The sequence below is a fragment of the Thermodesulfobacteriota bacterium genome (assembly GCA_030583865.1).
GTDB lineage: Bacteria > Desulfobacterota > GWC2-55-46 > GWC2-55-46 > GWC2-55-46 > UBA5799.
Map to the genome: position 1 here is coordinate 1,093,721 of CP129479.1, position 57,671 is coordinate 1,151,391.

The window sequence follows — 57,671 nt, forward strand, 5'->3', positions numbered from 1 at the left end:
CGCGAGCTCGAGCACGCTGTGGAAAGGGCGGTCGTCATGGGCAAGGGCGAGGAGATACAGCCCTGGGACCTCCCGGAAGAGATAGGGAACTCGAACCTCAGCGACTGCCTCAAGGTCTTCCGCAGCGGAGAGGGCAGCTACGAGAACCTCACTAAGGCCATGAAGGACTTCGAGAAGAAATACATCATAAAGGTCCTCGAGGAGACGAACGGGAATAAGACCCTGGCAGCCAAGCTCCTTGGGGTTTCTAGGAAGACCCTCTGGGAGAAGTGCAAGCTCCTTGAGATAATAAGCGGCGAGTGAGGGCAGCCTCTAACAGGCTGCTGAAAAAGTCCATCTGCTTCGAAGGCTACGTCGCTGGCTACGAAGGCGTACACGGAAAGTACGCCTCATTCCTCGCTCCCCTATTCCAATGGGGCCTCGCATCTGGAGCTTTTTGAGCAGCCTGCATAAAAACGGAGTTTTTCAGCAAGCTGCTAGAATTTTTCAGGCCTTATGCCTTGCCTTAAGTATCCTGTCTATCTTGCCGTAATCTCTGATTATTTCAATCTTGTCGTATCTGCCGTCAGCCGCGGCCATGCGCCTCGCTTCACCTGCCTGCCCGTAGCCGATTTCAATAAGAAGCCACCCTCCCGGAGCAAGGAAGAGAGGGGACTCGCTCACTATTCGCCTTATGAAGGAAAGGCCGTCCTCCCCTCCTGAAAGCGCCTCCCTGGGCTCGAAATCCCTGACCTCCGGGTCGAGGCCTTCCATATCCCTTTCCGGTACATAGGGCGGGTTGGAGACTATTATTCCCGCGCTGCCCCTGAGTACGCCGGGAAGCGGTGCGAAGAGGTCTCCGTGAAGGAACCTGATCCTTTCCGCCACCCCGGCCCTTGCGGCGTTCTCCCTTGCGATCTGAAGCGCCTTTTCGGAGATATCCGTTGCGTATACGACAGGGCCCGGCGCTTCGCTCGCTATGGACGCGGCTATGCAGCCGCTACCCGTGCAAAGGTCTATGACGGCCAGGGCGGGGTCCATGTCCTTTCCGAGCTTTATCGCCTCCCCGGCAAGGAGCTCCGTCTCGGGCCTGGGTATGAGGACGTCTTTTGTGACCTTCAGGGTAAGCCCCCTGAAATCCGTCTCACCGAAGATGTACTGGGACGGCTCCCTCTTAACGCGCCTTAAGAGTGCGTCCTCAAGCTCCGCTGCTTTCTCGAAGGGAAGCTCCTTCCTGGCATCGAGGAAAAGGGAGTGCCTCTTTACGCCGAGTATACGCATGAGTATCAGCTCTGCCTCGGCAACCGGCTCCGGGATGCCCGCATTTGAGAGGGCCTCACTGGCCCTCGTAAGCGCCTCTCTTATCGTTTCAGTGCCCGGCATCTACCCGCAAAAGCCCCCTTGAACAAAATAATGGAACGCCCACTTACCTTATGGCAAGAGGGCTCCATTATACATAGGGGTGCCTCTAAAAATTAAGAATTTTTTCTGAGGTCAAGGAAGGGCGGAAATAAAAAGCGCAGCATATATGGGAATATGTGAGCATTTTTATTTCCGCCCTGACATAGAGATCAGGAAAAATAATCATTTTTAGAGGCAGCCATAGATTATTGCGGGGAGCTTGTCAAGGGATTCCGGCGGGCGCGCAATGGCAATACTGTATTGCAGGCCGGCAGGCGCGTTATGGGAATCCGCCCTCAAAACCTCTCGGTGAACTCGGCGACTCTGGGCCTTACAAGCTCCTCGAAGTCCCTGTATTTCATCTCCACGGCCTCGTAATGGGTGCCCGCGTTGAAATAGATGTACTCGTCGCCTGTAAGCGACCTGTCCACCACCGTTTCAACCTGGTACAGGTTCCCGAAAGGGGGCTCGGCCCCGGTCTCGCAATCCGGGAAAAGGTCGGAGAACTCCTCTTCTTTTGCGAGCCTCAGGTCTTTTTTCCCGAGTACGTCACTGAGCCTCCCGAAGTCGACCTTTGAGCTTGCCGGGAGCACAGTCATGACGATCTCCCCGTCAGCCTTGACCATTACGGACTTGGCAAGCTCCCGGCCTTTCACGTGCATGGAGGCTGCCACCTCCTGGGCGGTATATGCCTCGGTGTGGACGAGCGACTTGTACGGTACGTGCCTTTCCTGGAGAAGGTTTTCAAGCCGTTTGGGTATCATGTGCCCCTCCTTGAATTAATTATATACCCTCCGCCGCGAACCGGCAAAAAAGCCCTGCGCGTGTATAATCTGGTTGAGGGCCGTTTAAGGGGGTTTGCATGGTGCTCATACTGCCGGTGGGAAAGATAGAGCGCGAAGCGCTTGAACGGCTCCGTGAAGACCTCGAAAGGGAATTCGGGTTCGAGGCCGCTGTGGCCGATGAGGCTGAAGCCCTTCCCACGCCCGATTTCGCGCTGGACAAGGAGCGGTGGCAGTACGATTCCACCGGCATACTTTATTCCATAATGGAAAGGCCTGAGTTCAAGCGTTACAAGAGGGTGCTGGGCGTGGCATCGGTAGACCTCTTCGCGACGGGACTGAACTTCGTCTTCGGGGAGGCCGGGACCAGGGCCGCGGTCATATCCGCCTTCAGGCTCCGCGAGGCCTTCTACGGCAGGGAGGAAGACACGGGGCTTCTGAGGAAGAGGATGCTGACCGAGGCCGCCCACGAGCTGGGACACACCTACGGGCTCGGGCACTGCGCGTTCCCGGAATGCGTCATGTTCTTTTCAAGCACCATAGAGGACACGGACAGGAAGGGGCCGAGCTTCAAGGGGAGGTGCCTGGAGAAGATAAGGGAGTCGGGGGCCTTCGGGAAATGAAAAGGCCCGGGGCAGCTGCCCCGGGCCTCGAACCGCGCAGGCGGACGACAAACCGGCTTGCGGCGATTAAGCCGCCTGGGCCTTCTTTATTACCATTGCCCTCTCGCTGCCCGTGATGAACGCGTCCGATTCCGGATAGAGTATGTGCTCCTCTTTCATGTTGTGGTCGAGCAGAATGCCGAGGAGATTGCTTGAGCCGGACTCCGCGCCAGCGGCGTCGTGCCTGTCGGTTGCGCCTAGTATCTGGTCAAGGAGCGCCTGTATCTCCTTGTGCTCCATCCTCATGACGAAGGTCGGCCCCGCGTCCCGCATCCCGGTCTTTTCCTCGAAAACGGGAAAGAGGATCTCCTCCTCTATGCGGATGTGCTTCTTGAGCCCCAGGCTGAATTCCCTGAAGGCCCTGGACGCGTCCTCCCATCTGGAGTCCTTGACTGCGGCCTTGAAGCCTTCGAATATCGTGTCCAGCCTCCGGTGGTCGGTCTGGAGGTAATCGGTTATGGTGATATCGGGATTCGGCCTTTCCCTCTTTACGATGCTCACCCTCCAGGCCTCGGGGCCCGCCTCGAGCGTCCACCAGTCGAACTCGCCGTCGTGCTCGGCCTGGAACTGGTAAAGGAGCGGCTTGGGCTCGTGGTCGTTTACGAGAGTGAACGACTCCCCGGGCTTGAGGCCCCTGTAAAGCTCGAATATTTTGGCATGTCTGTCCCTCGGGACCATATCCCTTACGTCCAGGACCTTTTCCATCTATGTCATTCCTCCTTGTTTGTTTTCCGTTTATCTTACCCGAAGGATATTTTCCTATGCAATAGGCCATATGAAAATGACAAAAATCAATAGCCGAATCTCTGGCACGCAGGGCTCAGTCTAAAAGCCTCGGAGGCCTTTCGAGGGAGGGGTCCCTTTGAATGGCCTCCCTGTAATGCTCCATGGCCTCGGGAAGGAAGGACCTAAGCTCATCTACCCTCTTCCTGTCGGTCGGGTGGGTCGAGAGGAACTCCGGGGGAGACGCGCCTTCCCTTTCGGCCATCCTCTCCCAGAACTCTACGGCCGACTCCGGGTTGTACCCGGCCTTGGCCATAAGGATGAGCCCGATCCTGTCGGCCTCGAGCTCGTGCTTCCTGCTGTACGGGAGGAGCACCCCCACTTTTGCGCCGAGGCCGTAAGCCTGGAGGAGCCCCTCGCGGGCGACCGGGCTTGTGCCCAGAAGCGCGGCGGAAAGCGCGGCCCCGCCTATCTGGAGCGCCTGCTGCTGTGACATCCTCTCGGCGCCGTGCCGCGCTATGACATGGGCCACTTCGTGACCCATGACCGCCGCCATCCCGGCCTCGTCCCGGCAGACCGGCAGTATGCCGGTATTTAGGGCAACCTTGCCGCCGGGCAGGGCGAACGCGTTCACAGAAGGGTTTTCTATGACGACGAACTCCCATTCGTAGTCGGGCTTGTCGGCGGCAGAGGCTATCCTTGCGCCGACCTCCTTCGCGAGGGAGTTGTACCTGGCGTTCTCGCTCAAGTCGGCCTCGGCCTTTATCTGGCTGAAGAGCGTACGGCCTATCCTCTCCTCCTGGCTTTCGGAGACGATCATTATCTGGGTGCGCTCGGTGTACGGTACCCTTGCGCACCCTGAAAATGCGAGGAGGACTGCGGCCAAGAAGAGCACGGTCCTGGTCATGGGTATAGACCCCCGGTGTCTGCCATGCTCCGATTCTAAACCTTTTCGGGAGAAATCACAACCACGAGGAGCCGGGGCGACGCCTGCGTTTTTTTGTGGAAATAAGGCGAGAGGCCAGGGATTATTCCGGGCAGATGGGTGAGTTGACATGGTTTTGAAAGGCTCCTAAAATCAAAATAGACCCTCTTAAGGGGGTCGGTTTGATTGGAGAGGAGGAATTCAATGGCAAGCAAAACATGTCACATAAACAGCTCGAACGCGGACGATATCAGGAAGTCCGTAGGCATCGGCGACAGCGAGGCCCGCAGGCTCGTTGATTACAGGTCTGAGCACGGCAGTTTCAGGACCCTTGACGACCTCATGAACGTCCCCGGGTTCTCACCGGACACCGTGGAAAAGCTCAAAAGCGAGTGCGATCTCGACTAGCCGCCCAGGTAGAAACCGGACATCAATCGGCATGATTTGTCCGGTTTTTATTTCACCCCTTAACAGGGCCCCTGGCCCGACGCCACGATGTGTCCCGCCTTGCCCTTTTCATAACATCCTGTTTTGACAGGCATTTCACCGTTCCCTTATGGCGGCTCAACCTTTTGTCCGCTAACCGCTCAACCCTTTTCATTATTCGTAAATCAACCAAATGCCAGTCAATAATGAATCTCTAAGTCTATACAGGGGTTTCCGTGCACTCCGATAAGCCATGTAGAAGTATGCAGGGGGTAACGGTTTGGAAAAGCAGCAAAAAACAGCGGCTGTGCTTGACGGCCTGATGATCGCAAAAAAAACGTCGGGCAGGTGGGGGGCGGCGGTTGCCTCGGTTGTCGTTTCCGCGGCGGCATTCGCGTACATGTTTTTTAGTGGCGACTCGATTGAGAGCGCCCTGTACCTGGCGCTCTGGTCGGTGTTCGCAGTCTTCGTCGCGGCTTTCGCATCGAGGAGCCGCGGCGTGATGCTCTCAGAGCTCAAGGACGAGGAGCTGGTAAGGGAGCTTGCCGAAAGGACGATCCACTATAGCTCGAGGAAGAAAAGGCTCACGAAGTTCTTCAGCTCGCAGCATGACTTGAATAGCCTTACCCGGAGCCATCTCTCCGAGGTCATAGACGAGACGGGCACGGCGGCCGGGAGGATAATGAACCAGTCGCAGCGCATAGATTCCGCGATGTGCCAGATGCAGGGCACGATCGAAGGGCTGCAGGCCGAGAGCAAGGCCATGGCCAGGGCAACGGGCGAGACCATCGCCAGGAACGAGGCCAACATAGCGGGACTGAAGGAATACATCGGGAAGCGCAGGGCAGACGTGGAGGAAGACTACAGGACCGTGCTGGCCCTGGCCGATGAGGCGAGGTCGATGACGAGCCTAGTGGACCTCCTGAAGGGCATAAGCGACCAGACTAACCTCCTTGCCCTCAACGCCGCCATAGAGGCCGCAAGGGCGGGCGAGCACGGAAGGGGCTTCGCCATAGTCGCGGACGAGGTAAGGAAGCTTTCGAAGAACTCCGAGGAGGCCGCCGGAAAGATAGGCAAGGCCATGATAAAGATGGCGGAGGAGATAGAGACGAAGTTCGCGCTCAAGCTGAACCAGGACAGGCACGCCGGGGAATCGTCGCTCCTCCTTGACCTCCAGAGCCAGCTCTCGTCGCTCGGCGAGGGCTACCGGAAGCTCGACAATCTGAACAGGCAGATACTTGAGCAGGTGGGCGAGAGCGGGGCCCAGGTCTCGGCGGAGGTCCTCGAGCTCATAGCCGGGGTGCAGTTCCAGGACATAGTCCGACAGCAGATAGAGCTCGTGATAAAGACCCTCGCCGACTCCGACCAGTACATGAAGAGCATCGAAGGGTGCCTCGAGGAAGGGCACCTCTGCGAGGAGGAGTGCAGGATAGGCGAGTTCGGCATAGAAAAGGTGCGAGAGCACTACGTCATGGAGAGGCAGCGGGCAACCCACAACTCGTTCATCGATTCAAATGGCGATCCTCGAACCCACGCGCCGGCCAAGGCCGCGCCGGATGAGGGCAACGTCGTCTTTTTTTAGCGTAAGCACGGAGGGAAAATGGCCAAGACAATAATGGTGGTCGACGACTCGGCTTCGATAAGGCAGGTCATGAACCTGACCCTCAAGAAAGCCGGATACGACGTTATCGAGGCCAGCGACGGCTCGGACGCGCTCGGAAAACTCGGCGCCCAGAAGATAAACCTCATAGTCTGCGACGTGAACATGCCCAACATGGACGGCATCACTTTCTTGAAGAGCCTGAAGGAGAAGCCGACCCACAAGTTCACGCCAGTCATCATGCTCACGACGGAGTCGCAGGAATCGAAAAAGCAGGAAGGCAAGGCGGCCGGGGCCAGGGCATGGATAGTAAAGCCCTTCAAGCCCGAACAGATGCTCGAGGCGGTCTCGAAGCTCATATTGCCTTAAGGTGGAGAAACCTATGCCGGTACACATCGGGAAAGACGCGGGGAACGGGTCCATAAGCGTGGAAGGCGAGATGAACATCTACTTCGCCAATGAGCTGAAGGAAGGGCTCATGAAGGCCGTGGAGGGGAAAGGCAGCGTGAGTCTCGACCTTTCGGGGGTCACAGAGATGGACTCTTCGGGGCTCCAGGTATTGCTCCTGGCGTGGAGGGAGGCGAACAGGAACGGCGTGCCGTTCAGGCTTACGGGCGCAAGCACCCCGGTCGACGAGGTCCTCCGCCTCTTCGACCTCAAGAAGCTCTTCTGCGAAGACATGGAGACTGCGTAATGGAAATAGACCTCGGACAGGCGAAGACGACCTTCCTGGCGGAAAGCCAGGAGCTCCTCGAGGAGATGGAGAGCTCGCTCCTCATCCTGGAGCGGGACCCCGCCGACCAGAACGCCATAAACTCCCTTTTCAGGGCCGCCCATACGATAAAGGGCTCTTCGGGAGTCCTCGGCATCGAGACGGTCGAGAAGTTCACCCATCTCGTAGAGAACCTCCTTGAGAAGATGAGGACCGGCCAGATAAAGTCGGATTCCGGCAATATAGAGCTCCTCCTCCAGTGCAGGGACCACATCTCCAGCCTCATAGCGCTCGCCGCGGACGAAGTCGAGGGGCTCTCCGGAGACCTCCTCAGGGCCGGCAATGAGCTCTCGGCGAGGCTCGCCGCGTGCCTGGACGAAAAGGATGACGCGCCGGCAGCTCAAATTGAAACGCCCGAGGCCCTGGGGGGACCGAGCTCCAGGACCGACGCATGGCACATATCCGTCAGGTTCGGAACGAACACCTTGAAAACAGGTATGGACCCCATATCCTTTATCGCCTATCTGGCGAAGATGGGCGAGGTCGTAAGCATAACCACGCTCTTCTTCTCCATGCCCGGGCCCGAGGAGATGGACCCGGAGGACTGCTATCTCGGTTTCGAGATAGACCTTAAGAGCGATTTCGACAAGAAGGCCATCGAGGACGTCTTTGATTTCGTGCGGGACGAATCGACCATCCGCATCCTCCCTCCTTACAGCAGGGTGGCCTCTTACGTGGAGCTCATAAAGGGCATGCCCGAGGACGCGCTCCTTTTAGGCGAGATACTCGTCAAGGGCGGCGTGCTAACGGCCGGCGAGCTCGAGGAGGCGCTCAAGTACCAGGACGAAAGCCAGGCCGCGGAAAGGCCGCGCATAGGGGAGATACTCGTCGAAGAGGGCGCGACTTACCCTGAAATAATAAACGCCGCTCTTGAGAAGCAGAAGAAAAACCAGATAGTAAGCGCGAAAGAGGCAGCGACGGTAAGGATTGACGCCGCCAAGCTCGACTCCCTCATGAACCTCGTCGGCGAGCTCGTAATAGCCGGGGCGGGCATCGACCAGCACGCCGGAAGGATAGGCGACACGGCCCTGCAGGAGTCGGCCTCCATAATGCTCCGGCTTGTCGAGGAGATAAGGGAGAGCGCCATGAAAGTGAGGATGGTCCCCATAGGCGAGACCTTCAACCGCTTCAGGAGGGTGGTGAGGGACATAAGCAAGGAGCTCGGCAAGGAAATAGAGATTTCCATAAGCGGCGCGGAGACGGAGCTCGACAAGAACGTCATCGAGAAGATAAGCGACCCTCTCATGCATCTTGTGCGGAACGCCGCGGACCACGGCATCGAGACGACCGAGGCCAGAAAGGCCGCCGGGAAGAGAGCGTCCGGGACCATACGCCTGAAGGCGGGCCACGACGCCGGGTGCATAGTCATCGAGGTCGAGGACGACGGCAGGGGGCTCGACCGCGAGAAGATCGTCGAAAAGGCGGTTGCAAGGGGGCTCGTAGCCGCCGGGCAGCAGCTCACGGACGCGGAGGCCTTCAAGCTCGTGTTCGAGCCCGGTTTCTCGACCGCCGACGAGGTCACGAAGTTCTCCGGAAGGGGCGTCGGCATGGACGTCGTGAGGAAGAACATAGAGGCCCTCAGGGGCACGATAGACATGGAGAGCGCAGCGGGCAGGGGCACGACCGTAAGGGTGAGGCTCCCCCTCACAATGGCCATTATAGACGGCTTCATGGTGGGGATAGGGCAGTCGCCCTACATCATCCCGCTCGACATGGTCGTCGAGTGCGTGGAGTTGACGGAGGAGGACAGGAGGGCGGCCGGGAAGAGGAATTACGTGAACCTCCGCGGCGAGGTGCTCCCGTTCATAAGGCTCAAGGACTTCTTCAACGAAACCGGCGCGGACTCGAAATACGAGAACATCGTCATCGTCCAGTACGCCGGCCACAAGATAGGGCTCGTGGTCGACGAGCTCTTCGGCGAGGTGCAGACGGTAATAAAGTCGCTCGGCAGGGTCTACCGGGAGGTAAAGGGCATCTCCGGAGCGACCATACTCGGAAACGGCAGGGTCGCGCTGATTCTCGACGTGCCGAGGCTCATGCAGACCATAGAAAAGAATTATTTCGCGAGGGCGGGGTGAAATGGGCGGCAGGGCTCGTGCGGCGGAATCGAAGGTCTCAAAAAACTTTATAGATGAATGAAGGAGGTTTTTGACAATGGATTTCCTGAAGAACATGAAGACGCGGTCAAAGCTTTTTCTTAGTTTCGCGATGCTGATACTCTTTGTCCTGGGGCTCGGGGTCTTGAGCATAGACAGGATAACCGGCATGAGGGACGACATACAGTCATTCTATGACGACAGGTTCGTGCCGACCGTCGACCTCGGTAAGATGAACAACGAACTCGCGTCCCTCCGGATAGGCGCCCTCCAGATAATGAACGAGAGGGACGCATCCAGGAGGCAGCAGCATTACAACAGCGCCACCGAGTCGGAGACCGAGGTGAATAACCTCATCGAGAAATACGGGGCCACTTACCTTACGGATGAAGAGAAAAAGGTATTCGACGAAATGAAGGCCGCGTGGGTGACCTATAACGACTCAAGGCGGAACACCTTCAAGTGGGCCCTCGACGGCGATTTCGAGAGGTCCAGGCACAACGCCCAGACCGACGCGGGGCCTAAGTTCAACTTGCTCGACTCCAAGCTCGTAAGGCTCATACAGATACAGGACGAGGTGGGCAGGGAGATAATAGCCGAGGCCAACAGCAGCTTCGCCATGACGAGGAACGTGGTTGTGGTGGCTACCATCCTGGCCATAGGCATCGCCATAACGCTGGCGCTTGTACTCACGAGCCTCATAGCCAGGCCGCTGGCCGAGGCGACCGCCGCGGCGAACAAGCTCGCCCAGGGCGACCTCGACGCTGACATCCAGACCGGCGGCAAGGACGAGATAGGCACCCTCCTCGAGGCCATGAAGAACATGGTCGGGAAGCTCCGCGAGGTCGTCTCGGACGTAAGGGCCGTCTCGGACAACGTCGCAAGCGGCGCGCAGGAGCTCTCAAGCGGCGCCCAGCAGATATCCCAGGGCTCGACCGAGCAGGCGGCGTCAATCGAGGAGACCTCGTCCTCGATGGAGCAGATGAGCGCCAACATAAGGCAGAACTCGGACAACGCGCAGCAGACCGAGAAGATAGCCCAGAAGTCCGCTGCCGACGCGAAGGAGAGCGGGCAGGCGGTTTCCGAGACCGTGGGCGCTATGAAGGAGATAGCCTCGAAGATATCGATAATCGAGGAGATAGCGAGGCAGACGAACCTCCTTGCCCTGAACGCGGCAATAGAAGCCGCTCGTGCCGGAGAGCACGGGAAGGGATTCGCCGTCGTAGCCTCGGAAGTGAGGAAGCTCGCGGAGAGGAGCCAGACCGCGGCCGGCGAGATATCGAACCTCTCGGCGACGAGCGTACAGATAGCCGAAAAGGCCGGCGAGATGCTCGCAAGGCTCGTCCCCGACATCCAGAAGACCTCGGAGCTCGTGCAGGAGATAACCGCCGCGAGCGCGGAGCAGAACTCCGGCGCAGAGCAGATTAACAAGGCCTTGCAGCAGCTTGACCAGGTCATCCAGCAGAACGCGAGCGGCGCGGAGGAGCTTGCCTCTACTTCAGAGGAGCTATCCTCCCAGTCCGAGCAGCTCCAGAGGACAATAGAGTTCTTCAGGCTTTCCGGGGCAGGCGCTTCAACGAGGGAGAAGGTCACCCCTATAAACAAGGCCAGGCAGTCGAAAATCAAGGCGGCCCATCCGGGCCATAACGCAAGCCTCGGCGCAGGCGCTCACAAGGCCGTTTCCGTCGTAAACAGCCCCGTCAAGCTCAACCTCGGCACCGGCAGGGACGAGGAAGACGGCGAGTTCGTAAAATACTAAGGGGAGATGGACATGAGCGCAGCCGAAGCCGTATCTGAAAACATGCAGTACCTTACGTTCAGGCTCGAGGACGAGGTTTTCGCCCTGGACATAACGCAGGTGAGGGAGGTGCTCGATTTTACCACGGTCACCAAGGTGCCGAGGACGCCGGACTTCATGAGGGGGGTGATAAACCTCCGGGGAAGCGTCGTGCCGGTTGTGGACATGCGCCTTAAGTTCGGCATGAGCCGCACGGAGCAGACGGTCAACACCTGCATAATAATCGTGGAGATAAGCCTCGATGGCGAGAAACTCGTCATCGGGGCGCTCGCGGACTCCGTGCAGGAGGTCATAGAGATAGAGCCCGGGCAGATAGAGCCCCCGCCGCGCATAGGAACGAGGCTCAATACCGATTTCATAAAAGGCATGGGCAAAAGGGACGAGCAGTTCATAATCATCCTGGACATCGACAGGATATTCTCTTCCAGCGAGCTCGCTGTAATAAGCGGCGAACCCGCTGCCGAGAGCGCGTGAAGCTGGATAAGGACATGGAATACGCGATAAGACCGGTCGATGAAATGGAACTAACGTCCGCAGGGGGCCTCAAGAGGCTTTCAGAAGGCGACTTCCAGAGGCTGAGCGCGTTCATCCAGCAGGAGCTCGGGATCAAGATGCCGCCGGCGAAAAAGGCGCTCCTCGAGTCCAGGCTCCAGAAGCGCCTCCGCGCGCTCGGGTGCAAGACCTTCGCCGAGTACTGCGACACGCTTTTCGGCCCGGGCGGCATGGCGCGCGAGCTGGTCTTCATGCTCGACCTGGTAACGACGAACAAGACCGATTTCTTCAGGGAGTCCCATCATTTCGACCTGCTCATCCAGAGCATACTCCCTGCATTGGTCCGCGAGTCGGGCCGCCGCGTCTCGCTCTGGAGCGCCGGCTGCTCGACGGGCGAGGAGCCGTACACTCTTTCAATGGTCCTGAGCGAGTTCGCGTCAAGCCATCCGGGGCTCGGTTTCGATTTCGACATAATGGCTACCGACATCTCCACGCGCGTGCTTGAGATGGCCTGCAAGGGTATTTACAAGGAAGAGAGGCTCGCGCCGGTGCCGGAAGGCTTCAGGAGGCGCTACTTCCTGAGGAGCAGGGACAGGTCCTCGGGCCTCGTCCGGGTCGCGCCGGAGGTGCGGGAAAGAGTCAGGTTCTCGAGGCTTAACCTCATGGAAGATGAGTTCCCGATCGAAAGCCCGCTCGACATAATCTTCTGCAGGAACGTGATCATCTATTTCAGCAAGGAGACCCAGGAGCGGCTGATGTGGAAGTTTTGCAGTTACCTCAAGCCGGGCGGGTATCTCTTCCTCGGCCATTCCGAGACCCTGAGCGGCCTCGGGCTTCCGCTAAAGAAAGTGGCCGCGTCCGTCTACATGAAGTGCTGACAGGCATTGAGCAGGGGGGAGCAAAGATGCATGACTTTTCGGACCGGGAACTCCTGGCCGTAATCGAAGAAAGGCTTGAGGCGAAGGACAGGGCCTACGCGGAGCTCGTCAAGCTTACGGGCAAGCTCGAGGAGCTCAACAGGAAGCTCATCGAGTCGGAGGAGGTCAAATCCAGCTTCCTTTCGAACATAAGGAACGAGATCAACAACCCGCTCACCTCTGTCCTCACCATGTCGGAGGTGCTCATGTCGGGCGGCGAGCTGCCGGACAACGACACCCTGAAATCCATAATAGGGATGATACACAAGGAGTCCTTCAGCCTCAATTTCCAGCTCCGGAACATCTTCGCCGCCGCCGAGCTCGAGGCCGGCGAGGCGGTGCCCGGGTTTTCAAGAGTGGACATGGACTCGATACTCAAGGACGCGGTCTCTTCCCTGGGCCACAGGGCGTCGGAAAAGAAGATAACGGTCGGACTTGACGTCCAGGCCGGGCTTGCCGAGAAGGCCTTCCGGACCGATGCGGAAAAGGTGCACAGGGTAGTCACCAACCTCCTGGCCAATGCCATCGAGTTCAGCCCCGAGGGGGGGGACATCTCAATTGCAGCCTCTGCCGAAGACGGGTGGCTCAGGGTGTCGGTAAGGGACCGCGGCCAGGGCATAGACCCCGATGATTTCAAACTGATGTTCGAGAGGTTCAAGCAGCTTGACAGCGGCGCCTCGAAGCAGCACCTGGGGCACGGCCTGGGCCTTTCGATAGTAAAAGCCACCGTGGACCTCCTGGGGGGGGACATATCTGTAGAGAGCAGCCCGGGGAAAGGCGCGCTCTTCACGGTGTCGGTCCCGGAGGCCGACATGGACGTTTCCACAGGCGACATCTCGATGGACGGCGCCGAGTTCTTCACCCAACCAGAGACCAGAAGGTTCTGACAGAGTGCTCCTGAACGCGGTAAAAGCAGGGGGACAGCACTACCTGTACCCGGGGATGCTCTTTGCCGAGACCGGCCCGCACAGCGTGGTGACCGTCCTCGGCTCCTGCGTCTCGGTCTGCCTGTGGGACCCCGAGAAGAGGGCAGGGGGGATAAACCATTATCTGCTCCCATACTGGAACGGAGAGGGCCTGAGGACTCCAAAGTACGGCAACATCGCGGTCCCGAAGCTCATAGAGCGGCTCCTCCAGGCCGGGTGCAGCAAGTCCAGGCTCGTGGCCAAGGTCTTCGGAGGAGGAGCCGTCCTTGAAAGCTCGGGTATCCTCAACGTCGGGGAGCGGAACATCGCGTTCGCCAGGGGCGCGCTGGCGGAAGCCGGCATACATATCGCCTGCGAGGACGTCGGCGGAACGCAAGGGAGGAAAATAATGTTCCATACCGGCACCGGAGAGGTGTTCGTAAGGAAGATAGGGCGGCATGAATGACGAAAAAGACAAAGGTGCTCGTAATAGACGATTCCGCGGTCGTGAGGAAGGTCCTCACGACCATAATAGGCTCGGAGCCCGACATCGAGGTCGTCGGGGCGGCAAGCGATCCCTTTATCGCGGCAGAGAAGATAGCGCACGACGTGCCTGACGTCATAACCCTCGACGTCGAGATGCCGCGCATGGACGGCATCACCTTCCTGCAGAAGATGATGAGCCAGCACCCGATACCGACGGTCGTCATATCGAGCCTCGCGGGCAGCGGCTCGGAGACAGCCTTGAGGGCGCTTGAATACGGCGCGGTCGAGATATTGCAGAAGCCGTCCATCGGCACGAAGGAGTTCCTCGAGGAATCGCGGGTGCTCATATGCGACGCCGTGAGGGCCGCTTCAGTCGCGAAGCTCAGGCGGGTGCCGGTCCATGCGGCGGCCCCAGCCCCAAAGCTGAACGCGGACGCGGTAATCGCGAAATCCAGGCCCACGAAGGCCATGCTCCGGACGACGGAGAAGGTGGTCATCCTCGGGGCCTCCACCGGCGGCACCGAGGCGATAAGCGATTTCCTCATGTCCATGCCGCTCGATTCGCCCGGCATAGTCATAGTCCAGCACATGCCCGAGAAGTTCACCGCGTCGTTCGCAAAAAGGCTCGACTCCGCGTGCAGGATATCCGTGAAAGAGGCCGAGGACAACGATACGGTCATAAGGGGGAGGGCGCTTATCGCGCCGGGGAACAGGCACATGATGCTCAAAAGGAGCGGCGCGAGATATTACGTCGAGATAAAAGACGGGCCCCTCGTATCCAGGCACAGGCCGTCTGTAGACGTCCTCTTCCGTTCCGCGGCCATGTACGCCGGGAAGAACGCAGTCGGTGTCATACTGACCGGCATGGGCGACGACGGCTCTCGGGGCATGAAGGAGATGAAGGAGGCCGGCTCGTTCAATATCGCGCAGGACGAGCGCACTTCGGTCGTATACGGGATGCCAAAGGAGGCCATAAAGGCCGGGGCAGTGGACTGCGTGCTGCCGCTTAATGAAATAGCTGGGCGGGTCCTGAAGGAATGCGCTTAGGCCTTGCGCATTCCGCTGCGGAGGGACGATTCGCAAGCTGACAGACGCTCAAGCTGCCCCGTCGTTTCCGGCGCAGGCAGGCTGCTCCCCAATTCAGGAGACATTGTCTTACCTCCCTTTTCCGGTTTGACTTAAATCCCATAAATCTGTATATTATAAGAGGCTTTGGGCGATGCCGGCACAATGGGCCCAGCGTCCGCGGCATGCAGGATGCCGGTATTTGAGACAGGTCCTTTCCGGGCTCAGCACGCGACGCGACGCGAATAACCATATGCAGCCCGTTTACCTTATGTAAAAGGCGGGTATCCCCGCCAGGCCCTTTCCCGGGGGCGACAAAGCCCTGAATTGAGAGGTGTTTCTTGCTGAGAGCCATTTTATGCGCTGTCTCTATTTTACTCTTTCCGGTTGCGGCTTCTGCGGAAAATAGCGTATTGACCATACTTTATACCGGGGCCATGAGAGGAGAGCTCGAGCCCTGCGGCTGTTCGCCTGAGAACCTTTCGGGCGGGCTCGCGAGGCTTTCTGGTTTCATAAGCGCGAACGGGGAGAAGCTCGGGCCCTATGTGCTCGTGGACTCTGGCAACTCACTCGGGGACGATTCGCGGCAGGGGAGGCTCAAGTCGGATGTGGTCGTCAGGTCGTTTTCGCTCATGAAGTACGACGCCGCCGCGCTCTCAAAGCATAATACCCATGCCGGTTCGGGGAAATCGATCAAAAAATACGGGCTTAAAGCCGTCGGCGATGTCCCCGGAGGCAAGCGCTCGGTCCGCGTCAAAAGGGGGAAGCTCGCCCTCAATATTATCGCGGACAATACCACCCCCCCGAAAAAAGGCATGCTCAATGTGCTCCTGACGGAGAGGCCCTCATCGGAGTTCGGCCAGGTTGAAGGCTGGGACGTGGTCGTGACCTCCTCCGGAGAGGTCCTGGACGAGCCCCTTACGTCCGGCAGTGCTATCGTCGTCTCCGGATACCCGAGGGGGCAGAAGCTCGGGGTCCTTACTCTCAGCCTTGATGAGAACGGCCGGATTTCGGGGTTCAGCCACCAGTGGCAGGCCCTTGGAAACGATATCAAGGAAGACGCTAAGATACGTGAAATCATTAATGAATATGACAGGAAGGTCGCGGAGCTCGTAAGGGACGAGGACATGCCCCAGGCTGGCCTGAGCCCATTCCTCGGGGCTGAGAGCTGCCAGGAATGCCACCGTGCATACCACGAGGGGTGGAAGGACACGCGACACGCCGGGGCGTTCGGCACCCTTGAGAGGGCCGGTAAACCCAGGGACCCTGAATGCGTGCAGTGCCATTCCACAGGCTATGGAGTGGAAGGCGGTTTCTACAGCATCTCAGCCACCCCGAATCTGGCCGGGGTGCAGTGCGAGGCTTGCCACGGGCCGGGCAGGGAGCATGCGAAGGACTTCAGGCCTATGCAGCCGGCAGGCGAACCCGTATGCGTCAAGTGCCATACGGAGGAGAGGAGCCCGAATTTCAAATACGAGCACTATCTCGAGGGGATAGGGCATTAGACAAGGAGGACGCATGATAAAGAGGATACTTTTACTCATCCTGGGGCTCGCATTCATCCCGCTAGCCGCCTCGGCAGCTCCGGCCCCGTCGATAAAGGGGACCTATACGGAGGTTCAGGGCAAGGAATTCAAGTTCGACGGCAAGACGGTAGAGGTGGTCGAGTTCCTGAGCTTCTATTGCGGGAGCTGCTACAAGTTCGAGGAGTCAGTGCCGGTCGTGAAGGGCAACTTCCCGAAGAAGATAAAATGGACGATAGTGCCCGTATATTGGGGACAGGCGTCTACCAAGCCGAGCGAGGCGTATTTCCTCGCCGAGGAGGCCGGGAAAGGCGAGGATATGAAGAAGGCGCTCTTCAGGGCCAACTTCATAGAGAAGAGGGACATCGGGAACATCGAGGTCCTTGAATCCCTTGCAGCCGAGATGGGGCTCGGGTTCGACTTCAGCAGGAAGCTAAGGACCGGCGCGAAAACGGAGCAGGCGAGGAAAGCGCTCGACCTGGCGAGGGAGTACGGGATAAACGAAACGCCGTCGCTCGTAATAGCGGGGAACCTCCTTACGAGCCCCCACACCCTGAACCACGACCTGAACGCCCTGAAGGACAACGCGATAACCATAATCGGCAGCATACTGAAGAAATAGGTAGGCATGGCGGACTGCTGCCAGGACAAGGCATGTGACATAGAGGCCCTCAAGGAGAAGCAGGGCGCGGTCCTCAAGGCCGTGCTGGCCATAAACGCCGTGATGTTCCTTATCGAGGCCGGGGCCGGCCTCATGGCCGGCTCAACGGCACTCCTTGCGGATTCCCTCGACATGCTCGGCGACTCTCTAGTATACGGCTTCAGCCTTTATGTGCTGGGCAGGGGCGACAGGTGGCAGGCGGCGTCGGCGCTTTTCAAGGGGCTTATCATGGCCGCGTTCGGGTTCTTCGTCCTCGGCGAAGCGGCCTATAGGATATACAACCCCGCGGTGCCGCCCGCGGACGTCATAGTCGGGATAGGGGCGCTCGCGCTCTTCGCGAACTCAATATGCCTGTGGCTCCTCTGGAGGCACCGTAGCGACGACATTAACATGCACTCCGTCTGGCTCTGCTCGCGTAACGACATCATAGCCAACGTCTCGCTTTTCATTGCCGCGGCCGGGGTCTGGGCCACAGGCTCGTGGTGGCCTGACATGGCCATAGGCCTTGTCATAGCCGCGGTCTTCCTCCGTTCCGCCCTGTTCGTCATAGGGAGGGCGGCGCGCCAGCTTAAGACGGCAGTCTGACCCCCCCCAGGCGAACTCCCGATTATTCCAGCTTAATCCGGCTCTTCCCGCCCTTGACTTATGCTCTGGCTTATGGCCAGAGTTATCTGACGGAACAATACCCGACGACAGGACAATAGTGAACGGAAACCCAAGGTTCTTTGCCGATTCCATGCTCGGCAAGCTCGCAAGGTGGATGAGGACCCTCGGCTACGATGTCGAGTACGACCCCCATATAGATGACGGCGAGCTGGCCAGGAGGGCGGCTGCCGGAGACAGGGTCGTGCTCACCAGGGACACGATGCTTGTCAAGCGGAAGGCGGTCAGGAATAGGGCCTTTTTTATAACCGGCGACCGCATAGACGACCAGCTGAGGGAGGTCGTTTCCGCATATCCTCCGGAAAAGGGGATGCTCCTTACGAGGTGCCTCCGGTGCAATGCCGTGCTGGAGGATGTCCCCCGGGAGTCTGTAATGGATAAGGTCCCGCCTTATGTCTACGCGACCCAGGAAGAGTTCTCCGTGTGCCCGGCCTGCGGGAGGACCTATTGGGGGGGGACCCACAGGGCCGGGATGCTCGAAGAACTTAAGAGAATGCTCGAAAACGGCTGAAGGCACCTCTGAACGACCTTTTCCCCGGACTCCGGGTAGTTACGGGAATAAAATTGCTCAAATATTATCATATATGCTCCGTTTTTATTCCCGGCCTTCCGGGAAAAGCGGATGAGGCCGCTTCGGAGCGCCAGTAGCCTTGCCTTGTTGATTTATACCTCCAAAGATGATAGCTTCAAATTCCTGGGTTCCCGAGACTTCAAATCAGGCATCGAATCAGTTCAGGCTGCCTGACTGTTCCAGACTTTCAGGCGGCGAGCTTCGGACTACTCGGAAAGGAGGGGCACCGATGGACGGGCATATAGTCGTCTTCACGACCGCGCAGAACCAGGACGCGGCCCTGCAGATAGCTGACGCGGTCGTAAGCGAGGGCCTTGCCGCCTGCTGCAACATGCTACCCGGCATAAGGTCAGTCTACATGTGGAAAGGCGAGATGTATGACGAGGAGGAAGTGCTCTGCATCATGAAGACCAGGAGAGCGCTCTTCGACGCGCTCAAGGCCCGCATTCTGGAGCTCCACGGCTACGAGGTCCCGGAGGTCATAGCGATAGATATAAAGGGTGGGCACTCGGATTATCTCAAGTGGATAGACCAGGTCACGGCCGGCTGATTGCAATCACCCCCCCTCCCAGGGAGAGGCCCGAATTCCTTCTCCTTTGCCGTATGAATAAAACCCCGGCCCCCTTGAAAGGGCCCGGGGTTTTATTTTGACAAAGCCCCTCTCTTTATTTACAATATCTTGTTATCGCATTTAACCGGACCGGAAGGGAAAAGGCCGTAATTTTGACTACAAAAACAGGCAACATCCGCAACTTCTCCATTATAGCTCACATAGACCACGGCAAGTCCACGCTCTCGGACAGGCTGCTCGAGTACACGGGGAGCATATCCAAAAGGGAGATGATGGACCAGTTCCTCGACAAGATGGAGCTCGAGCGCGAGCGGGGCATCACCATCAAGGCCCAGACCGCAAGGCTCTCGTACAAGGCCGACGACGGCGAAACCTATACCCTGAACCTCATAGACACCCCCGGCCACGTGGACTTCAGCTACGAGGTCTCCCGCTCGCTTTCCGCGTGCGAGGGGGCCATACTGGTGGTCGACGCCTCCCAGGGCGTCGAGGCGCAGACGCTAGCGCACCTCTACACCGCCGTGGACGTAGGCCTCGAGATATTCCCGGTGCTCAATAAGATAGACCTCCCGTCCGCGGACCCCGAAAGGATCAAGGCGGAGATAGAAGAGGTATGCGGCATCGACGCGAGCGAGTCCGTCCTCACGAGCGCAAAGGAGGGCATAGGCATAAAGGACGTGCTCGAGGCCATCGTGAAGCGCGTGCCTCCCCCGGGCGGCAATGCCGAGAGCCCCTTGAAGGCCCTCGTGTTCGACAGCTGGTATGACATATACCAGGGCGTCATAGTGCAGATACGGGTCTACGAGGGTACGATAAAAAAAGGCACCAGGCTGCGCTTCATGGCCAACGGCAAGGAGTTCGACGTCGACAACGTCGGCGTCTTCGCGCCGAAGCCGAAGGCCGTTGAGGAGCTCGGCCCAGGCGAGGTCGGCTTCGTCATAGCCGGCATAAAAGAGGTCAGGGACACGAGCGTCGGCGACACCATAACGGACGCCGCAAGCCCGACGAGCGAGCCGCTCCCCGGCTACAAGCCCGCCAAGTCGATGGTCTTCAGCGGCCTCTACCCGGTCGACTCGGTCCAGTACGAAGACCTGAAGGAGGCGGTCATGAAGCTCCGCCTGAACGACTCGTCCTTCACCTTCGAGCCGGAGACATCTCTCGCCCTGGGCTTCGGCTTCAGGTGCGGCTTCCTGGGCCTCTTCCACATGGAGATAATAAGGGAGAGGCTGGAGAGGGAATACGGCCTCGAGCTTATAACGACCGCGCCGACTGTCGTATACAGGGTCACGAAGACCGACGGGTCGGAGATGCTCGTGGAAAACCCCTCGAACCTGCCGTCCCCGCAGTTCATCGAGAAGATAGAGGAGCCGTACATACTCGCTACCGTCCACCTCCCGTCCGAGTTCCTGGGCGCGATACTCGGCCTCTGCGAAAATAAAAGGGGCATACAGCGCGAGATAAAGTACCTAAGCACCTCCCGTGTGGTCGTGGTCTATGAGATACCCCTTAACGAGATAGTCCTCGATTTCTATGATAAATTGAAGACCCTCACCAAGGGCTACGCCTCGATGGATTACGAGTACCTTGATTTCAGGGCCTCGGAGCTCGTGAAGCTCGACATACTCATAAACGGCGAGACCGTCGATGCGCTCTCCCTCATAGTGCCGAAGGAGCGGGCTTACGCCAGGGGGAGGGAGCTCACCGAGAAGATGCGCGAGATAATCCCCAGGCAGATGTTCGAGATAGCAATACAGGCCGCCATAGGGAACAAGGTCATCGCCAGGGAGACAATAAAGGCGATGAGGAAGAACGTGACCGCCAAGTGCTACGGCGGCGACATAACCAGGAAAAGGAAGCTCATCGAGAAGCAGAAGGAAGGCAAGAAGCGCATGAAGCAGGTGGGCAGGGTGGAGCTCCCGCAGGAGGCGTTCCTTGCCGTCCTCAAGGTGAGCTGATGGGGATAGAGATGGCGGAAAAGGAAAAGGAAGATAAGGCCCGGGACGAGAAACGGAAAAAAGGGCACGCGCGGGAGATAGTCGAGGCGATCGCAATCGCCCTCGTCCTGGCCCTTATCATCAGGACCTTCATCATACAGGCCTTCAAGATACCGTCGGGCTCGATGGAGGACACGCTCCTCGTGGGCGACCACATAATCGTAAGCAAGCTCTCATACGGCATACAGGTGCCCAAGCCCGCCATGATAAAGGTGCTCGGCACGACCCTCCCATTCTTCGAGACCACCCTCTACCGCACCTGGGGGGAGATAGAGCGGGGCGACGTCGTGGTCTTCCGCTTCCCCGGCGACAGGTCGAAGGACTACATAAAGAGGGTGGTCGGGCTTCCTGGCGACCGGGTGGAGATAATATCGAGGAAGATCTACATAAACGGGGAGGAATGGGACGACCCCTACGGCATAAGCAAGGGCGGGGTATATGGCGAGGAGGTCGAAAGGAGCGTATCCTTCGGCCCGTATTCGGTACCCGATGGCGCCGTCTTCGCGATCGGCGACAACCGCGACAGGAGCTACGACTCGCGGTTCTGGGGGCCGGTGCCCATAAATGACATAAAAGGGAAGGCCCTTCTCATCTACTGGTCTTGGAACAGCGATGACGGATGGATAAGGTTCGGGAGGCTAGGCCAGGCAATAAAATAAAGTTGCCATAAGCATACATCGCCCGAATTTACTTGTCAGAACAGGTTTCAATCGGCCCCCCTCTCACCCGGCGGGGCCCTCTTTTTTCCAGCCGGGCCGGGCCCTGGCCAGCAGACTCATTTTAGATATTGCAGGTTCCGGGTTTTGGTGTTATAAGCAGAATTTAACGTGATTTTCAACGGATGCGGCATTCGGGCGGGCCTGGTCAAAGAGGGGTTGAAGTGAACGGGCTTAAGCGGCTCATAGAGGACTTCGGGAGCTACCTGGCCGTTGAGAGGAACTCATCGCCGAATACCCGGCTGGGGTATCTGAGGGACCTCGAGCAGTTCCGTTCCTTTTTGGCCGAAGACGGGAAGTTCGGTGAAGACCCCGACGTATCCCTGATAGACGAGGCTGCCGTCGTCTCTTTCGTCTACTCGCTCTACGTACGCCGGAAGAAGGTCTCCATAGCCAGGAAGCTCTCTTCCATAAGGTCGTTTTTCAGGTATCTTATAAGAAAGGGGCTCGCGGCCAGGAACCCTGCCGGGAACGTGCCGACCCCGAAGACGGAAAAGTACCTCCCCACTGTACTTACTGTCGATGAGGCCTCGGCCCTTGTTGAATCGCCAGTAACGGAAGACGGCGGAAAGACGGCGCGGCGCGACCTTGCGGTCCTTGAGCTCCTTTATTCCTCGGGCATACGCCTGAGCGAGCTTACCGGCCTTGACCTTGACGATATCGACCTTGATGCCGGGACCATGCGGGTGCTCGGTAAGGGCGGCAAGGAGCGGATAGCCTATATAGGCTCAAAGGCAAGGGACGCTCTCATGGCTTACCTGGATGAGAGGGGCATGGGGAAAGGCCCGCTCTTTACGGGCAAGGGCAGGAGCGGGCGGATTTCCCAGAGGACCGTAGAGAGGCTTTTGAAGCTCTACGTCCTTCGTAGCGGCATAATGAAGGACCCCACCCCGCACTCGCTCAGGCACTCGTTCGCTACGCACCTTCTGGACGCCGGGGCCGACCTCCGGTCGATACAGGAGATGCTGGGGCACTCGAAGCTCTCTACGACTCAAAGATACACCAAAGTCGGCATGGCCGCCCTCATGGAGGCATACGACAAGGCCCACCCAAGGGCCAGGAAGACATAAGCGGAGGTCCATTTGTCAGGCATCGAGTTTCACGGGACTACGATCATAGCCGTCCGGAGGGACGGCAGGGTGGCCATAGCCGGGGACGGGCAGGTCACGCTCGGCGCGACGGTCATGAAGAAGGGGGCAGTCAAGGTGCGCCGCCTCCTTGAAGGGAAAGTGCTCGCCGGGTTCGCGGGCTCTACAGCCGACGCCATGACGCTATTCGACAAGTTCGAGGCCAAGCTCGAGGCCGCAAGGGGTAACATCACCAGGGCCGTAATAGAGCTCGCGAAGGACTGGCGGACCGACAGGATACTCCGGAGGCTCGAGGCCCTTCTGGTGGTGGCGGACAGGGAGCATACATTCGTCATCTCCGGTAACGGCGACGTCATCGAGCCCGAGGAGGGGATAGCGGCCATAGGCTCTGGCGGCGCGTTCGCCCTGGCCGCGGCAAAGATGCTCGCGAGGCACACGGCCCTGGACGCCAGGACCATAGCGGAGGAGGCCCTTAAGACAGCCGCCGAGATATGCATCTATACGAATAATAATATAACAGTCGAGGAGTTGTCTTAAAAAGCCTCAAAAACAAATAGTTACCGGAAAATATTAAGGGTGCCTCTAAAAAACAGGAATTTTTTCTGAGGTCAAGGAAGGGCGGAAATAAAAAGCGCAGCATATATGGGAATATGTGAGCATTTTTATTTCCGCCCTGACACAGAGATCAGGAAAAATAATTATTTTTAGAGGCAGCCTGAAGAAGGTTTGTTACCATGAAAAGCTTTACCCCAAGGGAAATAGTATCGGAGTTGGATAAGTTCATCATAGGCCAGAAGCTCGCCAAGCGGGCCGTGGCCATAGCTCTCAGGAACCGCTGGCGCCGCCAGCAGGTGAGGGCCGACCTCCGGGACGAGATATACCCCAAGAACATAATAATGATAGGCCCCACGGGCGTCGGCAAGACCGAGATATCGAGGAGGCTCGCGAAGCTCGCACAGGCCCCGTTCATAAAGGTGGAGGCGAGCAAGTTCACCGAGGTCGGCTACGTGGGCCGGGACGTCGAGAGCATAATAAGGGACCTTGCCGAGCTTGCGGTCAAGATGGTGAAGGACGAGGAGAGGGTCAGGGTAAGGGTGAAGGCCAAGGACCTGGCCGAGGAGAGGATCCTCGACCTCCTCCTTCCGCCCGCGACGGTCTCTCCGCTCCAGGTCGCCGACCACGAGAAGATAGCCAAGGAGCGGGAGGCGCAGAAGTCCACGCGCGAGAAGCTCCGTTTGCTGCTACGCGAAGGCAAGCTCGACGACAAGGAGATAGAGGTAGAGACCAGCGAGCAGCAGAAGATGCCCTCAATAGAGATACTTTCGTCCCAGGGCGGGTTGGAGGATATGGACATGAACCTCAAGGACATGTTCTCGAACATCTTCCCGAAGAAGACACGGAGGCGGAAGGTCAAGGTCCCCGACGCCAGGGAGCTACTCATAAACGAGGAGAGCCAGCGCCTCATCGACATGGAGAAGGTCACGAAGGAGGCGGTCGAGAGGGTCGAGCAGTCGGGCATCGTCTTCATAGACGAGATAGACAAGATAGCGGGCCGCCAGTCCGGGCAGACCCCGGACGTATCCAGGGAAGGCGTGCAGAGGGACCTCCTCCCCATAGTAGAGGGCTCGACCGTCAACACCAAGCACGGCATGGTAAAGACCGACCACATACTCTTCATCGCCTCGGGCGCGTTCCACATAGCCAAGCCCTCTGACCTCATACCCGAGTTCCAGGGCCGCTTCCCCATAAGGGTCGAGCTCGGCCCGCTCGGCGAGGAGGACTTCATAAGGATACTCACCGAGCCGGAGAACGCGCTCCTCAAGCAGTACAAGGCGCTCCTCGAGACAGAGGGCATAGAGGTGGAATACACCGACGACGGCGTGAGGGAGATAGCCTCCATCGCGACGATAGTGAACGACAGGATGGAGAACATAGGCGCGCGGAGGCTCCACACCGTGATGGAGAGGGTCTTCGACGAGATATCCTTCAACGCGCCGGACATGGCCGAGAAGAAGGTGGTCATAGACCGGGAGTACGTGAGCAGCAGGCTCTCGGACATTGTGAAGGACGAAGACCTGTCGAGGTACATCCTGTAAGGGATAGCCGTGGCGTCCGGGGGAGCCAGCGGCTCAGCCCCGGAATCCACGGATATTTTTTATCTAAAAATTGACCTTTTCCCCGGACTCTTTGTCAGGCCGGGAATAAAAATGCTCACATATAGTCATATATGCTCCGCTTTTTATTCCCGCCCTTCTGGAAAAGCGGGGAAGATCTCCAATTTTTAGGGAGTTGCCTTTATTGGCGTGTTTTTACCCCGCTATCGGGGCAAGAGAATATGGAGCAAGCCCGTGCAGAAGAACATTGAAAAGATACGCACACTTTTCGAATCGCTTCCGTACATAAGGAAGTTCTTCAACAAGACCGTGGTCATAAAGTACGGCGGCCACGCAATGATAGACGACGCCCTCAAGAAGAGCTTCGCCAGGGACATCGTCCTCATGAAGTACGTCGGCATAAACCCGGTCATAGTGCACGGGGGCGGGCCGCAGATAGGCGGGCTCCTTGCGAGGCTCGGCAAGGAGTCGAGGTTCGTAAAGGGCATACGCGTGACCGACAACGAGACAATGGACGTCGTGGAGATGGTCCTCGTCGGGAAGATAAATAAGGAGATAGTCGGGCTCATAAACCACTTCGGCGGCAAGGCCGTGGGCCTCGGCGGCAAGGACGGCGGGCTCATAAAGGCCAAGAGGCTCAATATAAAAGGCGAGGAGATGGGCTACGTCGGCGACGTAGAGGCCATAGACCCGGGTGTGCTCGCGGTCCTTGAAGAGAGCGACTTTATTCCGGTAATCGCCCCGGTAGGCGGAGACGAGGAAGGGACGAGCTTCAACATAAACGCCGACACGGTAGCCGGGAAGATCGCATCGGCCCTGAACGCCGAGAAGCTCATCCTCCTTACGGATGTTGCCGGCGTGCTCGACAAGGACAAGAAGCTCATATCCTCACTTACCCTTTCAGAGGCGCGGGCGCTAATTACGAAGAAGATAGCCGTGGGCGGCATGATACCCAAGCTCCAGTGCTGCATGGAGGCGGTGGTATCCGGCGTAAAGAGGGCCCATATAATCGACGGCAGGGTCGAGCACGCGGTGCTGTTGGAGGTATTCACTGACGCAGGGGTGGGCACGGCGATAGGGCTCAAGAAGTAAGGCGGCAACGGCTAAGGAAATAAGAGGTTTAGCCCCCCTCTTTTTTAAAGAGGGGGAGGGGGAGGGGGAGATTATCGTTGCGATCATTACGAGACGCTTTAGCGCCGTGGCAATCTCAGTCCTTCGCAACTTTCATATAATCCCCCTTTAGAAAAAGGGGAAATCTGGAAAACCGGAGGACACTGAGTTGTCGAACGCGGACATCATAGCTCTTACATCGAAGCATGTCGCCAACACATACGGCAGGTTCCCTGTCGCGCTCGTAAGGGGCGAGGGGACGCGGGTATGGGACGCGGACGGGAAGGAATACCTCGATTTCGTCTCCGGCCTGGCAGTCTGCAACCTCGGCCACTGCCACCCCAAGGTGGTGGCAGCCATAAGGGAGCAGGCAGGCAAGCTCATCCACGTTTCCAACCTCTATCATATTGAGACTCAGTCCGAGCTTGCGAGGCTCCTTACGGAGAACTCGTTCGCTGACAGGGTCTTTTTCTGCAACTCGGGCGCGGAGGCTAACGAGGCGGCCCTTAAGCTTTCGAGGAAGTTCTTCAGCGACAGGGGCGCGAACAGGCATCGCATAGTAAGCATGGAGCAGTCCTTCCATGGACGCACCTTTGCCGCGCTTGCGGCTACGGGGCAGAAGAAATACCAGTCCGGTTTCGAGCCGCTGCTTGAGAGGTTCGTCTACGCGCCCTTTAACGACATCGAGGCCGCAAAGAGGGTGGTGGACGACTCGACCGCCGCCGTCCTGGTCGAGCCCATACAGGGCGAGGGCGGGGTGAACGTGCCTTCCCCGAACTATCTGAAGGAGCTGAAGGAGGTCTGCAAAAAGGCCGGGGCTCTCCTCATATTCGACGAGGTGCAGGTCGGCATGGGCCGCACAGGGACGCTTTTCGCATACGAGAACTACGGCGCGGCCCCGGACATAATGACCCTCGCAAAAGGGCTTGCCGGAGGGGTCGCCATAGGCGCTATGCTGGCTACCGATGCGGTCGCCGCTTCGTTCGTGCCCGGCACACATGCCTCGACCTTCGGCGGGAACCCGCTTGCGACAGCAGCCGGCATAGCCGCCGTGACTACTTTGATAGGTGACGGGGTGCTGGAGAACTGCAAAAAAGTCGGGGCCTATCTCGAAGGCAGGCTCAACGACTTGAAAGCCAGATACGGCTTCATACAAGAGGTGAGGGGCAAGGGGCTCATATTGGGCATGGAGCTTGCCGAAGGCATAAAGGGCGGCGAGATAGTGAAGGATTGCATTGCAAAGGGGCTCCTAATAAACTGCGTCGGAGACAAGGTCCTTCGCTTCATACCGGCCCTTATCGTTACGGAAAAGGAAGTGGACGAGATGCTGGGGATATTAGAATCAGTATTGAATGAAAAATGAATATGATAACTATGCTGAAACTTGAAGATTTAGAAAAAGAATTAGCTATTTCATCGCTTCGAATGGTTTTGAATGAGCATATTTTAGGAGGAGAACCAATTTGTTTTTCTAAAGATAAGAAGTTAGTCTATATTCTGAAAAGAAAGATAGCTGATTATTTTGGTATTCACCTGAAAATGATCGAAATTGTTGGAAGTGCCAAGCTTGGAATTAGTTTGAGTGATACTAGGTGGGGCAAAAAATTTGACAATAAGTCCGACATTGATTTGGCAATTGTTTCACCAGAATTGTTTGATAAAGCTTGGGATGATTTAAGGGAATTAGATTCCAACTATTATTCGCTTAAAGATCAAGATATTGTTTTCTTAAAAGAGTGTTTTCGAGATATACCAGATGGATATATAAGTCCAGATAAATTGCCAAAGAAATCTGAATTTCGGAAAAAATGGTGGCAGATTTTTATTGATTTATCTAGTAAGGAAGAATTTGAGTATCGAAAAATTAGAGGGCGCCTGTTTAGAAGCTGGTTTTTTGTGGAAAAATATTACTCTATTCAACTTCGTAAAATCAAAGGAGCTAAATAATGCAGCTTAATCAAACATCGCACCCAATTAGCTGGTTTAGGGATAGAAATATTGAGAAAGCATTAATAATAAAGCCGCCATATCAAAGAAAGCCTGTATGGATTCCTACTCAGAAAGCTTATTTGATTGATACTATTTTAAAGAAATATCTAATTCCAGAAATATATATACATCGCGAAACAGATGCGACTGGGAATAGTATTTACAATATCGTTGATGGCCAGCAAAGGATAAAAAGCATATTGGATTTCATTACGGGGGATTTGCCTCTTTCAGAGGAATACAATCCAGAGTATGCTGATTATGAATTTTCGGAATTACCAGATGCAATAAGGAAAGAGTTTTGGAATTATACATTGTTTTGCAGGGAAATTACTGACGCAACTGAAGAAGAGGTGCGGAATTTATTCAAGAGAATGAATCGTAATGTTGTTGCATTAAATCCCCAAGAACTTAGGCATGCAACCTATTCAGGGGACTTTATTAAACTAATGGAAGAATTAGCAGAAAATGAATTTTGGGCGGAAAATCGCATCGTTACCACAAGTGAAATCAGAAGAATGAAGGATGTGCAATTTGTAAGTGAATTATTTGTTTCAATGATGAATGGTATTCAAGATAAAACTAAAGAGCTGGATAATTTTTATGCTCAATATGAACAAAATTTCGTAGATAAAACAAGATGGCATCGTCTCTTTGAAAAAATTTTAGATCAAATAAATTCAATTTTGGGAGATTTAAAGTGTACAAGATGGAGAAATAAATCTGATTTCTATAGTCTTTTTATGGCTTTGAAGGAAATACTTGGTGAGAATAGTATACCACAAAGGAATTGGATTAAGCTGTCTTCTGCGTTGATGTCATTTTCTGAGCAGGTGAATGATTTTATTGCAATTCAGAAAGAAAAGAAAAAGAAAAGATTTTCTAGTGACATTCAAAATTATGCGAGCGCGGTAACAAAAGCAGCAACAGATAAGGGTAGCCGCGTTCTTAGGACTAAAATTGTACATGAAATTCTAAGAAAATATGCAGTTAAAAATCCATAGGGAAATCTCAATGCACCTCCTTACAATAGCCGACCTTAAAAAAGACGATATCGACCGCCTCATAGGAAACGCGGTCACCTTGAAGTCCCGCCACAAGAAGGGCATCCCGCACAATCCTTTACGCGGCAGGACGCTCGCGCTCATATTCGAGAAGTCCTCGACGAGGACGCGCGTATCCTTCGAGGCCGCCATGCACCAGCTCGGCGGGAGCGCCATATTCATGAGCCAGAGGGACTCGCAGATAGGCCGGGGCGAGCCCATAAAGGACACCGCGCGCGTGATGTCCCGGTACGTCGACGCCGTTGTCATCAGGACCTTCGGCCACGGGATAATAGAGGAGTACGCGAAGTATTCTTCCGTCCCGGTCATAAACGGCCTCACCGACCTCCATCACCCCTGCCAGGTGCTCGCGGACCTCATGACGGTAGTCGAGAAAAAAGGCGGCTACGAAGGCATAAAGGCCTGCTGGATAGGCGACGGCAACAACATGGCCAACTCGTGGATAGAGGCTGCAATGCAGCTTAAGTTCGAGCTTACGCTCGCCTGCCCCAATGGATATTGGCCCGAAAAGGCGATACTCGATAAGGCCGTTGCCGCAAACCCGAAGATACGCGTAGTCGAAAGCGTGGAAGAGGCCGCAAAGGGAGCGGACGTCCTCAATACCGACGTCTGGGCGAGCATGGGGCAGGAGGAAGAGGCAGAGGCGAGGAAAAAGGCCTTCGAGGGCTACCAGATAAACGAGAAGCTACTTGGGCTTGCGAAGAAGGACGCGATAGCGCTCCACTGCCTCCCCGCGCACAGGGGTGAGGAGATAACAGACGAGGCGATGGAAGGCCCGGCGTCCGCCATATGGGACCAGGCCGAGAACAGGCTTCACATACAGAAGGCCGTGCTCGAATGGCTGCTGGCCGGAAAAAAAAGCGAAGGAGCTTGAGATGTCAAGGGGTGTTGGCGTTAAGAAGGTCGTTCTGGCGTACTCCGGGGGGCTCGACACCTCGGTCATAATGAAGTGGCTCATCGAGAAGTACGGGTGCGAGGTAATAGCGTTCTCCGCCGATATCGGGCAGGGCGACGTCGAGATAGACGGCATAAGGAAGAAGGCCCTTGCTACCGGCGCGAAGAGGGTCTACATAAAAGACCTTAGAGAGGAGTTCGTAAGGGACTTCGTGTTCCCCATGCTCAGGGCGTCTTCGGTCTACGAGGGCGCGTATCTTCTGGGCACGTCGATCGCAAGGCCCCTCATAGCCAAGGCGCAGATGGAGATAGCGGCAAAGGAGAAGGCGGACGCCGTATCCCACGGCTCTACGGGAAAAGGCAACGACCAGGTCCGCTTCGAGCTCGCCTATTATTCGATGGACCCGCACATAAAGGTCATCGCGCCCTGGCGGGAGTGGGACATGAAGGGCAGGGCCGACCTCGTGGATTACGCGAAAAAGCACGGCATACCGGTGCCGGTAACCAAGAAAAAGCCCTACAGCTCGGACAGGAACCTTTTTCACATAAGCTTCGAGGGCGGCATACTCGAAGACCCCTGGGCCGAGGCGCCCGAGAGCATGTACGTCCTGAGCGTCGCCCCTGAAAAGGCCCCGAACAGGGCCACGTACGTCGAGATAGGGTTTGAGAACGGGAACCCTGTTTCGGTGAACGGAAAGAAACTGTCCCCTGCAAGACTCCTTGAGCTGCTCAATGAGATGGGCGGCAAGAACGGGGTCGGCAGGCTCGACATGGTCGAGAACCGCTACGTGGGCATGAAGTCAAGGGGCGTTTACGAAACGCCGGGCGGCACGATACTTCACGCCGCGAGGAGGGCGGTAGAGTCCATCACAATGGACAGGGAACTCCTGCATCTACGCGACAGCCTCTCGCAGAAGTACTCGACCCTCGTATATAACGGCTACTGGTTCTCGCCCGAGAGAAAGGCACTGCAGTCCCTTATCGACGACGCGACGAGCGGCGTTACCGGCATTGCGAGAGTCAAGCTCTACAAGGGCGGGGTGATGGTAGTCGGGAGGAAGGCCGAACAGTCGCTCTATCACCCGGACTTCGCCACCTTCGAGGAGGATACTGTCTACAACCAGAAGGACGCGGAAGGGTTCATAAAGATAAATGCGCTCCGGCTCAAGATAAAGTCGATGGTAGAGAAGGCCGTCACGGCAACGCCCGGGAAAACCGTGAAGAAAGCCCGGAAGACCGTCAAGACGGCCCCGGTCCAGAAGGGCGCGGCCATATCCGCAAAGGGAGGCAGGAGGTGAAGCTCTGCAGGTTCGAGTCCTCCGGAAAGGTCCTCTATGGGGTTATCGAGGGCGGGAGCGTCTTCGAGCTTGACGCCGACCCTTATTCCGGGTCGTTCGTGTTTACAAGGGACTTGATCCGTTCGACAGGACACGACCTCGAAAAGGTGAGGCTTCTTGCGCCCGTCTCCCCGTCGAAAATAGTCGCGATAGGCCTCAACTACAAGGCCCACGCGGCAGAATTCGGGAAGCCCTTGCCCGAGGAGCCGATGATCTTCATGAAGCCCTCGACCGCGGTCATCGGCCCCGGCGACGAGATAGTCTATCCCGCTCACATGTCACACAGGGTGGATTACGAGGGCGAGCTTGCGGTCGTCATTGGGAAGACGGCAAAGGAGGTGCAGTCGAGGGACGCTTCCGATTACATACTCGGCTACACCTGCCTGAACGACGTCACGGCCCGCGACCTCCAGAAAAAGGACGTGCAGTACATCCGGGCAAAGGGCTTCGATACCTTCGCGCCGGTCGGGCCGTGCATATCCACCGACCTCGACCCACTGGATACCGTTATAAAGACCCGCCTTAACGGCGAGACGAAACAGGACACCTCGACAAGGGATATGATATTCAACGTATTCGAGCTCGTAAGCTTCGTCTCCCACGTGATGACGCTCCTCCCGGGCGATATAATCGCCACGGGGACCCCCTCGGGGGTGGGCAAGATGAGGCCCGGCGACACCGTCGAGGTCGATATAGAGGGCATAGGCGTATTGAGGAATACGATAGCCGAAGGCAGGGCTTCCAGGAAGCTCTGGGCTGACGGTTAGTCTTGCAGAGAAGCTTTTTTTGTTCTAATATGTCTCATTCATCCAGTTTGGAATAAGGAGGTTCGCACCAGAGATGCCTGAGGATTTCATCCAGGGCTCTTTCGCGGAGAGGATAGGGGGAAAACTTTTCGGAAAGAGCCAGAAGATCTACAAATTCGAGAAGATAAAGAGGGCCAAGGCAGAGGCCAGGAAGAACAACCCCAATGCGGAGCTCTTTGATTTCGGCGTGGGCGAGCCTGACGAGATGGCTTTCCCGCCCGTGGTAGAGGCGCTTAAGCTCGAATGCGCAAAGCCCGAGAACAGGGGCTATTCGGACAACGGCATACAGGAGCTGAAGGAAGCGGCCGCAAGATACCTCGACAAGGTCTACGGGGTCGCCGGCATAGACCCGTCAAAGGAGGTCGTCCATTCCATAGGGTCGAAGCCCGCGCTGGCCATGCTCCCGGACGCCTTCATAAACCCCGGCGACGGCGTGCTCATGACCGTGCCGGGATATCCCATCCTCGCCACCCACACCGAGTGGAACGGCGGGCGCGTGGTGAAGCTCCCGCTTATGGAAGAGAAAGGGTTCCTGCCGGACCTGGACGCCATTCCGGCAAACGACCTTGCCGGGATAAAGCTCCTCTATCTCAATTACCCCAATAACCCTACCGGCGCCGCCGCGACCCCTGAGTTCTTCGAGAAGGTCGTCGCGTTCGCGAAGAAGAACAAGATTATCGTCGTCCACGACGCCGCTTATGCCGCGCTCTCCTTCGATTCGAGGCCGTTGAGCTTCCTTTCGGTGCCGGGGGCGAAGGACGTGGGCGTGGAGATACACTCCTTCTCCAAGGCCTTCAACATGACCGGCTGGAGGCTCGCATTCGTCGCGGGGAACGAGAAGGCCGTCTCCGCATACGCGCACGTGAAGGACAACTACGACTCCGGCCAGTTCATCGCCATACAGAAGGCCGGGATCTACGCCCTCGACCATCCGGAAATAACCGAGAAGATTTCGGACAAATACAAGAGAAGGCTCAAGCTCATGGTCGAGGCGCTCGATAGCTGCGGCTTCTCGGCCGTCATGCCCAAGGGCTCTTTCTATCTCTATGTCCGCGCCCCTAAAAAAGCGAAAAAGACCAATACGGTTTTCTCGTCAGCCGAGGACGTCTCCGAGTACCTCATAAAAGAGGCGCACATCTCGACCGTGCCGTGGGACGACGTGGGGAGCTACTTGAGGTTCTCCGCGACATTCGCGGCCAAAAACAAGGACGAGGAATACAGGGTGATAGAGGAGCTTAAGAAGAGGCTTAAGGGGCTGGACCTCGAATTCTGAGGGCAACCTCTAAAAATTGATATTTTCCCCGGACTCTTTGTCAGTCCGGGAATAAAAATGCTCACATATTGTCATATATGCTCCGCTTTTTATTCCCGGTCTTCCTCGATTGCGGGAAAAATCTCTGATTTTTAGAGGTTACCTGATAATAGTCAGTCTGACCGGGCCTGAATCCGCTTGCGCGGTTCAGGCCCTTGTTTTTGCGGAGAAAGATTCCCGAATCCGATGGAAGAACGGATATTCATAGCCCTGGGCTCTAACCTTGGGGACAGGGCCGGGAACATCCGCGAGGCGATAAGGCTTGCGGAAAAAGGCGGCGGGCTTGCTGTCGTGAGAATAAGCCCGCTCTATGAATCCGAGCCCTGGGGCCAGGAGGACCAGCCGAGGTTCGTTAACGCGGTCATGGAGGCGAGAAGCGGGTTGCCGCCCGGCGAGCTTTTACAATATCTCAAAGGCATAGAAACGGAGATGGGGAGGCAAGAGGCGGAAAGGTGGGGCCCGCGCCTCATCGACCTTGATATAATATTCTACGGCTCGAGGGTTGTAAAAGACGAGCGCGTCGAGGTGCCGCACCCGTACGCGAAAGAGCGGGCCTTTGTCATGGTCCCCCTCTCGGACATCGCGCCCGGGTTCATCGACCCGCTTTCAGGGGCCCCTGTCTCGGAATTGGCGGAAAGGACCGGGAAAGAGGGGCTAAGGAGACTGGAAGGTTGAAGAGCGTACTCATATTATTGGCCGTATTCTTTATCGTACTTGCGCTTAAAAAGGCGCTCGAGGCAAAAAAGGGGCGCGGGGCCGGAGAGGTCTCGGCCCCCCGCGACACCGTTCAGAACGGGCGCGGCGATAGCGAGGAGATGGTGCTGGATACGGTCTGCGGGACATATGTTCCAATAAGCTCGGCTTTGAGGTCGTCCGAAGGCGGCAGGAGCCTTTTTTTCTGTTCCGATGAGTGCAGGGCGAAGTTCATGGCGGGCCGCCACTAGAGGGGTTTTTACCGGCAAACCCGGAATAATACAGTTGACGCGGGCCCCTCGGGCTTGTTATCCTGATTTTCCGAAATCCTCCTCCGTTCTGTTCGGAGAAGCTCTTGTTTTAAAAAGATTTTTGCGGTCCGTTCCGCTGGAAAAAACTTTTTCGGGAGGGTATGCTCATGGGTTGGGGGAAGAAAAACCGTCTTGCGAAAATAATACGGCCTGAAACCGGAAGGACCGTCATGTTAGCCGTTGACCACGGTTATTTCCTCGGCCCCACGAGCGGGCTCGAAGAGCCGGGAAAGACCATAGCGCCGCTTGTAAAACACGCTGACTGCCTCATGCTTACTAGAGGTGTCCTCCGGGCCTGCGTGGACCCGGGCGTGGACGTTCCCATAATGCTCAGGGTGTCGGGCGGCACCAGCATACTCGGCAACCTCGCGGACGAGGGCACGACGGTCTCGATGAGGGACGCCATCAGGATGAACGCCGCCGGGGTGGCCCTTTCGATATTCGTCGGCGCGGAGCTCGAAAGAAAGTCGCTTCTCGCGCTCGCTGACCTCATAAACGAGGCCGAGGAGTACGGGATACCCGTGCTCGCCGTGACCGCGGTCGGGAAGGAGATGGTGAGGGACTCCCGCTACCTTGGGCTCGCCTGCAGGATAGCCGCCGAGCTCGGCGCCCACGTCGTCAAGACATACTACTGCGAGGACTTCGAGAAGGTAGTAAAGAGCTGCCCGGTGCCCATAGTCATAGCCGGCGGCAAAAAGATACCCGAGAGGGAGGTGATCGACCTCTCCTATAACGCCGTCTCCAGGGGCGCCGTGGGCGTGGACATGGGGCGCAACATCTTCCAGTCCGAGCACCCGGTCGCCATGATAAAGACCGTAAGGGAGATAGTGCACAAGGACTTGAAGCCTGATAAGGCTTGGGACCTCTTCAATACCCTGGCAGGCGAGAAGGAGACCGCCGCCCGTTGAAGGCCGCCGTCTACTACAGCAACAGCGACATACGGATCGAGGAAAGGCCCGTCCCCTCCATAGGTCCCGGAGAGGCGCTCGTGAGGATAGAGGCGAGCGGCATCTGCGGTAGCGACGTAATGGAGTGGTACAGGATAAAGAAGGCGCCGCTCGTCCTGGGGCACGAGATAGCCGGCACCATTGAAAAGACCGGCCCCGGCGTAAAGGGCTTCAAGCCCGGCGACCGTGTGACGGTCGCCCACCACGTGCCGTGCAATACGTGCAGGTATTGCCTGTCCGGGAACCATTCGGTCTGCGACACGCTCCGCTCGACCAACTTCGACCCGGGCGGATTTTGCGAGTTCGTGAGGGTCCCGGCCATAAACCTCGACAGGGGCACATTCGTCCTTCCGGACAATGTGAGCTCCGAGGACGCTACCTTCATCGAGCCGCTCGGCTGCGTTGTCCGGGCGTTCAGGTCGGCAAGGTTCTCCCCCGGCATGAGCGTACTCGTAATCGGGAGCGGCATGTCCGGGCTCCTGCACATAAGGCTTGCGCGGGCCCTCGGCGCAGGTATGATAGCCGCCACTGACATTAACGATTTTAGGCTCGATGCCGCTACCCGCTCGGGCGCGGACCTCGCGCTCGATGCGCGCACGGACGTGCCTGCAAGGATAAGGGAGGCCTTCGGAAGACCTGCCGACCTCGTCATAATATGCGCCGCAAGCGATCCGGCCATAACCCAGGGCCTAAAGAGCGTTGACCGGGGCGGCACTATCATCTTTTTCGCGCCCAAGGAGCCGGGCGGGACATACCCGCTCCCGCTATTCGACCTCTGGAGGGACAACATCACCATCGTCAATTCCTATGCCTCTCCGCCGTACGACACCCTCGTCGCCCTGGAGCTCATCGCCTCCGGAAGGGTCAGGGTCAACGACCTCATAACGCACAGGCTCGGCCTGGGTGAAGCGCAGGAAGGCTTCAGGGTCGTGGCCGGGGCAGGGGCCGGTGCCGGGGAATCGATAAAGGTCGTAATAGAGCCGCAGAGGTGACGCGGATCCAGAGGAGTCTCCTTTGAAGAGGTTAGGCCTCATAGTCAAGGTAAGCAACCCCGAGGCGATAAAGCTCGCCGACAGGGTGGCGGACTGGGTCGTCGATAGGGGCGGCAAGGTCTTTACCGACGAGGGGCTGGCCCTCATGATAAAGAACGCCGTTGCGGTCCCGGTAAAGGACCTCCCCGCGAGTATCGACATGATGGTCGTGCTCGGCGGCGACGGCACCATGCTCCACGCCGCCAGGCTCATAGACGGCAGGCGGGTCCCCATCCTCGGGGTGAACATGGGGAGCCTCGGCTTCCTCACCGCGATAACCGTCAAGGAGGTCTTCCCCGTCCTTGAAAGGATAGAGCGGGACGACTTCATACTCGAGGAGCGCATGCTCCTTTCGGTCGAGCACGCGAGGGACGAAAAGGTCCTCTCGACCCACAAGGTCCTGAACGACGCGGTCATAAAGGGCGAGAGCGCGAGGCTCGTAAGGCTCGAGACTCGCATGAACAGGGAATATGTCAACACCTACAGGGCCGACGGCCTCATCGTGGCCACGCCTACCGGCTCGACGGCTTACTCACTCTCCGCCAACGGCCCCATACTATACCCGACGATACATTCCATAATAGTGGCCCCCATATGCCCCTTCAACCTCACGAACAGGCCGGTGGTCATACCGGACTGGATGACTGTCGACGTGACCGTGAGCCCGGAGCAGTCGAACATCGAGCTCATACTCGACGGCCAGGTGAACCTCCCGCTCGAGAGCGGCGACATGGTCAATATAAGGCGCGCCGGCGAGAGCGTCTATCTCGTGAGATACGACGGAAAGAGCTATTTCGAGATACTCCGCGAGAGGCTTATGTGGGAGGTCGGCATGGTGAGGAGCTGAAGGCATCCTCTGAAAAATTGATCTTTTGCCCGGACTCTGTGTAGTTACGGTAATGAAAATGCTCACATATTGACATATATGCTCCGCTTTTTATTCACGGCCTTCCTTGATTGCGGGCAAAATCTCTAATTTTTTTTGAGGTTGCAAAAATCTCTAATTTTTCAGAGAGCCTTACGGGCCCGTTCTATGCTGCTTGAACTGAGTATCAAGGACTTCGCCATAATCGAATCTCTTTCCATCGGGTTCGGCCCGGGCCTTAACATCTTCACGGGCTCGACCGGCGCGGGAAAGAGCATAATCATGGACGCGCTCGCGCTGGTGCTCGGCGACAGGGCCTCGGGCGACCTCATCCGCGAGGGCAGCGTTGAGGCGCAGGTCGAGGCCCTCTTCGACATCTCGGGCGTAAGGGGGAGCGGCCTTGACGACATGCTCGCCGAGGCGGGCTTCCAGGCCTCAGACGAGCTCCTTATAAAGAGGGTCGTCCAGCGTGCCGGAAGGAACAGGATATACATAAACGGGAGCCTCTCGACGCTTGTGACATTAACGGAAGTAGGGCGTAGGCTCATAGACATATACGGCCAGAGCGAGCACCAGTCCCTCGCGAGGTCTGACGAGCACGTAGAGGTGCTTGATTCGTTCGGAGGCCTTCTTGATAAGCGCGCCCGCATGGCATCGGCATACAGGGAAACGGCAGAGGCGAGGCGCGAGCTTGAGAAGCTCATCGCGGACGCGAAGGGGGGAAGGGAGAGAAAGGAATTCCTTTCCTTTCAGCTGAACGAGCTGTCTGCAGCCGGCTTGAAGCCCGGCGAGGAAGAGGAGCTTAAGGGCCTCAGGGAGAGGCTCCAGTCAGTAGGGAAACTCAGGGAGGCTGCCGAATTCGCCGGGCGGGCCGTATACTCGGAATCCGGCTCTGTTACCGAGAGGCTCGGGGCTGTCGCAAGGTCCTTGAAGGAGGTCTCCGGGCTCGACGAGCGGCTTAAGGAGGCGGCGGCGAGGGTGGAGGCGAGCCTCATCGAGCTTGAGGACGCAGGCGCCTTTTTTCGGGACTACGCCTCCTCGATAGAGGCAGACCCCGATGCCCTGGAAACGGCCTCCGAAAGGCTCGACCTCATCGGCAGGCTCAAGAAGAAATACGGCGGAAGCGTCGGTGAGATGCTCCTTAAAAAGGAAGCGCTGGAAAAGGAGCTCGGGCTTCTTGAGAATACGGACTTGAGGCAGGCGGAGCTCGAAGCCAGGTTCAATGCCGCGCATTCAAAGGCTGCCGTGATAGCCGGCGAGCTTAACGCCGGGAGGCTTGAGGCCGCAAGGGGGCTCAAGGCCAGTATAGAGGAAGAGCTTGCGAACCTCGGCATGAAAGGCGCGGTCTTCGAGGTCCTCGTCGAGGAGGACAGGGGGCACGACGGAGGCCCGAGGCTAACGGAAAAGGGCGCTGACAAGGTGAGCTTCCATATAGCCGCCAACAAGGGCGAGGGCCTCAAGCCCCTCGCAAAAGTCGCTTCCGGAGGCGAGCTTTCGAGGATAATGCTCGCCATAAAGAGCGTAATATCCTCGGGCAGGGTCCCGACAATGGTCTTCGACGAGATAGATACGGGCGTAAGCGGCGCAATGGCCCAGGTCGTGGGGCTCAAGCTCAAAGAGGTGTCCAGGGCCAACCAGGTGCTTTGCATAACGCACCTTCCGCAGGTCGCGGCCTTTGCCGACAGGCACTTCGCGGTATCGAAGGAGGCAGCGGGCGAAAGGACGGTCACCAGGGTCAGGGAGGTAACTGGCGACAGCAGGGTGGACGAGATATCCGCCATGCTCGGCGGCCTCAAGGTAACGGAAACAACGAAAAAGCACGCTTTGGAACTCATTCAGGCTGCAGGCAAGCTCGCCAGGCCGGGCAAGGCGCTGAAAAAGCCTTCTGAGGGAAACTTTCTGTAGAAAGGTTTCCCCCAGACACCTTCAAAGACTTTTGTTCCTGAGCGGGCCCCCCTTTTAGGGGGGGCGCTCAGGAAGAACTGAAAGTTTTTGGAGAGAGTTTGAGAGGAACTTTTTACAAAAAGTTCCTCTCAAAAAGCGCTTTTCGGCACTTTGCCGGGCGCGCAGGGCCGCACAGGAGGAAAAAGGGTAGAATTGGTAAGGAAGGCGCTTCTTTCGGACGTAGAGAGCATACACCAGATAGTCGAGGCGTTTGCCAGGCGGGGCATAATGCTCCACAGGTCGGCCTCGGACATCTGCGCGACGCTGAGGGACTTTTTCGTATACGAGGAGGGCGGGAAGATACTCGGGACCTGCGCCCTGCATATTGCTTCGCCGGAGATGGGCGAGGTGAGGTCGCTTGCCGTAAGGAGCGGGCACACCGGCAGGGGCATAGGGACCAAGCTCGTGACCGCCTGCCTTGAAGAGGCCGTTGAGCTTGGATTAAGGAGGGTGTTCGCGCTCACCTACAAGCCGGGGTTCTTCAAGAAGCTCAGGTTCAAGTGCATAAGCAAGGAGGTACTGCCGCACAAGATATGGGGCGACTGCATAAAATGCGTGAAGTTCCCGAACTGCGACGAAATAGCCGTCATAATCGAGCTCGCGGAAGGGCCGCGGGAAAGGGGGCAGCGTGAAGGGATTTCTTGATGATGCCGGCGCGGAAGAGGCTATAGGGAGGCTCAGGAAGCTCCTCAAGGGCAGGGCGGACTCGTACGAAATATATTTCTCGCTACAGAAGGGCCTGGGTGTCGAGGCCAAAGACGGGGCTGTGGACGCGTTGAAGGCCCGGTCGAGCAGGGGCGTGGGCTTGCGTACCATATCCGGGAAGAGGCTCGGGTTCGCATTTACCAGCGTACTGTCAGAGAGCGCGCTCTTGGAGCTGGTCGATAGCGCTATTTCAGGTAGCAGGGAGGCTTCCGAGGACGAGTATCTGAAGCTCCCCCTGCCGCAGCAGGGCCTTTCAGAGGAAGACCTGGGGCTGTTTGACGGCTCGTTCGGGACGAGGCCGGAAGAGGACCTCATAAAGGCCGCGGTTGAGATAGAGGAGGCGGCACTCTCATTCGACAAGAGGGTAAAGCGGGTGAGGAAGGCCTCCTTTTCCGAGTCCCTGGGCGCGGGAAGGCTCGTCAACTCGAACGGGGTGGACATCGTCCATGCCGCAACATATTACAGCGGGAGCGTCACCGCAGTAGCCGAGGGCGACGGCGAGGCCCAGATGGGCTGGGAGATGGGGACCGGCCACAAGGGAGCTGACGTGGACAGCCGGATAATCGGCAGCAAGGCCGCGGAGAACGCCGTCAAGCGCCTCGGGGCAAGGACCATAAAGACCACGAGGTGCGGCGCGATGATAGAGAATACCGTCGCCTGCGAGCTCCTCGAGGCCCTTGCCGGGTCGTTCCTCGGCGACGGCGTCATAAAGGGGAAATCCATGCTCATAGGGAAGAAGGGGAAGAAGGTGGCGTCGGGCGCGCTCAATATATTGGACGACGGGGTCTTGAGGGGCGGATGGGCCACCTCCGCCTTTGACGCCGAGGGCACCGCATCGAGGAAGACCGCGCTCGTCCTCGAAGGCGTATGCCAGGGCTATCTCTACGACACCTACTGGGCCGGAAGGGCGGGTGCCGCTTCGACGGGCAACGCGGTGAGGGGCGGTTACAAGTCAACGCCCGGCATAGGCATAACGAACCTCTATATCGAAAAAGGCGCAAGGGGGTTCGAGACTCTCCTGAAGGAGCTCGGAAGCGGGCTTTTCATAACCGAGCTCCTGGGTGTGCATACAATCAACGCCGTAAGCGGGGATTTTTCGCTCGGGGCCGCCGGCTTCCGTGTGGAGAACGGGGAGGCGGCCTACCCTGTGAGGGGGATGGCCGTCTCCGGCAACCTGCTTGGGCTTTTCTCGAGCGTGGCCGAGTGCGCCTCGGACCTGAGGTTCATAGGGTCCATCGGCGCTCCCAGCCTGCTGGTCGATGAAATCGAGGCGAGCGGAACATGACTGACGTAAAGGAAGACGCAAGGAAGGTGAAGGAAGTCCTGGCCCTGAACCCGCTTTTCAAGGGCCTCGAGGACTTCTACATAACCGACCTCATCCCGAGGGCGGAATTAAGGTCGTGGCCCGGCGGCATCCAGGTAATCACGGAAGGCGACGAGGGCGACGCCGTATACTTCATCATCTCCGGCAAGGTGAAGGTCACGCTCTACGGCGAGGAAGGGCGAGAGATAGTGCTGGCGGTCCTGAAGAACGGAGACATGTTCGGCGAGATGTCGATAATGGACGACAAGCCCAGGTCCGCTAACGTCGAGGCCGTTACCGACCTCTCCTGCCTGGTCATAAGCAAGTCCGCATTTCTGGAGTACCTCTCCAGGCACCACAAGGTATACATGAGGCTCTTCGCGTACCTTACGGGCAGGCTGAGGGAGGCGACGAGGAAGATAGGCGGGCTCGCGCTCCTGGACGTTTGCGGAAGGATCGCGCACACGCTCATCGGCATGGCGAACGCCGAGGGCTCCAGCGAAAAGGCCATAGCCATAGAGAGGCCCACCCACGAGGAGCTGGCCGCCATGATAGGCTCTTCCAGGGAAGTCGTGAGCAGGGCCCTCAAGAAGATGACCCAGGAGGGCTATATCAAGATAGAAAAAGGCAGGATACTCCTTTATCTCTCCGAGTGACCCGGGTCACTGTCCAGGGCTGCCTGATGAAGTATACTCATCCCGTGCCGCGGCCCGCCAGCGGGCTAAATAGCTTGACACTGGAGCGACGGGTATGCTAATCAATTTGCACTCGAAAAAGCACCCGCAATACCGGAATCCCCTGAGCCAGTACTTTTTATTCAAGTTTTTCCCTTGCGCGCCGATATGAACGGGCGGCGAAACACCGGGACCTTTCCCACCCGTTGAAAAGATTCCGGGCCGGAAAGGGCTCACCATGAGCGGCAGGCGTCCTTGGGCCGCGGCAATCACGCAATACGGCTTCAAGCCCTGGCTCTCCGGAAAACCCCGGCAGAGCGAAAATCCTGGAAGGGAGGACCTCACGTTGGATAGGCGGTTTCTTACGCTCTTTGTCCTTGCGAACGACGCTTCCAAGCCGAGAAAGCTGAATATCCCCTTTAGATACCTCAAGGCCGCCGGAGCTCTTTCAGTCGTCTTTTCACTCGTCCTGGCCTTTATTGTGCTCGATTACATGAGGCTCAGGGTGAACCATGTCGAGTTCTCATCGCTCAAGAAGGAGAACGCCGAGCAGAAGGCAGTCCTCCAGGACTTCGCCTCCAAGATAAGCGGCCTCGAAAGCCAGCTCGCCAGGCTCAACCTCTTCGACAAGAAGATACGCATAATCGCCAATATCGAGAAGGACCCCAAGCCCGCCGGAGGCGCCGAGCAGGTGCTCGGCATGGGAGGAGATTCCTCTGTCGACGAGAGCGCGTTCCCGTCAGCCGGATCCAGGGTCGACGAGCTGGTCGAGAAGATGCGCTCCGATCTCCTGAACCTCGAATACCAGGCCGCCGAGCAGGAAGAGAGCTTCGTCGATCTCAACGACCACCTCGTGAAGAAGTCCGTCATGCTCGCCTCCACGCCTTCGATATGGCCGGCAAAAGGGTGGGTAACCTCCAGGTTCGGGAGCAGGATTTCCCCCTTCACAGGGGCGCCCCAGCACCATGCGGGCATGGACATAGCGAACAGCACGGGGACCCCGGTCATCGCGTCGGCGGACGGGATAGTAGTCAAGGTAGCCAAGGAGGCGAACCTCGGCAGGGTCGTGGTCGTCTCGCATGGGTACGGGATAAAGACCACCTACGGGCACCTCGCCGAGACGGCGGTGGCCGTGGGCCAGAGGGTCAAGCGCGGAGCGAAGATAGGCGCAATCGGCAGCACTGGTCGTTCGACCGGTCCGCACCTCCATTACGCCGTCTCCCTGAACGGGATAAACGTCAATCCTGAAAAGTACATACTCGATTGAACCGGTCCACCAAGGCATGGAAGGCCCCCGGAGAGTTCCGCGGGGCCTTTTTATTTTGCCTGGAAGCCGCTCCGCGCTTTTAAAAATGATTTCGGCCAGTGTGGAAATATTGTTATAATTATGCTATTATAATTGTTTTCCGGACCAGGGCGAATCTGTGCCATAATAGCCGCTATATTGCGGATTTGATAAAGCGATATCCGGGCGGTTGCATAAGGGCGTTGAATCCCATGCCGCCCAAAAAATAGGAAAATCAGGGGAATATGTTAAACAGCCTGCTTAAAAAAGTTTTCGGCTCCAAGAATGAGCGCGAAGTCAAAAAGATGGCGCCCATAGTCGCGGAGATAAACTCGCTTGAGCCGTCCATGAAGGCCTTGAGCGACGAGGGGCTCAAGGACCTGACCTTGAGGTTCAGGGAGGAGCTTGCCTCCGGCAAGACCCTGGACGACATGCTGCCGAGGGCGTTCGCCGCTGTGAGGGAGGTCGCGTGGAGGCGCTTGAAGATGCGCCATTTCGACGTCCAGCTCATGGGCGGGTACGTGCTCAACAGCGGCAAGATCTCCGAGATGAAGACGGGCGAGGGAAAGACCCTCGTGGCCACGCTCCCGCTCTATCTTAACGCCCTGACCGGCAAGGGAGCGCACCTCGTTACCGTGAACGATTACCTCGCCAGGAGGGACAGCCACTGGATGGGGGCGGTATACCACGCCCTCGGCCTTACCGTGGGCATCATCCAGAGCGACGAGAGCTACGTCTACGACCCTTCCTACACCGAAGGGCCGGGCACTTTCACACACCTCCGTCCCGTGACGCGTAAGGACGCCTATAACGCCGACATAACCTACGGCACCAATAACGAGTTCGGGTTCGACTACCTCCGCGACAACATGAAGTTCTCGCTCGACGAGTACGTGCAGCGGGAGCACAACTTCGCCATAGTCGACGAGGTGGACTCCATCCTCATAGACGAGGCCAGGACACCGCTCATCATCTCCGGGCCGACCGAGGACTCCACCGACAAGTATTACGAGATAGACCGCATAATGCCGGGGCTCAGGAAAGAGGACCACTTCACGGTCGACGAGAAGGCCAAGCAGGTCCTCCTTACCGAGGAGGGCATGAACAGGGTGGAGGAGCTCCTCGGCATAGATAACCTCTACGACCCGGCGCACATAGAAACGCTCCACCACGTGAACCAGGCGCTCCGCGCGCACGTCCTCTTCCACAGGGACGTGGACTACGTCGTGAAAGAGGGCCAGGTCATAATAGTAGACGAGTTCACGGGCCGCCTCATGACGGGAAGGCGCTGGAGCGACGGGCTCCACCAGGCGGTGGAGGCCAAGGAGAAGGTCAAGATAGAGAGCGAGAACCAGACGCTGGCGACGATCACATTCCAGAACTACTTCAGGATGTACGAGAAGCTCGCGGGCATGACCGGCACCGCCGACACCGAGGCCGCCGAGTTCCGGAACATCTACAATCTCGACGTGGTGGTCATCCCCACGAACAGGCCGCTGGCGAGGGTGGACGCGACGGACCTCGTCTACAAGACCAAGAAGGAGAAGTTCAAGGCCGTAATAAAGGACCTCGAGGAGTCCTACAGGCAGGGGAGGCCGGTTCTCGTCGGCACCATCTCCATCGAGGACTCCGAGCGCCTCTCCAAGATGCTCGCAAGCCACAAGATCCCGCACCACGTGCTGAACGCCAAGCAGCACGAGCGGGAGGCCGAGATAGTGGCACAGGCCGGCAGGCTCAAGGCCGTGACCATATCGACCAACATGGCCGGTAGGGGGACCGACATACTACTCGGCGGAAACCCCGAGTACCTCGCCGCCGCCCGCGCCGGGAAGGACGACACGAACCCCGAGTACAAGGCGGCGATCGAGAAGGCGAGGGCGCTCTGCGAGGAGGAGAAGGCCAGGGTCCTAGCCCTGGGAGGCCTCTACATCCTCGGCACCGAGAGGCACGAGTCCAGGCGCATAGACAACCAGCTGCGGGGCCGAGCGGGCCGCCAGGGCGACCCGGGCTCGTCAAGGTTTTACATGTCCCTCGAGGACGATCTGCTCCGCATATTCGGCTCTGAGAGGATAGCCTCCATAATGGAGAGGATAGGCATGGAGGAGGACGTGCCCATCGAGCACGGCCTCGTCTCCAAGGCCATAGAGAACGCGCAGAAGAAGGTAGAGGGCCATAACTTCGACATAAGGAAGCACCTCCTGGAATATGACGACGTCATGAACCAGCAGAGGACCGTCGTCTACGGGTACAGGAAGCAGATACTCGGGCAGCAGGGCCTCCGGGAGATGGTGAAGGAGTTCTCCGACGAGGCCGCGAGGGAGCTGGTCGGCACGCACGTCGACGAGAAGAGCCATGTCGAGGACTGGGACCTTAAGACGATAAACGACGCGGCCATGATGCAGTTCGGGATACACTTCGGCCCCGACGACATGCAGGGCGTGAACAGCCGCGAGGCGCTTGCCGAGGCCATAGCCGAGAAGGCATGGAAGTCATACGAGGAGAAGGTCGCTCTCGTCGGGAACGAGTCCTTCCTCCAGTTCGAGAAGGTGATACTGCTGCATACGCTGGATTCCCTCTGGAAGGACCACCTGCTTTCCATGGACCACCTTAAGGGCGGGATAGGGCTCCGCGGCTACGGCCAGAAGAACCCCCTGCAGGAATACAAGAAGGAAGGGTTCGAGCTCTTCGCGGGCCTCATCGCGAGGCTCCGGAGCGAGGTCTGCGAGCGGCTCTTCAAGGTGCAGATAAAGATGGAGGGGAACGCCGAGGCCGCCCCGCCTCCCCCGCAGCCCAGGCAGAGCCAGCAGAGGGTGAGGTACTCGAGGGGCGAGGAAGCGGATAAGGGCCCCGAAAAGGAGCAGCCTGTCGTAAGGGCCGGCGAGAAGGTGGGCAGGAACGACCCGTGCCCATGCGGGAGCGGCTTGAAATACAAGAGATGCTGCGGCATGACCGTGGCAAGATAAGGCGGCGGAAAGCGGGATGGCGGATTTCACGAAGGCCGGCAGGCAGTTCGAGCTTAGGGTGCCGGGGTTCAGGGCCGCGGGCGCGGCTGCGGGCATAAAAAAGAACGGAAAGAAGGACCTTGCCGTAATCGTAAGCGACTCCCCGGCATCGGTTGCCGGGGTCTTTACGACCAATTCCGTCAAGGCCGCCCCGGTCCTCCTCGACATGAAGAGGATTAAAAAAGGGCTGGCGAGCGGGCTTATAGTGAATAGCGGCAACGCCAACGCGTGCACAGGAAAAGAAGGCATGCGGAACGCGGAGGCCATGGCCGAGATGGCCGAGCGCACGCTGGGCTTGAAGAAGGGGAGCGTGCTCGTGGCCTCGACCGGAGTCATCGGCGTGCCGCTCCCGATAGAGAAAGTGGAGAAGGGACTTCCTTTGCTTTCCAGGTCCCTCGGGTATGAGGGCCTGGGCCAGGCGGCGGAGGCCATGATGACCACCGACGCCTTTCCCAAGAAGACCGTGATGAAGGCGAAGATCGGCGGCGTTGAAGTAACGCTCGCCGGGATCGCGAAGGGCGCCGGCATGATATGCCCCGACATGGCCACGATGCTCGCCTTCTTTTTCACCGACGCCCGCATAAAAGCCCCGGCGCTTTCAAAGGCCCTGAAGGCCGCGGTCGACCTTTCCTTCAACAGCATAATAGTCGATAACGACACCTCCACCAACGACACCGTCCTCGCCTTCGCGAACGGCGCCGGGAACGGCGGCGAAATAAGGGAGGGCACAAGGGAGTTAGATTCCTTCACCGTGCTCCTCACGGCGGCCTCTACCGAGCTCGCCCACATGATAGTGAAGGACGGAGAGGGCGCGACAAGGTTCGTGGAAATAGAGGTCTCGGGCGCGGCAAGCGCGGCGGATGCCAGAAGGGCCGCCAGGACCGTCGCCGAATCATACCTTTGCAAGACCGCCTTTTTCGGAGGCGACCCGAACTGGGGGCGCATAATCGCCGCAATAGGCAGGGCGGGCGTCAGGATGAGGGAAGAGAGGACCGCCGTATCCTTTAACGGCGTGCAGGTCGTTCTAAAGGGGCTCGATACCGGCAAGGAAAGGGAAGCGGCAAGGGCCATGAAGAAAAAGGAGCTCCTGGTGCTGGTTGACCTGGGCGCGGGCAAGGCCTCGTCAAGGGTCTGGACGACCGACCTCACCTACGAGTACGTCAAGATAAACTCCGCTTACAGGACCTAAGGAGGCAACCCCATGGAACCTTTTCTTAAGGAAGCTGAAAAATGGCTGAGGCAGGCCGAATACGACCTGAAGGCCGCGGAGTGGACGCAGCAGGGCGGCTTCCACGCCCAGGCAACCTTCCTTGCGCAGCAGTCGGCCGCCAAGTCCCTCCGGTCCTTCCTCTTCTTAAGCAAGGAGGACGCCCGCGAGACACGCTCTGTCGTGGAGTTGATCGACAGGGCCATAGTCCACGAGGAGGAGTTCAGAAAATTCGTGGGTTCGTCCAGGAGCCTCGACCTCTATTACAAGACCTCGCGCTTCCCGGACGCAATCCCGGGCGGCATCCCCTCGGAAGTCATATCGGGCAAGGAGTCGGTCGAGGCGATACGCCAGGCAGCCGACATAATCGCCATAGTCGAGAAGAAAAGGAAGTCGGCCATTCCGGAAAGCCTTTAGACGCGCGCCCAGCCGGGCGCCCCGGTCTTTTAGCAGGTTGCTGAAATACTCAAAATTTCATGAAGGCTGCTCAAAAAGCTCAAGATGCAAGGAGTCGAAAAATGAGGAATGAGGCGTACTTTCACTGTACGCCGGAATGTCCAATTTTGAAGACGACGCAGCAGATTGGGCTTTTTCAGCAGCCTGTTAAGACGCGGTGTATATTTAGACGATGTCCGTAGACATAATCCTTATACTGCCCCTCGTCTTCGGGGCCATAGTGGGCAGTTTCCTGAACGTCTGCATTCACAGGATCCCGCTCGGCGTATCGATAGTCTCTCCGCCTTCGAGCTGCCCGAACTGCACCAATCGCATACCCTTTTACCTGAACGTCCCGGTAATAAGCTACATATTGCTCCGCGGAAGGTGCTCCGCGTGCGGCGAGCCGTTTTCGGCGAGGTACCCCGTGGTCGAGGCCTTTACTGCTCTCGTCGCGCTGTTTACGTTCCTCAAGTTCGGCCCCACTCCGGAGGCCGCGGTCTATTTCGCGTTCCTCTCCGCGCTCATAGTCATAACCTTCATAGACCTCGACCTCAAGATAATACCCGACGTCATCAGCCTTCCGGGCATAGCCGCGGGGCTTCTGGCCTCGTTCTTTCTCCCTTACCCCGGGGTGCTGAATTCGTTCATCGGCGCCGCAGCCGGGGGCGGCGTACTCTTTGCCGTGGCCTGGGGGTATTACCTGGCGACCGGGCAGGAGGGCATGGGAGGCGGGGACGTGAAGCTCCTGGCCATGATAGGCGCGTTCCTCGGCTGGAAAGGCGTGATCCTTACGCTCCTCATCGGGTCTTTTACCGGCGCTCTCACAGGCGCTCTACTCATGCTCGCGCTAGGCAAGGGTTCGAGGTACGCGGTGCCGTTCGGCCCGTTCCTCGCCTTGGGGGCCGCGGCGCACCTTTTCTTCGGCGAGTCTATAATAAGCTGGTATCTACTCAAGGCCACGGGCGGCTAAAATGAAAAAAGGCCTCGGAATCCGTTTCCAGCTGACCGCGGGCATGGTCATAATGACCGTAGCTGGAATAGGCCTCATAGGGCTCCTCAGCGTAAAGATAGTCGAGAGGAGCGCGCTCATGTGGAAGGCGAGCCAGGCCGGGGACATGGTGAGCTTTGTCCGCGCCGCGTTCAGGGTCCAGAAAGAGGGGGCGCTTGCCGCAAGCATCACCGGCGCCGCGTTGAGGGAAGCGGGGGTTTCTGCCTTCAGGCTCACCGGGCCTAACGGCAGGACGATAATAGCCGAGGGCTCCATGCCCCACGGGCCCGGCGAGCGGTTCGCGCCCCTGGAAGGGTTCGAGGCCTTCAGGTACGGCGGAGGGTGGTTCGAGGGCGCCGGAGACAGCCTAAGGATATCGGCCCCGGTAAGCTGGCCGGGGCAGGGGAACGGAAGGCTCGAGTTCGTCCTGGGACTTTCCGATATAAACGAAGATATGGCAGGGGCCAGGAGGTTCCTCCTCGTCTACGCCCTCCTCGACTCGGCCGTCATAGTCATATTCGGCCTCTTCCTCCTTTCGCGCTCCGTCGTTGGGCCGATTAAACGCCTCGAGGAGGCGGCCACAAGGATAGCCGGGGGCAGGCTCTACGAGCGGGCCAGGGTCGACGTGGAGAACGAAATAGGGAGCCTCGCCGCCTCCTTCAACAGCATGGCCGGGAGGCTTGAGGAGGAGATAAGGTCGCTTGAGCGCGTGAACCTGGAGCTTACCACAGCGCAGGACGAGGTCCTGAGGTCCTCTACCCTTGCCGCCGTCGGAAGGCTGGCCGCCGGCATAGCGCACGAGATAGGGAACCCGCTCGGCGCGCTCAGGGGCTACATGGACCTCCTCGGGAAAGGCGGCCTTGACCGTTCCGAGGAGGCCGAGATAGTCGAGCGCGCCTCCAGGGAGGTGTCGAGGATAGATTCAATCGTGAGGGAGTTCCTGGAGGTGGCCCGGCCCCATCGTCGGGAAGGGGTTGCTATCGCGCCAGTGGACGTGAACGCGCTCGTCGAGGAGACGCTTGCGTCACTTTCCATGAGGGACGACTTCAGGGGGGTAAGGGCGGAGATGGACTTGAGGGAGGGGCTTTCGCCGGTTATGGCCGACGAGGGGAAGCTCAGGCAGGTATTCATGAACCTCCTACTTAACGCGGCGCATTCGATGGAGGGGATGGCTGACAGGCCTGTGAGGATATCGACGGGGACCGAGAGCAGGCCCAAAAAGGCCGGAAGGCGGAGAAGCGACCAGCCTCTGGGGACCGATGCCGCTGCCGCGGAGTTCGTGACGGTCTCTTTCTCGGACAGCGGCTCCGGCATATCAGATGAGGACGCGAAGAGGGTATTCGACCCTTTCTTCACGACCAAGGGCGCGGGCAGGGGCACGGGCCTCGGGCTTTTCGTCTCGCAGTCGATAATAGACGCGCACGGCGGGGAGATAGCGTTCAGGTCGGCCCCCGGCGAGGGCTCGGTCTTTACCGTCGCCCTCCCGTCCGGGAGGAACCGATGAGGATACTCATAATCGACGACGAGGAGTCGATGCGCCACATGCTTTCCGTCATCCTCAAGAAAGAGGGCTATGATACGGTCTCGGCCCGTGACGCCCAAGCCGGGCTTGCGCTCCTTGAAAAGGACGACTTCGATTTCATTCTCTCGGACATACGGATGCCCGGCATGGACGGGACCGGGCTCTTGAAGGCCGTGGCCGGCAAGGGCGTCGCCTCTCCGGTCATAATGATGAGCGCCTACGGCTCGATGGACTCGGCGATGGAGTGCATGAAGCTCGGGGCCTACGACTACATATCCAAGCCCTTCAAGGCCGACGAGATAGTTCTCGTATTGAGGAAGGCCGAGGAGAGGGAGAGGCTCCGCAGGGAGAACAGGAGGCTCAAGGAAGAGGCCGCGAGGGAGTATGACGTGTCCGGCATAAGGACCTCCGACCCCGTTATGGGCGGGGTGCTCGGCCTCGTACGCAAGATATCGGACTATTCGACCTCGGTCCTTATTACTGGCGAGAGCGGCACCGGCAAGGAGCTTGTGGCCCGCGCGATACACTACGGCGGCAGCCGCTCGGGCGGGCCTTTCGTGGTCGTCAACTGCGGGGCCCTCCCGGGGCCGCTCCTTGAAAGCGAGCTCTTCGGCCATGTGAAGGGCGCGTTCACCGACGCCCACAGGAGCAAGGCCGGGCTTTTCCAGGAGGCCGAAGGCGGCACAATCTTCCTCGACGAGGTCGGCGAGCTGCCGATGGAGCTCCAGGTAAAGCTGCTGCGCGTTCTACAGGAAGGCGAGGTGAGGAGGGTAGGCGACAACAGGCCGGTGAAGGTAGACGCAAGGGTCGTCGCCGCCACTTTAAGGGACTTGAAGCAGGAGATATCGAGGGGCGCTTTCAGGGAAGACCTTTTCTACAGGCTGAACGTCATAGAGGTCAAATTGCCGCCACTCAGGGAGCGTCAGGGCGACATACCGCTCCTTGCCGAATGGTTCGTCGAGAAGTATGCGCGGAAATTCATAAAGCCGCCCAAGGCGATTTCCGCCGGGGCAATGGCGGCGCTTAAGGCGTATTCCTGGCCCGGCAACATAAGGGAGCTCGAGAACGTCATAGAGCGGGCCATGATACTCGAAGAGACCGGGACCATCAGGGAGTCGTCCCTCCCGTTGCTTGCCGGACCAGAGGCCCCAGGGAGCGCCGGAGCTTCCGGCCTCTCCATCAAGAAGGCCCAGGAAACGATGGAAAGGGAGCTTATAAGGAAGGCGCTCGACCAGACCGGGAATAACAAGACAAAGGCCGCCATGCTCCTCGAAATCAGCCACAGGGCCCTCCTTTACAAGATAAAAAGTTATGGACTATGAAAAAAGTGCATAGTTTCGTGACACCCATCCTTAGCTGACCTTAAATAAATCAATAACTTAAGTTTTGGCATGCTGCTTGCTTTTCTGAATTGGCATGAACAGGCGTCCTTTCATGTGCATTCAGCGGGAGAAAGGTTTCTCGCTCGTAGAGGTCCTGGTGGTCATTGCCCTCATCGGCATCATGCTGGGCATAGGCGGCCCTGCGGTCATCTCTCAGATGTCGCACATAAAATTCACCAGGGCCGTAAGGGACGTCGCCACCGAGCTCAACGCGGCGAGGCTCAAGGCAATAGCGGAGAGCAAGCCCATGCAGGTCGCTTTCTCCGGGGCGACTTACAGGCTCAAGGAATGCAACTCGCCGCCGTGCGCCGACGACGAATGGACCGATTACCCGACAAGGGGGGCTCGCGAACTCGGGACCGGGGCGACCATAACGGCGCCGGGCTCAACCTTCACCGTCGCTTTCTTCGCTAACGGCACCGCGACCGCGACGCTCATCTGCATGAGGAACGCGTCTGACGCGGGCGACCAGATGGGCATAAGCATTACTGGCACGACAGGCCTTATCAAAGTGACTACGGGATGCACGACATGAAGACTTTTCCTCACGACAAGGGGTTTACGCTGGTCGAGGTGCTTATCGCGATGACGATACTCTCGATAGGCATACTGGGCATAGCCGGGCTTGCAGGCACGGCCGTAAGGGCCGCGAGCTTCAGCGAGTCCATGACGCAGGCGAACAACCTGGCGCAGCAGAAGCTGGAGGAGCTGCTGTCGGTCGATTACAGGAACCTCCATGTAACGGACACGGCGGCCACAATGGCTCCTTTAAGGAGGAACTGCACCCTCACGACCTCCTCGTCCAGCAGGCCGGTCTACACCTGCACTCCGGTAGACCCGATTATCCAGCTTGAGGGCAAGCGCTTCAACTGGTCGTATACGGTAGCCTTCATCGACCTCGACGGCAGCGGCGAGGCGAACCAGAACCGTGACGGGCTCAAGAGGCTGGACATCACGGTCACGTGGACGGACAGCCTGTGGAGGAGCACGAAAAGCCTGACGCTTACAACCATGAGGACGAGGGGATGATGAGAGCCGACCGAAATCCCGTTTTTCGCTTTAAAGTGCCAGGGGCTGGAATGAACGGCAGAGGGGGATACTCGCTGATCGAGGTCCTGATAGCGATATTCATAACCGGCGTGGTGGCCGTGTCTATATACTCCCTCTACAACACGTTCTTCATCCAGTCGCATACCCAGGACCTGAAGGTGGAGGCGCAGCAGAACGCCAGGGTGGCCCTGAACCTCATGGAAAGGGAGTTCATGAACGCGGGGTACGCGGCCTGCGACGGCAACGTGATCCAGGAGGCGACGTCGACATCGATACAGTTCGTCTACACCGACCCTGAGGAGGACGGGAGCCTGAGCGCCACGGCAGGTCAGTGCCTGAGGGTCATGTACGCGCTCCAGACTCTTGACGGAGTTCAGGTGTTGGTAAGAAGGGCCGATACCGGCTCAGGTAGCGGCTGGACGACCGGCACGACCGAACTCGTGGCCGAGCACGTGGACAATATCGTTTTCACCTACTATGACATCGACGGCAATCCCGCGAACACCTCAACGCAGGCCGAGAGGAACGCCATAAGGTTCGTCTCGGTGAACCTCGTGACCAAGACCAAGTCGGCTGTCCAGGGCATCGGCGCCCCTGCAACCTTCATGTCCGAGACGAATATAAGGCTCAGGAACCTGGGGGTCGGGGCCTCGGCTTACGATACTACCGCGCCAGTGCAGACGACCGGACTCCAGGTAAGGGACCCCGGCATATGCGGCAGGCTCAATGTCAAGTGGACGAAGAACACTGAAGGCGACATCAGGGGCTATAAGGTCTACTACGGCGTCGCGTCCGGCTCGTACGAGGGCGTCGTTAATATCCCCGTGACCGTCCTTTCAGGGAACGAGCACAGTTGCACGGACACCGGAAGCGAGATCGAGTGCACTATAAGCCCCTCCAACCCTCCTCTGGCAAACAGCCCCGCTGACGGGAGCTCGACCACGACATATTACCTGACGGTCAAGGCCTACGACAACGCCCTTAACCACAGCGACCCTGCTGCGGAGGTCTACGGCAACCCTGACCCGAGCAGCTCCGAGTTCGATTCGGGCGCCGACGACTCGACCCTCAACTCCATAAGTCCCGTCCCGGTCACCGGCTTTTCCGGCGCCGACGGCCCCTCTGACGGACAGGTGCTCCTGAGCTGGACCCCGTATGACAGCTCGACCAACCCCGACGTCACCGGCTTCAGGATATACAGGTCCACGTCGCCGTTCACGAGCTATCCCATAGACCATACGGCTTCGGGCATAGACTGGATAGCCGGCGAGCCGGGTAGCGGCAAGCCCGAAGTAGGCAAAAACGCCACGAGCTATACCGACTCAGGGGGCCTTATCGGCTGCCGCATCTATTACTACGCCATAGCGCCTGTAGCCTGCGATACCACACTCCTTACCGACGCCGGAGGGGAGCTCAAGTACGCAAACGACGACTATGACGCGACCTGCGGAGACGGAGAAGAGCCCTGCTCGCCCGGGACGGGCTTTGCGGCCTCCTCAGGCTCGGACACGGCACCGGCAAAGACGACCCCTCCCGGCGCGCCTACGATCGACGCCAGGGCCGGGTGGAAAAGGGTCGCGCTATCGCTTACGCAGCCCTCTGACGCGGACATAAAGCAGACATGCGTATACACCGAGGAGAGCGCAACCTACCCGTTCCTTTCCGACATCGTGAACGCGAGCGGGTGCTACGAGGTGACCCATCCCGGCCAGCTCATACCCGACTCCGGCGGCATATTCACATCGGCTGAGCTTCCGCCCGCGCAGTCCACCTCTTTCTGGCATGATTCCATGGACGTGGAGAGCCCGGCGGAGCCGTCCCTTGCCGAGACGGGCACTTATTCGTACAGGGCGGTCTCCTTCGACAACTGCGGGAACGGCTCGGACATAACCGGCGCCCAGGCAACGACCATACTCTGCGGCGAGGACCCTCCCTCTGGCGAGAAGCCCCCGGCGGTCACGGACCCGACTGTCGGGTGCTGCGCCGGGCCGGTAACGCTTTCCTGGACCCCGGTGCCGAGCGACACCTCATCGCCGTCAAGCGTATCAAACCCTTACGACCTCGCGGGCTATAGGGTAATCAGGGCCGAGGACGCGGCTTTCACCATCGGCGCGCAAATCGTCTCGGGAAGCGCTCCGTTCTGGGGCTCGACATTCAGCGACAGCAGCGTCGAGGAGGGGAAGACCTATTACTACAGGATAGCCTCCACCGACTGCCCCTATGAGAGGGGAAACCCGTCGGACGCGACGATAATAAGCCATGCGAATTCGGGCTACCTCAATTCCGTCACAGTCGGCCCCGTGAGGCCCGGAAAGCTCGACAGGGACGAGAAGACCACAGACGTGCAGGACGACCACAGGGAGGTCCTGACCGGCGTGACAATCGCCGGCGACGGGTCAAGCGCGCCCACTGCAGGTTTTACGCACGACTCGGTCACCATGTTCCTCAATAACACGAGCACCGGCCCGATTACCGTTACAGGCGTGAGCGTTTCCTGGGTGAACCCGGCTGCATATCTCAGGGAGGTGACCATAGGCGGAGGCGACAGCTCCGTTGGCGCCACTACCACGAGCCTTGCCGCCGGGCTTACCGGCGCGTCCGGGACGTCCCCGTACACCAGGGCGGTGACCAGTGCCTCGCTCTCCAACGTCACGATTCCTGGCCTTGAAAACCACGTGCCCATTACATTCACATTCAAAGACTCGGGCGGGAACGCCATTGACATGAGGGACGACCAGTTCCTCATAACCCTTGCGGCAACCAACGACTCTACAGGCTCGTCCTGCTCCTCTTACCTGACTGTTTCCGAGCTGCAGGAGGGAGTTTTCGTTCCGCTCGGCCCGAGCGTGACCGCTACACAGCAGAATAGCCCCATAAACCCCACCTTCGGCTATGCGGTGCCCGGCTCCACGGGGCTCAATACCGTCCCGTCCGGCTCGGACGCGGGAATAGTCGCGGATTCGGGCGTCCAGGTGGCCATATCCGCGAATATCGCAGGAAACACCACCGACGCGGTCACCGGAAACAAGGTGCCGGTCTCATCGGCGACGATCTATTACAGGGCGACGGCGAAAACGGTCACCACGGCTCCCGCCGGAGGCTATACCGCGGTTTCGATGTCGAACGTCGGCGGCGATATATGGTCCGGCAACATCCCCAACTTCGACGGCCAGCGCATCTGGTATTATGTCGTAGGCGCTGACGCTGACGGCAACTGGGACCGCGACCCAGAGATAGCGCACGGCGCGTATGTCTACGACCAGGGCGAGTTCGAACTATGCGCCGTTACGCCGAGCGCGCCCACAGGGCTTGCCGCCACCGCGGTCGGGTCAAGCGTCACACTGACATGGAACCCTGTAACCACTTACTCGAGCGGCGCGGCGGTGGATACGGAAGAAGATGCGATACTCTACCGGATATTCAGGGACGGCGCCCAGGAAGGCTCCGACCAGGCCGGCACGAGCTACACCGACACTGTCCCCTTGAACGGCGTATACAGGTACACCGTAAGGGCGCTCAATTCCTGCGCTGACCCGGGGCCGAACGTAAGCTCTGACTCGAATACGGCCGCGACATGCGTCGGCATGAGCGGGCAGGCGACCATAAGCGTGAGCCCCACCACGATATACAGGGGCGAGAGCTTCACGGTCACTGTAGTGGACTGCCTGGCCCTCAGCACGGGCTATGAGACGACCCTGCAGACCTTGAACGTTGACAGCGGCTTCTCGACGTTCTATGTCAGGAGCGGCGTGCCTCATACTTACACCCCGCCTGTCATTGAAACGGGTGTTGCGACCGGCACGTTCGTAAAGACGATAGAGACCTCGGCCTCTTCGGAGGCCGGGAAGCTACAGACCCTTGCGTCGGATACGATCACGGCATTCTACACCTACGCCTCGCCGCAGACAGCGACCGTGAGCGTGATTGTCGACCCGTGCGCGAATACGCCCAGGGCGCCGGCTTCCCTCTCGGGCTCGAAGAGCGGCCAGAACATGACGCTAAACTGGAGCGCGGTATCGTTCAATACCGACGACACCTCCATAACCGACCTCGCCGGCTACAGGGTCTACGAGAAGGTCTGCAATGACGGGGCCCCGAACTGCACAGGCTCCAGCATACAGAAGGACTGGTTCCTGAGGACGTCAGTCGGCCCGGGCACTACATCGGTTACCCTTAGCGCCGACCAGGGCAACCTTAACCAGAGGATGTACCATTTCAGGGTGACTGCCTTCGATTCGTGCTCCACCCCGAACGAGAGCAGCCCGTCGAGCGTGTGGTATGAATAACATGATAAAACAGGCCGGAAGAGACGAACGGGGCTTTATCCTGGTGCTTGCGCTCGTGACCATGCTGGCCATGACCATAATCGGCCTCTCGGTCATCATGAACATGACGACGGACATGCAGCTTTCCCGTAACGAGCGGGACGCCAAGATGGCGTTCCAGCTCGCCGAGGCCGGGGTGCACGAGGCAATGTCGAGGTTCCGGCTGGCGTCAGGGAACGCGAGATACACAGGGGAGAGCGCCGCTGATGCGGGCTACAGGGACCTGGCCACATGGAACTCCGACGGGTCGAAAGACTTCAGCTCCGGGAACGGCAACGCCGACAGGAGGAGCGCGGACAGCCTTAACTACAACGTAACTGTCGAATACCTCGGCGAGGGCAACCCCGAGGGCTTCTGCGACGGCAATGGCGTGGGCCCTAACACCTCAGGCAACCATTCCGACCCTAATTCGACCACCTGGACCTGTGATAACAGCCCCGAGGAGATAGTCATGTACGGCAGGGACTTTAACCTTGTCGACACAGCCACATTCGTGACCTGGGGCAAGCATCCGGTCTACAAGGTAACTTCCATCGGTACCTCGAATAACATATCGA

54 protein-coding genes and 1 pseudogene (2 of these 55 running past the window's edge) are annotated in these 57,671 nt (G+C 58.4%); 51 read left to right on the forward strand and 4 right to left on the reverse strand.

Annotated elements, in window-relative coordinates; genetic code table 11:
• Window positions 1–303, forward strand: the final stretch of a protein-coding gene (locus QY316_05250; GenBank protein ID WKZ33805.1) for a sigma-54 dependent transcriptional regulator. It extends 1,083 nt beyond the left edge of the window; 303 of the gene's 1,386 nt are visible here — the last part of the coding sequence; its start codon lies off the left edge, out of view; its stop codon occupies window positions 301–303.
• Window positions 304–486: 183 nt separating this feature from the next.
• Here QY316_05250 and prmC read toward each other — a convergent pair whose 3' ends face one another.
• Both prmC and QY316_05260 read right to left on the reverse strand, forming a co-directional pair.
• Entirely contained in the window at window positions 487–1,362 is an 876-nt protein-coding gene (prmC, locus tag QY316_05255) for a peptide chain release factor N(5)-glutamine methyltransferase (protein WKZ33806.1), read from the reverse strand.
• Window positions 1,363–1,676: 314 nt separating this feature from the next.
• Window positions 1,677–2,144 carry a YbaK/EbsC family protein gene (locus tag QY316_05260; GenBank protein WKZ33807.1) on the reverse strand — a complete coding sequence of 156 codons (468 nt, stop codon included), beginning with the start codon at window positions 2,142–2,144 and terminating at the stop codon, window positions 1,677–1,679.
• Window positions 2,145–2,242: 98 nt separating this feature from the next.
• On the opposite strand from QY316_05260, the gene QY316_05265 reads away from it, so the two are divergent.
• The gene (locus QY316_05265; GenBank protein WKZ33808.1) at window positions 2,243–2,785 is read left to right on the forward strand and encodes an archaemetzincin family Zn-dependent metalloprotease; all 543 of its coding nucleotides are present in this window, start codon (window positions 2,243–2,245) and stop codon (window positions 2,783–2,785) included.
• A 66-nt stretch (window positions 2,786–2,851) separates the two neighbouring features.
• Here QY316_05265 and QY316_05270 read toward each other — a convergent pair whose 3' ends face one another.
• Complete coding sequence (locus QY316_05270; protein ID WKZ33809.1) at window positions 2,852–3,529, reverse strand: DUF2249 domain-containing protein; 678 nt, start codon at window positions 3,527–3,529, stop codon at window positions 2,852–2,854.
• A 115-nt stretch (window positions 3,530–3,644) separates the two neighbouring features.
• A complete protein-coding gene (locus QY316_05275) occupies window positions 3,645–4,454 on the reverse strand; it encodes a M48 family metallopeptidase (protein WKZ33810.1) in 810 nt (269 codons plus the stop codon).
• A gap of 222 nt (window positions 4,455–4,676) precedes the next feature.
• Between QY316_05275 and QY316_05280 the strand changes: the two genes are divergently transcribed.
• The 49 genes and pseudogenes from QY316_05280 to QY316_05520 form a co-directional block, all read left to right on the forward strand.
• On the forward strand, window positions 4,677–4,880 hold the full coding sequence (locus tag QY316_05280) for a helix-hairpin-helix domain-containing protein (protein WKZ33811.1): 204 nt from the start codon (window positions 4,677–4,679) through the stop codon (window positions 4,878–4,880).
• 298 nt (window positions 4,881–5,178) lie between these two features.
• Entirely contained in the window at window positions 5,179–6,480 is a 1,302-nt protein-coding gene (locus QY316_05285) for a methyl-accepting chemotaxis protein (GenBank protein WKZ33812.1), read from the forward strand.
• Window positions 6,481–6,498: 18 nt separating this feature from the next.
• Window positions 6,499–6,867, forward strand: coding sequence for a response regulator (locus tag QY316_05290; GenBank protein ID WKZ33813.1), 369 nt, complete (start codon window positions 6,499–6,501; stop codon window positions 6,865–6,867).
• Window positions 6,868–6,880: 13 nt separating this feature from the next.
• Window positions 6,881–7,192 carry an STAS domain-containing protein gene (locus tag QY316_05295; protein WKZ33814.1) on the forward strand — a complete coding sequence of 104 codons (312 nt, stop codon included), beginning with the start codon at window positions 6,881–6,883 and terminating at the stop codon, window positions 7,190–7,192.
• Window positions 7,192–9,348, forward strand: a complete 2,157-nt coding sequence (locus tag QY316_05300) for a chemotaxis protein CheA (protein ID WKZ33815.1) — start codon at window positions 7,192–7,194, stop codon at window positions 9,346–9,348. Before QY316_05295 ends, QY316_05300 begins: the two co-directional genes overlap by 1 nt.
• Window positions 9,349–9,424: 76 nt before the next feature.
• Complete coding sequence (locus QY316_05305; GenBank protein ID WKZ33816.1) at window positions 9,425–11,125, forward strand: methyl-accepting chemotaxis protein; 1,701 nt, start codon at window positions 9,425–9,427, stop codon at window positions 11,123–11,125.
• A gap of 12 nt (window positions 11,126–11,137) precedes the next feature.
• A complete protein-coding gene (locus QY316_05310; protein WKZ33817.1) occupies window positions 11,138–11,638 on the forward strand; it encodes a chemotaxis protein CheW in 501 nt (166 codons plus the stop codon).
• 44 nt (window positions 11,639–11,682) lie between these two features.
• Window positions 11,683–12,534 (forward strand): protein-glutamate O-methyltransferase, encoded by an 852-nt coding sequence (locus QY316_05315; GenBank protein WKZ34082.1) that lies wholly within the window; start codon window positions 11,683–11,685, stop codon window positions 12,532–12,534.
• A gap of 26 nt (window positions 12,535–12,560) precedes the next feature.
• Complete coding sequence (locus QY316_05320) at window positions 12,561–13,460, forward strand: HAMP domain-containing sensor histidine kinase (GenBank protein ID WKZ33818.1); 900 nt, start codon at window positions 12,561–12,563, stop codon at window positions 13,458–13,460.
• 4 nt (window positions 13,461–13,464) lie between these two features.
• On the forward strand, window positions 13,465–13,944 hold the full coding sequence (locus QY316_05325; GenBank protein ID WKZ33819.1) for a chemotaxis protein CheD: 480 nt from the start codon (window positions 13,465–13,467) through the stop codon (window positions 13,942–13,944).
• Window positions 13,941–15,011 (forward strand): chemotaxis response regulator protein-glutamate methylesterase, encoded by a 1,071-nt coding sequence (locus QY316_05330; protein ID WKZ33820.1) that lies wholly within the window; start codon window positions 13,941–13,943, stop codon window positions 15,009–15,011. The genes QY316_05325 and QY316_05330 overlap by 4 nt, the downstream gene beginning before the upstream one ends.
• Window positions 15,012–15,442: 431 nt before the next feature.
• Window positions 15,443–16,534 carry a multiheme c-type cytochrome gene (locus QY316_05335; GenBank protein ID WKZ33821.1) on the forward strand — a complete coding sequence of 364 codons (1,092 nt, stop codon included), beginning with the start codon at window positions 15,443–15,445 and terminating at the stop codon, window positions 16,532–16,534.
• A gap of 13 nt (window positions 16,535–16,547) precedes the next feature.
• The gene (locus QY316_05340; protein ID WKZ33822.1) at window positions 16,548–17,174 is read left to right on the forward strand and encodes a DsbA family protein; all 627 of its coding nucleotides are present in this window, start codon (window positions 16,548–16,550) and stop codon (window positions 17,172–17,174) included.
• 6 nt (window positions 17,175–17,180) lie between these two features.
• Entirely contained in the window at window positions 17,181–17,798 is a 618-nt protein-coding gene (locus QY316_05345) for a cation diffusion facilitator family transporter (GenBank protein ID WKZ33823.1), read from the forward strand.
• Window positions 17,799–17,916: 118 nt separating this feature from the next.
• Complete coding sequence (locus QY316_05350; protein WKZ33824.1) at window positions 17,917–18,387, forward strand: Mut7-C RNAse domain-containing protein; 471 nt, start codon at window positions 17,917–17,919, stop codon at window positions 18,385–18,387.
• A gap of 289 nt (window positions 18,388–18,676) precedes the next feature.
• Window positions 18,677–18,997 (forward strand): divalent-cation tolerance protein CutA, encoded by a 321-nt coding sequence (gene cutA, locus QY316_05355; protein ID WKZ33825.1) that lies wholly within the window; start codon window positions 18,677–18,679, stop codon window positions 18,995–18,997.
• A gap of 173 nt (window positions 18,998–19,170) precedes the next feature.
• A complete protein-coding gene (gene lepA / locus QY316_05360; protein WKZ33826.1) occupies window positions 19,171–20,973 on the forward strand; it encodes a translation elongation factor 4 in 1,803 nt (600 codons plus the stop codon).
• The gene (lepB, locus tag QY316_05365; GenBank protein ID WKZ33827.1) at window positions 20,973–21,671 is read left to right on the forward strand and encodes a signal peptidase I; all 699 of its coding nucleotides are present in this window, start codon (window positions 20,973–20,975) and stop codon (window positions 21,669–21,671) included. The genes lepA and lepB overlap by 1 nt, the downstream gene beginning before the upstream one ends.
• A gap of 221 nt (window positions 21,672–21,892) precedes the next feature.
• Window positions 21,893–22,798 (forward strand): tyrosine-type recombinase/integrase, encoded by a 906-nt coding sequence (locus QY316_05370; protein ID WKZ33828.1) that lies wholly within the window; start codon window positions 21,893–21,895, stop codon window positions 22,796–22,798.
• A gap of 21 nt (window positions 22,799–22,819) precedes the next feature.
• On the forward strand, window positions 22,820–23,353 hold the full coding sequence (hslV, locus tag QY316_05375; protein WKZ34083.1) for an ATP-dependent protease subunit HslV: 534 nt from the start codon (window positions 22,820–22,822) through the stop codon (window positions 23,351–23,353).
• 197 nt (window positions 23,354–23,550) lie between these two features.
• The gene (hslU, locus tag QY316_05380; protein WKZ33829.1) at window positions 23,551–24,912 is read left to right on the forward strand and encodes an ATP-dependent protease ATPase subunit HslU; all 1,362 of its coding nucleotides are present in this window, start codon (window positions 23,551–23,553) and stop codon (window positions 24,910–24,912) included.
• A 252-nt stretch (window positions 24,913–25,164) separates the two neighbouring features.
• The gene (gene argB, locus QY316_05385; protein ID WKZ33830.1) at window positions 25,165–26,022 is read left to right on the forward strand and encodes an acetylglutamate kinase; all 858 of its coding nucleotides are present in this window, start codon (window positions 25,165–25,167) and stop codon (window positions 26,020–26,022) included.
• A 187-nt stretch (window positions 26,023–26,209) separates the two neighbouring features.
• Complete coding sequence (locus QY316_05390; GenBank protein WKZ33831.1) at window positions 26,210–27,403, forward strand: aspartate aminotransferase family protein; 1,194 nt, start codon at window positions 26,210–26,212, stop codon at window positions 27,401–27,403.
• Window positions 27,404–27,405: 2 nt separating this feature from the next.
• Complete coding sequence (locus QY316_05395; protein WKZ33832.1) at window positions 27,406–27,987, forward strand: hypothetical protein; 582 nt, start codon at window positions 27,406–27,408, stop codon at window positions 27,985–27,987.
• A complete protein-coding gene (locus QY316_05400; GenBank protein ID WKZ33833.1) occupies window positions 27,987–29,033 on the forward strand; it encodes a DUF262 domain-containing protein in 1,047 nt (348 codons plus the stop codon). The genes QY316_05395 and QY316_05400 overlap by 1 nt, the downstream gene beginning before the upstream one ends.
• A 10-nt stretch (window positions 29,034–29,043) precedes the next feature.
• A complete protein-coding gene (gene argF, locus QY316_05405; protein ID WKZ33834.1) occupies window positions 29,044–29,967 on the forward strand; it encodes an ornithine carbamoyltransferase in 924 nt (307 codons plus the stop codon).
• A 1-nt stretch (window position 29,968) separates the two neighbouring features.
• Window positions 29,969–31,174, forward strand: a pseudogene (locus QY316_05410) (argininosuccinate synthase).
• Window positions 31,175–31,281: 107 nt separating this feature from the next.
• Window positions 31,282–32,091 (forward strand): fumarylacetoacetate hydrolase family protein, encoded by an 810-nt coding sequence (locus tag QY316_05415; GenBank protein ID WKZ33835.1) that lies wholly within the window; start codon window positions 31,282–31,284, stop codon window positions 32,089–32,091.
• A gap of 73 nt (window positions 32,092–32,164) precedes the next feature.
• Entirely contained in the window at window positions 32,165–33,403 is a 1,239-nt protein-coding gene (locus QY316_05420) for an LL-diaminopimelate aminotransferase (GenBank protein ID WKZ33836.1), read from the forward strand.
• Between the two features lie 225 nt (window positions 33,404–33,628).
• Entirely contained in the window at window positions 33,629–34,117 is a 489-nt protein-coding gene (folK, locus tag QY316_05425; GenBank protein ID WKZ33837.1) for a 2-amino-4-hydroxy-6-hydroxymethyldihydropteridine diphosphokinase, read from the forward strand.
• Entirely contained in the window at window positions 34,114–34,386 is a 273-nt protein-coding gene (locus QY316_05430; GenBank protein WKZ33838.1) for a transcriptional regulator, read from the forward strand. Before folK ends, QY316_05430 begins: the two co-directional genes overlap by 4 nt.
• Before the next feature lie 167 nt (window positions 34,387–34,553).
• Window positions 34,554–35,354 carry a 3-hydroxy-5-phosphonooxypentane-2,4-dione thiolase gene (gene lsrF / locus QY316_05435; protein WKZ34084.1) on the forward strand — a complete coding sequence of 267 codons (801 nt, stop codon included), beginning with the start codon at window positions 34,554–34,556 and terminating at the stop codon, window positions 35,352–35,354.
• Entirely contained in the window at window positions 35,351–36,385 is a 1,035-nt protein-coding gene (locus QY316_05440; GenBank protein WKZ33839.1) for an alcohol dehydrogenase catalytic domain-containing protein, read from the forward strand. Before lsrF ends, QY316_05440 begins: the two co-directional genes overlap by 4 nt.
• Window positions 36,386–36,407: 22 nt before the next feature.
• Window positions 36,408–37,271, forward strand: a complete 864-nt coding sequence (locus tag QY316_05445; GenBank protein WKZ33840.1) for an NAD(+)/NADH kinase — start codon at window positions 36,408–36,410, stop codon at window positions 37,269–37,271.
• A gap of 186 nt (window positions 37,272–37,457) precedes the next feature.
• Complete coding sequence (gene recN, locus QY316_05450) at window positions 37,458–39,194, forward strand: DNA repair protein RecN (GenBank protein ID WKZ33841.1); 1,737 nt, start codon at window positions 37,458–37,460, stop codon at window positions 39,192–39,194.
• Between the two features lie 192 nt (window positions 39,195–39,386).
• Window positions 39,387–39,878, forward strand: coding sequence for an N-acetyltransferase (locus QY316_05455; GenBank protein ID WKZ33842.1), 492 nt, complete (start codon window positions 39,387–39,389; stop codon window positions 39,876–39,878).
• Window positions 39,862–41,223, forward strand: coding sequence for a TldD/PmbA family protein (locus QY316_05460; GenBank protein WKZ33843.1), 1,362 nt, complete (start codon window positions 39,862–39,864; stop codon window positions 41,221–41,223). Before QY316_05455 ends, QY316_05460 begins: the two co-directional genes overlap by 17 nt.
• Entirely contained in the window at window positions 41,220–41,897 is a 678-nt protein-coding gene (locus QY316_05465; protein ID WKZ33844.1) for a Crp/Fnr family transcriptional regulator, read from the forward strand. The genes QY316_05460 and QY316_05465 overlap by 4 nt, the downstream gene beginning before the upstream one ends.
• Window positions 41,898–42,261: 364 nt before the next feature.
• Window positions 42,262–43,182, forward strand: a complete 921-nt coding sequence (locus QY316_05470) for a M23 family metallopeptidase (GenBank protein ID WKZ33845.1) — start codon at window positions 42,262–42,264, stop codon at window positions 43,180–43,182.
• A gap of 263 nt (window positions 43,183–43,445) precedes the next feature.
• Window positions 43,446–46,163 carry a preprotein translocase subunit SecA gene (gene secA, locus QY316_05475; protein WKZ33846.1) on the forward strand — a complete coding sequence of 906 codons (2,718 nt, stop codon included), beginning with the start codon at window positions 43,446–43,448 and terminating at the stop codon, window positions 46,161–46,163.
• Window positions 46,164–46,179: 16 nt separating this feature from the next.
• On the forward strand, window positions 46,180–47,391 hold the full coding sequence (gene argJ, locus QY316_05480; GenBank protein WKZ33847.1) for a bifunctional glutamate N-acetyltransferase/amino-acid acetyltransferase ArgJ: 1,212 nt from the start codon (window positions 46,180–46,182) through the stop codon (window positions 47,389–47,391).
• A gap of 12 nt (window positions 47,392–47,403) precedes the next feature.
• Window positions 47,404–47,826: a HEPN domain-containing protein gene (locus QY316_05485; protein ID WKZ33848.1), complete on the forward strand. Its 423-nt coding sequence runs from the start codon at window positions 47,404–47,406 to the stop codon at window positions 47,824–47,826.
• A gap of 211 nt (window positions 47,827–48,037) precedes the next feature.
• The gene (locus QY316_05490; protein ID WKZ33849.1) at window positions 48,038–48,817 is read left to right on the forward strand and encodes a prepilin peptidase; all 780 of its coding nucleotides are present in this window, start codon (window positions 48,038–48,040) and stop codon (window positions 48,815–48,817) included.
• Between the two features lies 1 nt (window position 48,818).
• On the forward strand, window positions 48,819–50,339 hold the full coding sequence (locus QY316_05495; GenBank protein WKZ33850.1) for an ATP-binding protein: 1,521 nt from the start codon (window positions 48,819–48,821) through the stop codon (window positions 50,337–50,339).
• A complete protein-coding gene (locus QY316_05500; protein WKZ33851.1) occupies window positions 50,336–51,679 on the forward strand; it encodes a sigma-54 dependent transcriptional regulator in 1,344 nt (447 codons plus the stop codon). Before QY316_05495 ends, QY316_05500 begins: the two co-directional genes overlap by 4 nt.
• Before the next feature lie 112 nt (window positions 51,680–51,791).
• Window positions 51,792–52,274 carry a prepilin-type N-terminal cleavage/methylation domain-containing protein gene (locus QY316_05505; protein WKZ33852.1) on the forward strand — a complete coding sequence of 161 codons (483 nt, stop codon included), beginning with the start codon at window positions 51,792–51,794 and terminating at the stop codon, window positions 52,272–52,274.
• Window positions 52,271–52,768, forward strand: a complete 498-nt coding sequence (gene pilV / locus QY316_05510) for a type IV pilus modification protein PilV (GenBank protein ID WKZ33853.1) — start codon at window positions 52,271–52,273, stop codon at window positions 52,766–52,768. Before QY316_05505 ends, pilV begins: the two co-directional genes overlap by 4 nt.
• Window positions 52,769–52,818: 50 nt before the next feature.
• Window positions 52,819–57,075 (forward strand): prepilin-type N-terminal cleavage/methylation domain-containing protein, encoded by a 4,257-nt coding sequence (locus tag QY316_05515; protein WKZ33854.1) that lies wholly within the window; start codon window positions 52,819–52,821, stop codon window positions 57,073–57,075.
• Window positions 57,068–57,671: the start of a PilX N-terminal domain-containing pilus assembly protein gene (locus QY316_05520; GenBank protein ID WKZ33855.1), read on the forward strand. The gene runs 677 nt beyond the window's last position; only the first 604 of its 1,281 coding nucleotides appear in the window; the start codon lies at window positions 57,068–57,070; its stop codon lies beyond the right edge, outside the window. Before QY316_05515 ends, QY316_05520 begins: the two co-directional genes overlap by 8 nt.

Excerpts from the sequence above, each read along its gene's own strand:
- folK (WKZ33837.1), top strand. The coding sequence starts at position 33,629 with ATGGAAGAACGGATATTCATAGCCCTGGGCTCTAACCTTGGGGACAGG.
- recN (WKZ33841.1), top strand. The coding sequence starts at position 37,458 with ATGCTGCTTGAACTGAGTATCAAGGACTTCGCCATAATCGAATCTCTT.
- QY316_05490 (WKZ33849.1), top strand. The coding sequence starts at position 48,038 with ATGTCCGTAGACATAATCCTTATACTGCCCCTCGTCTTCGGGGCCATA.
- QY316_05465 (WKZ33844.1), top strand. The coding sequence starts at position 41,220 with ATGACTGACGTAAAGGAAGACGCAAGGAAGGTGAAGGAAGTCCTGGCC.
- QY316_05310 (WKZ33817.1), top strand. The coding sequence starts at position 11,138 with ATGAGCGCAGCCGAAGCCGTATCTGAAAACATGCAGTACCTTACGTTC.
- QY316_05320 (WKZ33818.1), top strand. The coding sequence starts at position 12,561 with ATGCATGACTTTTCGGACCGGGAACTCCTGGCCGTAATCGAAGAAAGG.
- secA (WKZ33846.1), top strand. The coding sequence starts at position 43,446 with ATGTTAAACAGCCTGCTTAAAAAAGTTTTCGGCTCCAAGAATGAGCGC.
- prmC (WKZ33806.1), bottom strand. The coding sequence starts at position 1,362 with ATGCCGGGCACTGAAACGATAAGAGAGGCGCTTACGAGGGCCAGTGAG.
- lepB (WKZ33827.1), top strand. The coding sequence starts at position 20,973 with ATGGGGATAGAGATGGCGGAAAAGGAAAAGGAAGATAAGGCCCGGGAC.
- argJ (WKZ33847.1), top strand. The coding sequence starts at position 46,180 with ATGGCGGATTTCACGAAGGCCGGCAGGCAGTTCGAGCTTAGGGTGCCG.
- QY316_05500 (WKZ33851.1), top strand. The coding sequence starts at position 50,336 with ATGAGGATACTCATAATCGACGACGAGGAGTCGATGCGCCACATGCTT.
- QY316_05330 (WKZ33820.1), top strand. The coding sequence starts at position 13,941 with ATGACGAAAAAGACAAAGGTGCTCGTAATAGACGATTCCGCGGTCGTG.
- QY316_05495 (WKZ33850.1), top strand. The coding sequence starts at position 48,819 with ATGAAAAAAGGCCTCGGAATCCGTTTCCAGCTGACCGCGGGCATGGTC.
- QY316_05265 (WKZ33808.1), top strand. The coding sequence starts at position 2,243 with ATGGTGCTCATACTGCCGGTGGGAAAGATAGAGCGCGAAGCGCTTGAA.
- QY316_05260 (WKZ33807.1), bottom strand. The coding sequence starts at position 2,144 with ATGATACCCAAACGGCTTGAAAACCTTCTCCAGGAAAGGCACGTACCG.
- QY316_05340 (WKZ33822.1), top strand. The coding sequence starts at position 16,548 with ATGATAAAGAGGATACTTTTACTCATCCTGGGGCTCGCATTCATCCCG.
- QY316_05290 (WKZ33813.1), top strand. The coding sequence starts at position 6,499 with ATGGCCAAGACAATAATGGTGGTCGACGACTCGGCTTCGATAAGGCAG.
- lsrF (WKZ34084.1), top strand. The coding sequence starts at position 34,554 with ATGGGTTGGGGGAAGAAAAACCGTCTTGCGAAAATAATACGGCCTGAA.
- QY316_05515 (WKZ33854.1), top strand. The coding sequence starts at position 52,819 with ATGAACGGCAGAGGGGGATACTCGCTGATCGAGGTCCTGATAGCGATA.
- QY316_05400 (WKZ33833.1), top strand. The coding sequence starts at position 27,987 with ATGCAGCTTAATCAAACATCGCACCCAATTAGCTGGTTTAGGGATAGA.
- QY316_05345 (WKZ33823.1), top strand. The coding sequence starts at position 17,181 with ATGGCGGACTGCTGCCAGGACAAGGCATGTGACATAGAGGCCCTCAAG.
- QY316_05300 (WKZ33815.1), top strand. The coding sequence starts at position 7,192 with ATGGAAATAGACCTCGGACAGGCGAAGACGACCTTCCTGGCGGAAAGC.
- QY316_05420 (WKZ33836.1), top strand. The coding sequence starts at position 32,165 with ATGCCTGAGGATTTCATCCAGGGCTCTTTCGCGGAGAGGATAGGGGGA.
- argF (WKZ33834.1), top strand. The coding sequence starts at position 29,044 with ATGCACCTCCTTACAATAGCCGACCTTAAAAAAGACGATATCGACCGC.
- QY316_05295 (WKZ33814.1), top strand. The coding sequence starts at position 6,881 with ATGCCGGTACACATCGGGAAAGACGCGGGGAACGGGTCCATAAGCGTG.
- QY316_05275 (WKZ33810.1), bottom strand. The coding sequence starts at position 4,454 with ATGACCAGGACCGTGCTCTTCTTGGCCGCAGTCCTCCTCGCATTTTCA.
- QY316_05485 (WKZ33848.1), top strand. The coding sequence starts at position 47,404 with ATGGAACCTTTTCTTAAGGAAGCTGAAAAATGGCTGAGGCAGGCCGAA.
- QY316_05305 (WKZ33816.1), top strand. The coding sequence starts at position 9,425 with ATGGATTTCCTGAAGAACATGAAGACGCGGTCAAAGCTTTTTCTTAGT.
- QY316_05505 (WKZ33852.1), top strand. The coding sequence starts at position 51,792 with ATGTGCATTCAGCGGGAGAAAGGTTTCTCGCTCGTAGAGGTCCTGGTG.
- hslU (WKZ33829.1), top strand. The coding sequence starts at position 23,551 with ATGAAAAGCTTTACCCCAAGGGAAATAGTATCGGAGTTGGATAAGTTC.
- QY316_05270 (WKZ33809.1), bottom strand. The coding sequence starts at position 3,529 with ATGGAAAAGGTCCTGGACGTAAGGGATATGGTCCCGAGGGACAGACAT.
- QY316_05280 (WKZ33811.1), top strand. The coding sequence starts at position 4,677 with ATGGCAAGCAAAACATGTCACATAAACAGCTCGAACGCGGACGATATC.
- cutA (WKZ33825.1), top strand. The coding sequence starts at position 18,677 with ATGGACGGGCATATAGTCGTCTTCACGACCGCGCAGAACCAGGACGCG.
- pilV (WKZ33853.1), top strand. The coding sequence starts at position 52,271 with ATGAAGACTTTTCCTCACGACAAGGGGTTTACGCTGGTCGAGGTGCTT.
- QY316_05315 (WKZ34082.1), top strand. The coding sequence starts at position 11,683 with ATGGAACTAACGTCCGCAGGGGGCCTCAAGAGGCTTTCAGAAGGCGAC.
- QY316_05395 (WKZ33832.1), top strand. The coding sequence starts at position 27,406 with ATGATAACTATGCTGAAACTTGAAGATTTAGAAAAAGAATTAGCTATT.